At 58.5% G+C, this 57,671-nt stretch carries 43 protein-coding genes (3 of these 43 running past the window's edge); 12 read left to right on the plus strand and 31 right to left on the minus strand.

The features are described 5' to 3' along the window. Positions 1-70: the end of a hypothetical protein gene (locus AO068_RS28955; RefSeq protein ID WP_162492556.1), read on the plus strand. It extends 308 nt beyond the left edge of the window; only the last 70 of its 378 coding nucleotides appear in the window; its start codon lies beyond the left edge, outside the window; it ends in the stop codon at positions 68-70. Then, positions 1-995, plus strand: the 3' portion of a protein-coding gene (locus AO068_RS21150; protein WP_058409354.1) for an aliphatic sulfonate ABC transporter substrate-binding protein. The gene continues 16 nt to the left of window position 1, outside the view; only the last 995 of its 1,011 coding nucleotides appear in the window; its start codon lies off the left edge, out of view; it ends in the stop codon at positions 993-995. Before AO068_RS28955 ends, AO068_RS21150 begins: the two co-directional genes overlap by 86 nt. Then, positions 992-1,843, plus strand: coding sequence for an ABC transporter permease (locus tag AO068_RS21155; RefSeq protein ID WP_058409355.1), 852 nt, complete (start codon positions 992-994; stop codon positions 1,841-1,843). The genes AO068_RS21150 and AO068_RS21155 overlap by 4 nt, the downstream gene beginning before the upstream one ends. Next, a complete protein-coding gene (locus AO068_RS21160) occupies positions 1,844-2,557 on the plus strand; it encodes an ABC transporter ATP-binding protein (protein WP_058409356.1) in 714 nt (237 codons plus the stop codon). A 19-nt stretch (positions 2,558-2,576) separates the two neighbouring features. On the opposite strand, the gene AO068_RS21165 is transcribed toward AO068_RS21160, so the two are convergent. After that, on the minus strand, positions 2,577-3,656 hold the full coding sequence (locus AO068_RS21165; RefSeq protein WP_058401508.1) for a polyamine ABC transporter substrate-binding protein: 1,080 nt from the start codon (positions 3,654-3,656) through the stop codon (positions 2,577-2,579). Positions 3,657-4,044: 388 nt separating this feature from the next. Between AO068_RS21165 and AO068_RS21170 the strand changes: the two genes are divergently transcribed. Then, positions 4,045-4,311, plus strand: a complete 267-nt coding sequence (locus AO068_RS21170) for a DUF1652 domain-containing protein (protein ID WP_002553708.1) — start codon at positions 4,045-4,047, stop codon at positions 4,309-4,311. Between the two features lie 10 nt (positions 4,312-4,321). Here AO068_RS21170 and AO068_RS21175 read toward each other — a convergent pair whose 3' ends face one another. The 14 genes from AO068_RS21175 to AO068_RS21240 form a co-directional block, all read right to left on the minus strand. Beyond that, positions 4,322-6,814 (minus strand): UvrD-helicase domain-containing protein, encoded by a 2,493-nt coding sequence (locus tag AO068_RS21175; RefSeq protein ID WP_058409357.1) that lies wholly within the window; start codon positions 6,812-6,814, stop codon positions 4,322-4,324. Between the two features lie 129 nt (positions 6,815-6,943). Further along, entirely contained in the window at positions 6,944-7,867 is a 924-nt protein-coding gene (locus AO068_RS21180; protein ID WP_058409358.1) for a sugar kinase, read from the minus strand. A 28-nt stretch (positions 7,868-7,895) separates the two neighbouring features. Then, positions 7,896-9,101, minus strand: coding sequence for an amino acid deaminase (locus AO068_RS21185; protein ID WP_080394747.1), 1,206 nt, complete (start codon positions 9,099-9,101; stop codon positions 7,896-7,898). 31 nt (positions 9,102-9,132) lie between these two features. Continuing rightward, a complete protein-coding gene (locus tag AO068_RS21190) occupies positions 9,133-9,897 on the minus strand; it encodes an IclR family transcriptional regulator (RefSeq protein WP_004658792.1) in 765 nt (254 codons plus the stop codon). Positions 9,898-9,956: 59 nt separating this feature from the next. Then, a complete protein-coding gene (locus AO068_RS21195) occupies positions 9,957-10,343 on the minus strand; it encodes a RidA family protein (RefSeq protein WP_002553703.1) in 387 nt (128 codons plus the stop codon). 40 nt (positions 10,344-10,383) lie between these two features. Then, a complete protein-coding gene (locus AO068_RS21200) occupies positions 10,384-11,175 on the minus strand; it encodes an amino acid ABC transporter ATP-binding protein (protein ID WP_002553702.1) in 792 nt (263 codons plus the stop codon). Next, positions 11,172-11,834 (minus strand): amino acid ABC transporter permease, encoded by a 663-nt coding sequence (locus AO068_RS21205; protein ID WP_058409360.1) that lies wholly within the window; start codon positions 11,832-11,834, stop codon positions 11,172-11,174. Before AO068_RS21205 ends, AO068_RS21200 begins: the two co-directional genes overlap by 4 nt. A 9-nt stretch (positions 11,835-11,843) precedes the next feature. Continuing rightward, a complete protein-coding gene (locus AO068_RS21210) occupies positions 11,844-12,506 on the minus strand; it encodes an amino acid ABC transporter permease (RefSeq protein ID WP_002553700.1) in 663 nt (220 codons plus the stop codon). A 63-nt stretch (positions 12,507-12,569) separates the two neighbouring features. After that, positions 12,570-13,421: a transporter substrate-binding domain-containing protein gene (locus AO068_RS21215; protein ID WP_058401503.1), complete on the minus strand. Its 852-nt coding sequence runs from the start codon at positions 13,419-13,421 to the stop codon at positions 12,570-12,572. Positions 13,422-13,795: 374 nt separating this feature from the next. Next, on the minus strand, positions 13,796-14,155 hold the full coding sequence (locus AO068_RS29325) for a hypothetical protein (protein ID WP_005743630.1): 360 nt from the start codon (positions 14,153-14,155) through the stop codon (positions 13,796-13,798). Positions 14,156-14,204: 49 nt separating this feature from the next. Next, positions 14,205-14,648: a hemerythrin domain-containing protein gene (locus AO068_RS21225; protein WP_005743629.1), complete on the minus strand. Its 444-nt coding sequence runs from the start codon at positions 14,646-14,648 to the stop codon at positions 14,205-14,207. A 115-nt stretch (positions 14,649-14,763) separates the two neighbouring features. Then, on the minus strand, positions 14,764-15,189 hold the full coding sequence (locus tag AO068_RS21230) for a DUF3830 family protein (RefSeq protein WP_058409361.1): 426 nt from the start codon (positions 15,187-15,189) through the stop codon (positions 14,764-14,766). Between the two features lie 119 nt (positions 15,190-15,308). Then, the gene (locus tag AO068_RS21235) at positions 15,309-15,872 is read right to left on the minus strand and encodes a GNAT family N-acetyltransferase (protein WP_058409389.1); all 564 of its coding nucleotides are present in this window, start codon (positions 15,870-15,872) and stop codon (positions 15,309-15,311) included. 99 nt (positions 15,873-15,971) lie between these two features. Next, complete coding sequence (locus AO068_RS21240; RefSeq protein ID WP_058401502.1) at positions 15,972-16,673, minus strand: DUF3053 domain-containing protein; 702 nt, start codon at positions 16,671-16,673, stop codon at positions 15,972-15,974. Positions 16,674-17,532: 859 nt separating this feature from the next. On the opposite strand from AO068_RS21240, the gene AO068_RS21245 reads away from it, so the two are divergent. Then, positions 17,533-18,381, plus strand: coding sequence for a hypothetical protein (locus tag AO068_RS21245; RefSeq protein ID WP_058409362.1), 849 nt, complete (start codon positions 17,533-17,535; stop codon positions 18,379-18,381). A 398-nt stretch (positions 18,382-18,779) separates the two neighbouring features. After that, on the plus strand, positions 18,780-20,369 hold the full coding sequence (locus AO068_RS21250) for an ABC-F family ATPase (protein WP_002553692.1): 1,590 nt from the start codon (positions 18,780-18,782) through the stop codon (positions 20,367-20,369). A gap of 63 nt (positions 20,370-20,432) precedes the next feature. Here AO068_RS21250 and AO068_RS21255 read toward each other — a convergent pair whose 3' ends face one another. Continuing rightward, positions 20,433-21,566 carry a lactonase family protein gene (locus AO068_RS21255; RefSeq protein ID WP_058409363.1) on the minus strand — a complete coding sequence of 378 codons (1,134 nt, stop codon included), beginning with the start codon at positions 21,564-21,566 and terminating at the stop codon, positions 20,433-20,435. 164 nt (positions 21,567-21,730) lie between these two features. Here AO068_RS21255 and AO068_RS21260 point away from each other — a divergent pair, with 164 nt between their 5' ends. Both AO068_RS21260 and AO068_RS21265 read left to right on the plus strand, forming a co-directional pair. Further along, positions 21,731-22,924: an MFS transporter gene (locus AO068_RS21260; RefSeq protein ID WP_058409364.1), complete on the plus strand. Its 1,194-nt coding sequence runs from the start codon at positions 21,731-21,733 to the stop codon at positions 22,922-22,924. 252 nt (positions 22,925-23,176) lie between these two features. Next, positions 23,177-25,843: an autotransporter family protein gene (locus AO068_RS21265; RefSeq protein WP_058409365.1), complete on the plus strand. Its 2,667-nt coding sequence runs from the start codon at positions 23,177-23,179 to the stop codon at positions 25,841-25,843. Between the two features lie 30 nt (positions 25,844-25,873). Here AO068_RS21265 and glgB read toward each other — a convergent pair whose 3' ends face one another. The 3 genes from glgB to AO068_RS21280 are packed head-to-tail and all read right to left on the minus strand — an operon-like array spanning position 25,874 to position 33,460. Beyond that, complete coding sequence (gene glgB / locus AO068_RS21270) at positions 25,874-28,099, minus strand: 1,4-alpha-glucan branching protein GlgB (protein ID WP_058409366.1); 2,226 nt, start codon at positions 28,097-28,099, stop codon at positions 25,874-25,876. Beyond that, complete coding sequence (treS, locus tag AO068_RS21275; protein WP_058409367.1) at positions 28,096-31,422, minus strand: maltose alpha-D-glucosyltransferase; 3,327 nt, start codon at positions 31,420-31,422, stop codon at positions 28,096-28,098. Before treS ends, glgB begins: the two co-directional genes overlap by 4 nt. Positions 31,423-31,441: 19 nt before the next feature. Beyond that, positions 31,442-33,460 carry an alpha-1,4-glucan--maltose-1-phosphate maltosyltransferase gene (locus tag AO068_RS21280; RefSeq protein ID WP_058409368.1) on the minus strand — a complete coding sequence of 673 codons (2,019 nt, stop codon included), beginning with the start codon at positions 33,458-33,460 and terminating at the stop codon, positions 31,442-31,444. 293 nt (positions 33,461-33,753) lie between these two features. On the opposite strand from AO068_RS21280, the gene AO068_RS29050 reads away from it, so the two are divergent. Next, positions 33,754-33,912, plus strand: a complete 159-nt coding sequence (locus tag AO068_RS29050) for a hypothetical protein (RefSeq protein ID WP_080394727.1) — start codon at positions 33,754-33,756, stop codon at positions 33,910-33,912. A 48-nt stretch (positions 33,913-33,960) separates the two neighbouring features. Here AO068_RS29050 and AO068_RS21285 read toward each other — a convergent pair whose 3' ends face one another. The 11 genes from AO068_RS21285 to AO068_RS21335 all read right to left on the minus strand — a co-directional run bounded on the left by AO068_RS21285 (position 33,961) and on the right by AO068_RS21335 (position 53,976). Beyond that, positions 33,961-34,707 (minus strand): SDR family oxidoreductase, encoded by a 747-nt coding sequence (locus AO068_RS21285; RefSeq protein ID WP_058409369.1) that lies wholly within the window; start codon positions 34,705-34,707, stop codon positions 33,961-33,963. A gap of 102 nt (positions 34,708-34,809) precedes the next feature. Continuing rightward, on the minus strand, positions 34,810-36,921 hold the full coding sequence (locus tag AO068_RS21290) for a putative bifunctional diguanylate cyclase/phosphodiesterase (protein ID WP_058409370.1): 2,112 nt from the start codon (positions 36,919-36,921) through the stop codon (positions 34,810-34,812). Between the two features lie 168 nt (positions 36,922-37,089). Then, positions 37,090-38,559: an efflux transporter outer membrane subunit gene (locus AO068_RS21295; RefSeq protein WP_058409371.1), complete on the minus strand. Its 1,470-nt coding sequence runs from the start codon at positions 38,557-38,559 to the stop codon at positions 37,090-37,092. Then, entirely contained in the window at positions 38,556-41,663 is a 3,108-nt protein-coding gene (locus AO068_RS21300) for an efflux RND transporter permease subunit (protein WP_058409372.1), read from the minus strand. The genes AO068_RS21295 and AO068_RS21300 overlap by 4 nt, the downstream gene beginning before the upstream one ends. Beyond that, entirely contained in the window at positions 41,660-44,770 is a 3,111-nt protein-coding gene (locus AO068_RS21305; protein ID WP_058409373.1) for an MdtB/MuxB family multidrug efflux RND transporter permease subunit, read from the minus strand. The genes AO068_RS21300 and AO068_RS21305 overlap by 4 nt, the downstream gene beginning before the upstream one ends. Next, complete coding sequence (locus tag AO068_RS21310; protein ID WP_058401491.1) at positions 44,767-46,068, minus strand: MdtA/MuxA family multidrug efflux RND transporter periplasmic adaptor subunit; 1,302 nt, start codon at positions 46,066-46,068, stop codon at positions 44,767-44,769. Before AO068_RS21310 ends, AO068_RS21305 begins: the two co-directional genes overlap by 4 nt. A gap of 152 nt (positions 46,069-46,220) precedes the next feature. Continuing rightward, on the minus strand, positions 46,221-46,721 hold the full coding sequence (tpx, locus tag AO068_RS21315) for a thiol peroxidase (protein WP_005743607.1): 501 nt from the start codon (positions 46,719-46,721) through the stop codon (positions 46,221-46,223). A gap of 90 nt (positions 46,722-46,811) precedes the next feature. After that, positions 46,812-47,729 (minus strand): LysR family transcriptional regulator, encoded by a 918-nt coding sequence (locus tag AO068_RS21320; protein WP_002553679.1) that lies wholly within the window; start codon positions 47,727-47,729, stop codon positions 46,812-46,814. Between the two features lie 105 nt (positions 47,730-47,834). Further along, the gene (locus AO068_RS21325; protein WP_058409374.1) at positions 47,835-51,515 is read right to left on the minus strand and encodes a translocation/assembly module TamB domain-containing protein; all 3,681 of its coding nucleotides are present in this window, start codon (positions 51,513-51,515) and stop codon (positions 47,835-47,837) included. A gap of 5 nt (positions 51,516-51,520) precedes the next feature. Next, complete coding sequence (locus AO068_RS21330) at positions 51,521-53,245, minus strand: autotransporter assembly complex protein TamA (RefSeq protein ID WP_058409375.1); 1,725 nt, start codon at positions 53,243-53,245, stop codon at positions 51,521-51,523. Positions 53,246-53,304: 59 nt separating this feature from the next. Further along, a complete protein-coding gene (locus tag AO068_RS21335; protein ID WP_002553676.1) occupies positions 53,305-53,976 on the minus strand; it encodes a GNAT family N-acetyltransferase in 672 nt (223 codons plus the stop codon). Between the two features lie 191 nt (positions 53,977-54,167). Between AO068_RS21335 and xthA the strand changes: the two genes are divergently transcribed. Together xthA and AO068_RS21345 are read left to right on the plus strand one after the other, a co-directional pair. Continuing rightward, entirely contained in the window at positions 54,168-54,980 is an 813-nt protein-coding gene (xthA, locus tag AO068_RS21340; RefSeq protein WP_058409376.1) for an exodeoxyribonuclease III, read from the plus strand. Between the two features lie 132 nt (positions 54,981-55,112). Then, positions 55,113-56,456, plus strand: a complete 1,344-nt coding sequence (locus AO068_RS21345) for a substrate-binding domain-containing protein (protein WP_058409377.1) — start codon at positions 55,113-55,115, stop codon at positions 56,454-56,456. Positions 56,457-56,482: 26 nt separating this feature from the next. Here the strand turns inward: AO068_RS21345 and AO068_RS21350 are convergent, their stop codons facing one another. Then, positions 56,483-57,671 carry the 3' portion of an acyl-CoA dehydrogenase gene (locus AO068_RS21350; protein WP_058409378.1) on the minus strand. It continues 41 nt past the right edge of the window, so only the last 1,189 of its 1,230 coding nucleotides appear in the window; its start codon lies off the right edge, out of view; its stop codon occupies positions 56,483-56,485.

Below are 57,671 nucleotides of genomic sequence, written 5' to 3' on the forward strand. Positions count from 1 at the left end.
TTTCTTTTTGGTTGCAAACGCCGCGAGCCCTGATTCGCTGGATGCTAACGACCTGCACATTGGCGATTAGCCTGCAGGGAATAGCACAGGCCGCTGAAACCGCGCCTGCCGAAGTCCGCCTGGATTACGCCTATTATTCGCCGGTCAGCCTGGCGCTCAAGCATTTTGGCTGGCTGGAGAAAGCCCTGCCGGAGGCGAAAGTCACCTGGGTGTTGAGCCAGGGCAGCAACCGCTCGCTGGAATACCTGAACAGTGGCAGCGTCGACTTTGCTTCGTCGGCCAGCCTGTCTGCGGTGCTGGCCCGGGCCAACGGCAGCCCGATCAAATCGGTGTATGTCTACAGCCGGGCAGAATGGACGGCTCTGGTGGTGCGCAAGGATTCTCCCCTGCAATCGGTTGCCGAACTCAAAGGCAAGAAAATCGCCGCCACCAAGGGCACTGATCCTTACCTGTTCACCTTGCGCGCGCTGCAGAAGGCCGGGCTGAAAAAGGATGATGTCGAGTTGCTGCACCTGCAGCATCCCGATGGACGCACCGCCCTCGAAAAAGGCGACGTAGATGCCTGGGCAGGGCTTGACCCGCACATGGCGGCCAGTGAAATACAGTCCGGCTCGCGCCTGCTTTACCGCAACAAGGACTTCAACAGCTATGGCGTACTGAGCGTCACGGAAACCTACGCCAAGGAGCATCCACAGGCGATCAGAACAGTATTGAGCGCTTATGAGCAGGCTCGGGAATGGGCAGTAAAAAATCCTGATGAGCTGGCCAGGCTGCTGGCGACCGAGTCAGGCCTGCCGCTGGAAGTCGCCAGGTTGCAATTGACCCGTACAGACCTGAGCAACCCGCAACTGAGCGAAAAAGATGTAAAAGCATCCAAGTCTGCAGCACCGATTCTGGTGTCCGAGGACCTGGTGCGCAAAGGCGTGAACGTCGAACAAGTGATCGATCAGTTGATCACGCCAGAGTTTTCCAAAGCCGTGATCGCAACGCCATGACCAGCCCAGACAAGTCCCTGCCTGCCTGTGCGCAGGCGGCCTTGCCTGACAAGGCGCAGCGCACGTTTTGGCAGCGCTACAAAACGCCGCTCAAAGGCCTGGTAGTCCCCGCTGTAATCATTGTTTTGCTGGAAATTATCGTGCGCATCGGCTGGCTGCCCTCCTACCAGATGCCAGCACCCAGCGAGATCGTGCTGACACTGCGCGATCTGGCCGATGGTGCGTTGTGGAAACACATCAGTGCCAGCCTGTTGCGTGTGCTCAGCGGCTTTGTGATCGGCGCAAGCCTGGCCTTGGTATTTGCCGCGTGGGTGGGGCTCAGTCGTGAGGCGGAGGCGTATCTGGAGCCGACGTTCGCCGGGCTCCGTTCCATCCCGAGCCTGGCCTGGGTGCCGCTTCTGTTGCTGTGGCTGGGCATTGGCGAGACATCCAAGATTGTGCTGATTGCCATCGGTGCGTTTTTTCCGGTCTACCTCAACGGCGTGGCCGCAATTCGGGGCATTGACCGAAAGCTGGTGGAAGTCGGCCAGATGTATGGCTTCAGCCGCTATCGCCTGACCCGGCGTATTCTTCTGCCCGCCGCCCTGCCCGGCCTGTTCACCGGTTTGCGCAGCGGCATGAGCCTGTCATGGATGTTTCTGGTAGCCGCCGAGCTGATCGCGGCCACCAAAGGCCTGGGCTACCTGCTCAGTGACGGACGCGAAACCTCGCGCCCGGACATCGTGCTGGCGGCCATCATCGTTCTGGCGACACTGGGCAAGTTGAGCGACGGCCTGTTGGCAGGCCTGGAAAAACGCTTTCTGGCCTGGCGGGACACATTCACCGGTCAAAGCCGCGAGGGTCGATAGATGCCGGAATCGTTGATGAACATACGCGTAGACCGCAAGGCATTCGCTGGCAATACCGTACTGCAGGATATCGATCTGTCATTACAGTCAGGTGAGATCGTCAGCCTGCTGGGGCCAAGCGGTTGCGGTAAAAGCACGCTGCTCAGAATTGTCGCCGGGCTGGAGCAGGACTTTCGTGGATCGGTGGACAACATTGAGGGAGAAGTCGCGTTTGTGTTTCAGGAACCGCGCCTGATGCACTGGCTGACCGTCGAACAGAATATCGGCTTCAGTGACGATGCCGGCTACGACCGCAGATGGGTCGGTCAATTGATCGAAGAAGTGGGCCTGTCCGGTTTCGCCGATGCCTTGCCAAAAGCATTGTCCGGAGGCATGGCGCAACGCGTGGCCATTGCTCGCGGTCTGTACTCGCACCCTACGGTATTGCTGCTGGATGAGCCTTTCAGCGCGGTGGACGCGTTTACCCGAATGAAGCTTCAGGACCTGCTGCTGCAATTGGCCGAGCGTCACGCTATCACCCTGTTGCTGGTGACTCACGATGTCGACGAGGCGTTGTACCTGAGCGACCGGGTATTAGTGATGGGCAGCCGCCCCGGCACGATCACCCAGCAACTGCCGGTCGGGCTGCAAGCACCAAGGGATCGTCGCGATCCGTTACTGGCTCGACTGAAAGCTCAGGCACTGACCGAGCTGCATCAGGCGCATATCATTTGACGTCGGTCGCCTCGCAGCCTTACTTGTCGGCCTTGAACTCTTTCCAGAGTCCCTGGCGCAACGCCTCGATATTAACGGGGACCTGAGACATCACGAACAAGCGGCTCAGCATGTCGGCGTCTGGATAGACAGTGGTATCCGTCCACAGGCCGGGATTGATCAGGGCGTCGGCCTTTTCGTTACCGTTGGCGTAATGAACCGTATTGGTAATGTTGGCGATCACTTCCGGGCGCAGCAGGTAGTTCATGAACGCGTAGGCACCTTTGACATCAGGGGCATCAGCCGGGATGGCGATCATGTCAAACCACATTGGCGCGCCCTCCTTTGGAACCACATAGCTGATGGTGATGTTGTTGCCCGCTTTTTGGGCCTGCTCCTGCGCCAGGGAAATATCCCCTGAGTAGCCTACTGCCACACAGATCTTGCCCGTAGCGAGATCGCCAATATAGTCGGCTGAACTGAAATTGCGCACATACGGCCGTACCTCATCCAGCAGCGCCTTGGCCTTTTTGTAGTCGTCCGGCACCTCGCTGTGCGGTGGCAGGCCGAGGTAGTTCAGAGCGATAGGGATCAGCGCCGGTGCGCTGTCCAGAAAAGCGACACCACACTGGGCGAGCTTTTTCATGTTTTCCGGCTTGAGCACCAGATCCCATGAGTCAAGCGGAGTGTCCTTGCCAAGAATGGCCTTGACCTTCGCCATGTCATAGCCAATCCCGGTGCTGCCCCACAGGTAGGGAAACCCATGCTGGTTGCCCGGATCACTGCCCTCAAGTGCCTTGAGCAGAACCGGGTTGAGGTTTTTCCAGTTGGGGAGCTGCCGTTTGTCGAGGGTCTTGAGCAAGCCGCTTTCAATCTGTCGACCCATGAAATGAATGGACGGAAAGACCAGGTCGTACCCGGAATGGCCAGCAATCAGCTTTGTGTTCAGCGTCTCGTTGGTTTCGAAAGTCTCGTAAGAGGTCTTGAAACCGGTGGCCGCTTCAAAATTTTTCAGAGTGTCCGGGGCGATATAATCCGTCCAGTTGTAGATATTGACCGTCTCCGCCGCATGGCTGGTCGAGGCCAGCAACATCAGTGCAGCAAGGGATTTTCTCAGCATTTTCAGCTCCTCGGGTCAATAACGATAGCTTGCCCCAGACCGGGCATGAAAACCACCTTCGTCAAGCAAGTTCAGTTCACTACGGGGCCTTCTCCGGGGTGAATGACAAATGCATGGAACGTGCCCATTGATACCTTGCGATGATGACAGCCATATAATTGATTTTTTTGTGCTGCGTCATAAAAAATTTTTCCAGAACGGTGCTGGCAAATGCTATTTTCAGTACTCGTCAGACCGCTCAGCGATCCTGCTGGAAAGCAACCCGACCGACCGATAGTCCGCTGCGCTGATTATCTTCTCGTCATCATGCTTTACCGGACGAATTCTGGCTGTCTGCCTACCCATTGGAGCAAGGGAAATGCTCGATTGATTAAGGTGGGCCATTGTCATGAACAAAGTCACATTCCCCAATGCGTGCCAACTGATGCGCTGGCACTTCCATCCGGTAGGCTTTGAAGCCTCGATGGATGCTCCCGGCAGCATGATTGCACGACTTTTCGACCGCGCCAGCGGTGAGACAGTAGTCGCCATCGCCGGCCTGCCGTGTTCCACGGTGATGAATGCCGCAGATGTAGAGCGCATCATCGAAGCCATCGAGGATGAGCTGGAATTGTTCGGCACTCATACGCAGCAACAGGTCGCCGGTTTTTCCTGAGATGACAGCCTCAGCCTGTTCGGACTTTACCGCGCAAGTCTTCGAAGAAAGGCTTGTCCTGGGCAATTCTGTCTGAAGCTTTAGGCATCTGGGCGTTCTCCCCGCCGCCGGTGCCTTGATCGATATACCAATAGCAATGCCGCGCCGCACGAGTAATGGCGACATAAGCCAGGCGCAAGACTTCATCCTTCTGCGCTGTATCAAAGGGCTGAAGATCGCTCGCATCACCCAGCCCTGCCAAACGGTAAACCTGATTCTTGTAAGGCGAGACAGTCAGATGCTGGCAGTCACCCAACAAAAACACGGCATCCGCCTGCAAGCCTTTGGAACTGTGGTACGTCAACGTCCTGATGCGACGACCTTGCGCGCCCATCGCCGCGTCAGCATCGATCAATGCCTGCAAACGCTCCGAGAACCGGCTTTTCTCGCTGCCTTTGCGGTACAGCAGCAGAATCGAGTCACCGTCGTTGTAGTGCTCGGCTACACGCTCGGCCAGTTCGTCTTCGTCACGATCCAGCACCTTGACCGGCAGCAACTCTTGCGGCATGCCGCTGGCACGAGCCTTCTTGCCCGCAATCGCCGGAGCAGCCCGGACAATATGCTCGGCGGCATCGATAATGTGCTGATGGCTGCGGAAGTTGTCACTGAGCATGACTCTGGTGGTCGCCGGTGACGAAAACTCCCTGGCGAACTCCATGAAATACTTGGGTGAGCTGCCGCGCCAGCCGTAGATCGATTGCCAGTCATCGCCGACACACAGCAGTGATGAATGCTGAGCGATCCGGCCTGTATGCAGAGCGGGACCACGACGCCGAATTTCGCGCAGGCTGGCGCGTATCCATGAGACGATCTGCGGCGACACATCCTGGAACTCGTCGATCATCAAATGCGACAGCGGTCTGAGCATCTGGTCGCTGACGTGTTTGAGGTTTTCCGGCGATGTTTCACCGAACAACGCAAACATCCGGTTATAGGTCATGATCGGAGGCGACTGAGCCAGCAGGTGCGTTTCGAAAGCTTTCCAGAAAAGACTCAGCGCTTCGAAGAAGAAACGATCCGGGTCGTCGCTGGCAAAGCTCATCTCGGACACGGCATTGGGTACGTCCAGCCCGAGGTTCTCGATGAAGCTGGCGGCGGTGACAAAACAGTCCAGTAGCGGCGCAGCACCGAGCTCACCCTTCACCCGATAGTCGAATCCGGGCCCGGCAACTGCGTCGCCCGCCAATGACTGCAATAGCTTGCTGGCAGACTGATAGTTATCCAGCCAGATCAAAGGCTTACTGCAGAAAGCTTGAAACAGGGTGCGCTTTATGACCCCCTCGGCCCACACTGGCAATTTGGCACCCGGCCGCTTGAGTTGCTGGTCTTCACTGGCGTCCAGGCCCAGCACAACCCAGGCATCCAGCTCGGCAATATAGCCGTGAAAACAAAAGGAAAATCCATTTATTTCAACAGCTTGGCGCATAGGCTCAATGCCCTTTATAGGCCATGCTCCTGCGCGAATCCACAAGTCCTCGACGGTGTCACACCACTCCTCATCCCGTTTCGAGGATAGCTCGGTCACCGCGACACGCTTCTGTACGTCAGGATGGTCGCGATCCAGTTCCTTGAGCTGCAAGGCATGGCGATACAGCGGCGCCATGACTTCGCGGAAACGCTCATTGCCGGCGTACAGGTCGCGGTAGCAGAGATTGAGTTGCTGACGCTGCGCGTCGTTGATCCGCAGGTCGAAAGGATTGCTGTCCGCCTCTTCCAGGCCGGATGACTGGCTGCTCAGGTTCTCGAACGCCCTGAGCTGCTCAAAACCCGGCAGGCTGCGCACCAGCGGCAGAATACGCGAATGAAAGGTGCGAACCAGGTCACGAGCCTGTTTCTGCCCCGTCACATGCCCCCACAAGGCCATCACTTCGATCAGCTTGCCGATGAAGTCCTTGCGCGACTCACGGGTGAAGGTCACGACTGTCATCGCGTTCAGTTCAAAGCCCAGGTAGTGATGCAACAGCAGAATGCGCAGCACCAGCGATGTGGATTTGCCTGCGCCCGCCCCGGCAATGACGTAGGTAGACGGCGTATCGCTGAAAATCATCTTCCACTGCGCCGTGCTGGGCTGAGCATGCGCAGGGAGCTTTTCGGCGACATCGGCCTTGATACGCTTTTTCAGTTCAGGCGTGAGCGCCAGCCGCCAGTCGTCGAACAGATGGTCGTCAACTCTGGGGCCGCGATGTCGGACAGGTCGGGTATCGTTGATGACCAGCACCTGACGCCCTGCTTCCTCACCATCCAGGTAGCCATCGGCATAACCCTCGCGCACGCCCTCTATGTGCCCATTCAGATAGCCGTCGGCATGGCCCTGGAACCACGACGGCGTGTGCTGCGAGCCCAACGCTGTAAGGCCGCGGCCCATCAAGCGCGATAACAGACGCCTGAAAAACGGCAGTTGCCGAGGCGGCATGAGATCGACATCCAGGTCATGAGGAAGCGCAGAAGGAAGGTCGTCAGGCACGCAGACTCCGGTGGATGGCTTGCAGGCAAAAAGGTCGTCTATGGTGGCCGGATTTGCGCGCAGGTTCCAGCGAAATGCTTGTCTGTCAGTGCGTTAGCCGATCAACTGCATGTTCCGTCGCAGGTGCCATCAGACTGGCATGACCGATTTTGGTACCAGCGCACCCGGGTGTTGAATCACCACACTGGCCAGACGATGACCTGCTTCGGCAGCCTGTCGCGGGTGTTCCCCCATGAGCCGGGCGGCCAGATAGGCAGCGCTGAACGAGTCCCCTGCTGCCGTGGTATCGACGACACGCTCGACCTTTTGCGACGCAATGTCGAAACGCTCGCCGCCGGCTTCCACAAGACAACTTTGCGCGCCGCGCTTGACGACGATCTCACCGATGCCACGACCCCGATAGGCCGCCAGCAATTGCTCACTGTCGGCATAACCATAGAGCGCCTGCTCATCGTCTTCGGTGAGCAACGCCAGATCCACATGCTGCAGACATGCCTGATAGGCCTCGCGGGCCTGCTCCAAGCTGGCCCACAGCCGAGGCCGATAGTTATTGTCGAAGGCAACCCTGACCCCACGTTGACGAGCACGGCCCAGCGCTTCCAGCAATCGGGCGCGGCCCTGCTCGCCAAGTACCGCCAGGGTAATACCGCTGAAATACAGCACGTCGTAGCTGGCCAGCGCCGCGAGAATCGGCTCGGCCGCAGGCGTCATGAAACAGTCCCGCACGGCGGCTTCGTTGCGCCAGTAGAGAAAACGGCGCTCGCCATTGGCGTCGGTCTGGATGCAGTAGAGCCCGGGCAAACGCCCCGGCAGGCGCTGCACCTTGCCCAGACCAATGCCCTCATCGGCCCAGATCCGGCACATGGCATCGCTGAAGCTGTCATCACCCAGCGCCGTGACGTAATCCACCTTGGCCCGCTCACCCAACAGCCGGGCAAGGTAAACCGCCGTATTGAGCGTGTCGCCGCCGAAGCTCTGACGCAGGCTGCCGTCGGCATGCTGCTGTAACTCGATCATGCATTCGCCGATCAGGGCGACCCGTGGAAGGCTCATGAGACGATTACTCCTGCCAATACCGGAACTAGAAATAGGTGCTGAAAGGTTCGATCACTCGCATGTCATTATCAACCAGACAACCTGAACGCCACTTGTCGAAGGTCAGACACGGGTGTGAGGTACCGAAGGAAATGATGTCGCCAATCTTCAACTCGCACCCGGGCGCGACTGTCATGAAAGCGTGCTGATCCATCACGGCGGTCACCTTGCAGGCACTGACGTCGTCGCCTGATGCAGGCTGCACACCCGCCTTGTAACGCAGCAGCGGGTTGGGCAGCCCTGCATCGTAGGCAACGTCGCGCTTGCCCATGGCGATCACCGCAAAACCCGGCTCCGGCATGGACTGCACATGCGCCCAGACCTCCAGCGCAGGACGCAGCGCTTCGCTCAGCTCGGCACGTCGGTCCAGCACGCAGCACTGCGCATCCTTGTAGATGCCGTGGTCATGCACCACATAACTGCCGGGGCGCAGCACGCTGAGGAACCGTTCGCGAACGGCCCGGGCATCGAATGCTTCAGCGATCAGGTCGTACCACGCCGAGCCGGATGCAGTGACAATCGGGCGATCCAAAGCGAAGGCACCCTTGTCCTGCAAGTCGACAGCCAGGCGTACCAGCGACGCGGCAAACGCCTTGATGCCGTCGATGGCATGGTCGCCGTGGATGACGCCTTCGTAACCCTCGATACCCGTCAACGCCAGCGCCGGCTGAGCCTGAACAGCGTCAGCCAGGGCCAGCACCTGCGCTTCGCTGCGACAGCCGCAGCGTCCACCGGGCACGCCATATTCGATCATCACGTTCAGACGCAGGCCGCGTGCCGCGAAAAACTGGCCCAGTGCAGCGACATTGTCCGGGTGATCGACCATGCAGTGAAACTCGAACATCGGGTCAGCCAGCAGATCGGCAATCACCTCCATGTTCGGCGCGCCGACCAACTGGTTGGCCATTAACACCCGCCGTACGCCATGCGCATAAGCGGCCTGGGTCTGGACCGCCGTGGCGAGGGTCATGCCCCATGCGCCCGCGTCCAGCTGTCGCCGAAACAGCGCCGGTACCATGCTGGTCTTGCCATGCGGTGCCAGTTCTGCACCGCTGTCGCTGACAAAACGTTGCATCCAGCGAATATTGTGATCCAGCGCCTGACGATGGATGACCAGTGCAGGCAGGCTGACATCAGTGACCAGGCTGTCGCCCGGCTGTGCAGTGCCCTTGTCCATGACGGCGGTGTCCATGACAGCGATGCTCATCAGTAATCTCCTGCAGTTATTCGTTTATTCGACGAGCCAAGCCATTGGCGCTGTCGATCAGCACCCGTCGATAGTCGTCGTAATGGGTCTTGGCATCGGCACGCGGCGCGACAATGCACAGGGTTGCGATGCACTGACCGTGCTCGTTTTTCACCGGCGCGGCGAAACAGTGCGTGAAGGTGTCGGCCACGCTATCGAAGGAGAAGAAACCCTCTTCGCCCGCCTTGCGGATTTCCCGCAAGAAGGTTTCCAGCGGCAGACGCTCGCCACCCGGGAGGATGAAATCGTCGGGATCAATCAGGTCGATGATCTGCTGATCGCTGAGGTGGCTGAGCAGCAGACGCCCGGAAGCGGTCCACGGGATGGGCGCGTTTTCACCGATGTCCGAGGAAATCCTGAAATGCCGCTCACCCTCTTTCATCAGCGCAACGGTGTATTTTCGGCCATTGAGCAGGCACATCTGCGCGGTTTCCCGCGTCTGGCTGACGATCTCGCCCAGGCAGACTTCCGCCTCGCGAGTGAAATCGAAGTGGCGCAAGTGCGCCTGACCGAGAAAGTACAACTGACGGCCAAGGTAGACATGCCCGTCCTTGCCGACCGTTTCCAGAATACGCCGCTCCAGCAGCGACGCCACCAGCTCGTAAACCGTCGATTTGGGGCTGCCGATTCCGCTGGCAATTTCGTTGGGACGCATGGGTCTGGCCTTTTCCTTGAGGAAATCCAGAATATCGAACGCCCGGTCCAGTCCACGTGCCCGGCGCTTGATTGTGTCTTCAGTCATGACTCATTCCTTAAGTAGAGCTGTAAGCCAGATAACCCGAGGCTTCTGGCTTGAAGCTGCTACTTGCGCCTATAAGCAATACAGTCGATTTCGACCTTGCAGTCGACCATCATGCTGGCCTGCACGCAAGCGCGCGCCGGTGCATGCTCGGGGCTGAAGTATTCACCGAACACCTTGTTGAAACTCCAGAAGTCCCGTGGGTCTTCCAGCCACACGCCGACCCGTACTACGTCTTCGAGCGCATAACCGGCTTCGTCGAGGATCGCGATCAGGTTGCGCATGGTCTGGTGCGTCTGCTCGACGATACCGCCGACGATAATCTCGCCATCCTGCGCAGGCACCTGGCCGGAAACGTGCAGCCAGCCGTCGGCCTCGACTGCTCGTGCGAATGGACGTGGCTGGCCGCCCCCAGCAGTGCTGCCTGCGCCATAACGGGTAATAGTCATGAGTTTTTCCTTGTCTTGAAGCATTGGACGTCGTGAAACGTTAAAAACGGATGTTCTTGAGGAATTCGCTCAAGCGCGTCGATTTCGGTTGCTCGAACAGTGTCTTGGGTGGCCCCTGCTCCTCGATGCGCCCTTGATTCATGAATACGATCTGGTCTGAAACCTCATAGGCGAAACGCATTTCGTGAGTCACCAGCAGCATGGTCATGCCGTCCTCGGCCAGGTCCTTGATAACGCTCAGCACTTCGCCGACCAACTCCGGGTCGAGCGCAGAAGTGACTTCATCGAACAACATCAGGCTGGGATTCATGGCAATGGCGCGGGCAATTGCGACCCGCTGCTGCTGACCACCAGACAGCTGGCCGGGGAAGTGATTGCGGCGCTCCAGCAGCCCGACCCGGTCCAGCCACTTTTCCGCCAGGGCAATGGCCTGATCCTTGGGCATCTTCTTGACCTTGAGCAGACCCAGGGTCACGTTCTGCAAGGCGCTGAGGTGCGGAAACAGGTTGAATTGCTGAAACGCCATGCCAGTCATTGCCCGGTGCTGTGCGATAACCCGCTCCGGATGACGGGTACGCTTGCCGTCTACGTCGCTGTAACCGATGTCCTGCCCCTCAAGCCGGATATGACCGCCCTGAAACTCTTCAAGCAGATTGACGCAGCGCAGCAAGGTGGTCTTGCCCGAGCCGCTGGAACCGATCAGGGTAACAACGTTGCCTTTCTGCATACGCAGATCGACCCCCTTGAGCACTTCCACTGCGCCGTAGGACTTGTGCAGGCCTTCGATGCTGAGCAGCGCCGGGCCGGGGGTTGCGGTATGAGTCTGTGTCATGGCAATGCCACCCGTTTTTCGATTTGCCGCCCAAGAAGCTCAATGGCGTAATTGATGAGAAAGAACAGAAAACCTGCAAACAGGTAGAACTCCATGGTCATGAACGTGCGCGCAATCACCTGCTGAGTGCTCAACAACAGTTCAGCCACACCGATGACTGAAAGCAGTGTCGAAGCCTTGACGATCTCGGTCGAGGAATTGACCCACGTCGGCAGGATCTGGCGCATGGCCTGCGGCAACAACACATAGCGCAGCGACTGATTGAAACGCAGCCCGATCGCCTTGCCAGCCTCCAGCTGGCCAGCGGGAATGGCCTGCAGGGCACCGCGCACGATTTCTGATACGTGAGAGCCGCAGAACAACGTCAGGCCTATTGCGCCAGCCTGAAACGCGCTGATCTGCCAGCCCAGCGCCGGGACCATGTAAAAGACTGCCAGCACCAGCACGAACACCGGCGTACCGCGAATCAGATCCACATAGAGCCGGATCGGCAACCGTGCGAAGAATCCGCCGTAGGTCAGCACCAGACCGGCCAGCATGCCGATCAACGTGCCCGCAGCAATCGCCAGCGCCGAGCACTGGATACTGGTCAAAAAGCCGGACCAGAGCACTTCTCTCGCGGTCCACAATTCCTGCAACCAGCCAGGGGGTTGATACATGACAGCCTCCTAGCGGCGAATCGCCAGACGTTGTTCGAGGGTGCGCAACAGCATGGCGATCACATAGCAGGCCACTACGTAGAGTGCAGTGGTCACCAGCCAGGTTTCGATCACCCGGTAGCTTTCGACGTTGATCTTGCGCGCGTAATAGGTCAGCTCCGGCACCGCAATGGCGGCTGCCAGCGAGGTGTCCTTGAACAGCGAAATGAAATTGTTGGATAGCGCTGGCAACACGTTGCGCAACATCACCGGAACGATGATGTATGCCCTCACCTGCCACTCGCCCAGACCGATGGCCAACCCTGCTTCGCGCTGACCTTTGTGGATGCTCAGCAAACCGGCACGGAAGACTTCGGTCAGATAGGCACCGGCGTACAGCGACAGCGTGACAATGAACGACGCCAGCTTGTCCAGGCGAATGCCCAGCCCGGGCAAGGCGAAGTAGATCAGCAGGATCAACACCAGAATGGGCGTGTTGCGCACCACGGTGACGTAGATCGACGCGACAATTCGCAGTGCCTTGTAACGTGACAGCAGCGCAAATGCATTTGCCAACCCGATCACACAGCCGATGGCGATCGAGATCAGGGCCAGTTCCAGCCCCAGGCCCAACCCCGCCAGCAAGCTGGGAAAGTCGCGCCATACGGCATCAAAATTCAATTGATAATTCATGCTTGCCCGTACCTGGCAGGGAAAGCCCGATGGCCTGCCCTGCCCTTGAAGGTCAGAGTGGACTTATTTGTATTCCATCGGGAAACCGATTGCAGGCACAGGCAGATCGACACCAAACCATTGCTTGAACGAGGCGGCGTAAGCCGGGAACTCGACACCGGTCATGGCTTCATGCAAGGCGGTGTTGACGAAGTTCAACCAGTCCTGGTCGCCACGTTTGACGGCACAAGCGTAGGTTTGCGGGCTCCAGGCAAAAGCCGGCGAGCGGTAGCGGCCAGGGTTCTGAACCATCAGGTACTTCACTGAAGACTGGTCGGTGGCGGCCGTGTCGGCGCGCCCCGAGTTGATCGCCTGGTACATCAGGTCGACGCTGTCGTACTGATCGACCTTGGCTTTGGGCAGCGCCTGATGCACCAGCTCTTCGGCATATACGTTTTGCAGCACGGCAACGGTCACTCCGTCGCCCGCGGCTTTAAGGTCGTCAATCTCCTTGTATTTGCTGTTGGCAGGCAGCAACAACGCTACGCCTTCGCGGTAGTACGGCAAGGTGAACGCCACCTGCTGTGCACGACTGGCGGTAACGGTGATGAACTGGCAACTGATGTCGACCTTGTCAGTCAGCAAGTTGGGAATTCGCGCATCCGATGACTGCACCACAAACTCGACCTTGCTCGGGTCATTGAACAGGCCCTTGGCGATGATCCTGCCGATGTCGATATCGAAACCCTGCAACTTGCCGTCCGCTCCCTGAAAATGCCACGGGGCATTGGTACTGCCTGTACCCACCACCAGACTGCCACGTTTCAATACTGCATCCAGCTTGCTGCCTTCGGCGGCCTGAGCCGCGTTGGCCAGCGTGAATGAGGCTGCAAGGACAAATGCACAAGCTTTCACAAAAGAAGGTCCGCGATGCATGACATAGACTCCGCCGAAGTATTTTTATTCCGCTATAGCGGACAATGGTATGTAACAACGGAATAGACAGCAGAAAGTGTGCCATACGAGGCCTGCGAAAAACACCGCATAAAAATCTCGAGGTAAATCAAAAGGCTGGAGACGAAGGAATTGATGGCTGGGTGATATTACGACTTGAGGGCACCGCTACCTTTTGTCACAAATGAGTGGTAAGGCCCCACTCTTGTGCGCGCGCCGCGGTCGAGTACGCAGTACTGGTGCAGGCGCAACGGTCGCGCCGCAGTGAGGACAGGTGCAAAACGCTGGAACTGCCTGCCAATGCGGGAGCATTGGCAAGAAAGTCAGTCCGGTTGAGGCATGACGAACAGCATCATTCAGAGGCAGGTAGCAATCGCAGCGGATCGCAAGGCGGCCTGGGTATCGCCCTGCGGAGCGTAGAACTCGACAGCAGTGGCAGGACCTTTGGCGTGTACGTCTGCGAAATACCTGGATTCAGTAGTGAAAACAGTGAAGCCGCCACCGGAAAGATCATGCAGGAACACATCTGACGATGTGCCAAACATCGCTTCGTTCTGCCAGGTCACCTGAATGCACTGGGCAACGGCGGCATCCTGCTTGGCACTCGACAGGACCTTGAATGGCCCTGCCGCACGTGCCGAGTTTGAAGGCGCTGCGCACCCGGCCAGAACCGTTGCCGCAATCACCGTTGCGCTCGTCAAAAACAGAAACTTCATGTCGTGCCTTCGCTGATAAAAAAGCCGATTCTAGCACTGCACGGGCCTGTTACCCCTCAGCCAATTGCTCTTCGTATTCCTTCACGTATTCACCAGCCAGGCTCTCTTTCTGCTTTTCATCAAGTAACTTGCCTGCCATCTGAAAGAACTTCTGCTCTTCTTCCTTCAAGTGGTGATGCACTTTTTCCGACAGCTTTTTCGCAGTCGCCAGCCAGGCCGGGCTGGACATCTCGGTTTCATCGAGCTCTTCCATCATCTCGTCCATTTCATGATGCTCGGAAATGGCATGGCGGCTGAGGTCCACGCCATTGTCGTGGGCCATCAGGGGAATATAGAAAAACCGTTCTTCGGCTGTCTCATGAGCTTGAAGCTCATCCTTGAGCTGTTTGTAGGCTTTCTCTCGTTCGACACTGTCGCCGCTGGTCTGGATCAGTGCGTCGGCGTAACCGCGCTGACGATCATGGCTTTCACGCAATGCTTCAAAGATATTCAAGGTCTTGTCTCCAGGTCGGCTTCCGGGAGCTGGAAGCATTGTGGACTAGACCCCTGGCGAAGATCAGCAGTTCCGAGAAATACTGGCAAATGACTACTGCGCGCTAACCACAGGCTCAGGCCAGCTCGAAAAGCACATCCTGAGCGCCTTCCCAAAGCGTCTTGACGCCCAGTTTGCGCAGGTTTTCCTTGCCTTGAGTAATGGTCAGAAAATGATTGCCGGCCAGTTGGCCCATCTTGCTGGCGAAACAGCACGAACCGTACGCCAGGATAATCTCGGTTTCGCTGTAACCGCCCGGATAGAACAGAATGTCGCCCACAGAAGGATGACTGGTCGCGTTCTCGAAACCGATCAACGTGCCATCCAGCTTCAATTGATAATCATCCAGTGGCACCCAGCAGCCCTCACCACTCCAGCGCACATGGATGAATTTCTGCCGATAAGGCAGCAGCTTGAGAAATGCTTCCACCGTTTGCGGCGCATCCGGATTGGCTTCGGCCAGAAACTCGTATCCGCCCGCGGTAATTTTGATGGTGGTCACTGCAAGGACTCCTTGAAGGCAACAATGCTCAGAATGGTGCGCAAGGATAAACGCGAGTCTTGTGAGGCGTCACGGAGTTCCGCTGCGCTCACAGGGAGGCAGGCAGCTGCAATCGTTAATCAAACAGAAGTCCGCGCCGGATCTGACCCGCCGAGCAGTTTGGCGAACAGCCGATTCTCATGTGTTTCGCCCTGAAACTCATAACGTGGCGAACCTTTTACTTCATAACCCTGACGCGGATAAAACCCCAACGCGCGCGGGTTGCCAACCCAGACAGTCGCCCACATCAACGCGGCCTTTCTGGCCGCAGCGCGCTGCTCGGCGGCTTCGAGTAACAGTCGCCCTGCTCCACATCCAGTGAAGCGTTCCTGCACATAGAGGCGTTGCAACTCGGCAGCCGTCGATACGCCGAGCATCGGGTGATCGACGCACAGCGTTACCTGAGCGAAGCCGATCAGATGCCCAAGAGATTCAGCCACGATAATGAGCGTTTCCGATGCGCCAAGCAGATGCGCAAACGCCTGCGGGGAAAATGCCTCGAGGGCTTCGCGCGCGATGGACTCACGGATGCCTTGCGTTGCGTAGGTGTCGAGAAAGACCTGCATGCCCAGCGCGCTCAGGCAGATAGCGTCAGCGGGCACTGCTTCACGCAGGGCAATCGTCGATGGGAGAGGTTTGATTATCAAGCAGACAGGCCCCGGGGCAGGCAAAAAGACACGCGAATCATACCCGACACACGGCCTGGCCCGGCAACAAGGCCGGGGCAAGCCGTCAGCTCAATCTCAGCGACCGGTCATGAGCGATTGCAGACGAGCCTGAGCCTGCTGAGCGTTTTTGCCCTGATCGTTCAGCTCTTGCAGCAATTTGTTGAGTTCAGCCTGTACGACCGGGTCCTTGACGGTTATCGCCGAACCCGAGATATCGATTTGCGATTTGTGCGCGTCCACATAATCGGCAACCTTCAGGCCACTCGAAAACGTGCCCTTTATTTGCGGCAAGACTTCACGGAACGTGTTGGCGGGTACGCTCACCGTCCTGTCATACGCCTTGTCGTAAACGACTTTCAAGTCATCGGGCTGCTTGAGTTTGGCATGTGCCGCATCTGCCTTGCCCTGCTCGATGGTCAGCTTCTCACCGACTTCATCAAGACCTGTCTGCACGGCAGCCAGGTCTGCGCGACGTTGAATGACATCGCTTACCGAACGAAAGGATCCTTTCTGCATCAAGCCGGCGAGAGGCTGTACAGCGGTGTCCATACCCGCGCCGAAGTCGGAAATAACGGCATAGTGCGAGCTGTAGTCACCAAAGGCTTTCTTTTCGTCGTCCGTCAGTTTGGGAACGTGCACACCTGGCTTGTCGATAATTCGGGTTTGCAGGAACTGAGTGAACGCAGTGCGTTGCTCGGGCTCCTTATCCCCGCAGCCGGTCAGCAACAGGGGTAAAGCAACAGCCAGCAGCAAGACTGGACGGAAAAGGGACTTCATGTCAGGAACCTCCGGGTGATGAGAATGCGCGGTCATCGGCATGGCCTGACGAACGCGAGCGTGCTTATAGTCTCATCATCACTTCATCTAGTTCCGCGGCGGATGAATTTTGCGACGCCTCATCACCAGAACGGCGCATGGAAAACCCGCTCCCCCTCGGCTATTTGAGTCAGCAAACGCAGGTACTTCAGAGTGTCGACGCAACAGAATCAGCACTGCAAAAAGCTCGCCTGGCAGCCTTTTCAGGAAAGTTCATTAACATTTCTTCATGAGGTGAAACGTTTCAGCGACTAGTCTTCAGCGCACCGACAAAGTGAACAACAGGAGTCAATCACTATGTTTGCACACGAGGGCCTGGGCCTGATCCTTGTCTCCATCGTCTTTCTGCTCGGAGCGATTGCGATGTTCATTCACCCTTTCCACGCGCTGGGGAGCTGGTTCAGGAGGAAGCGGCAGGAACGGAAATCCGATTAGCTATCAATAAATTCGCCACAACAAGGAGGCCCGGTGATAGCCGGGCCTTGCAGCCTCACCCTCTCCCGCCTCCCTCCCCTCGTACAGCGCGAAGCCTGTATGTATGCTCAGCAATATTGCACTAAGCGCATCTAGCGGCAGGTGCATTAACCGCGAGCTTGATACTGGCTATTTAGTATTAAATAATACTGCAGGTCGTGCATTACATCCTAAAAATCCTCTAACGCAAGAAAAAATCTTCAAAAATTAATCACCAACCTGTGCCTTAATGTTTCCAGTTTGATACGCTACTGAAACTCTTTGATATTGAACTAATGGCCAGCAGCCAATAGCATTGCGCGCCAAATACCCTAACTAATTTGCCACTAGTGCTCATGAGGTAGTCATGACTAGTCAATCCATCAATGCGGCGGTTTATCTTCGAAAGTCAGCTGAGGTTCACATTCCGAAGCCGACCCGCGTACTTGATTTCGGCAAATGCAGAGGCACCAGAAAAGGCCCGGTTCTGCTGATTGGTTCAGGTCAATCTGCCAGAAACTTTCCGATCCGAGACTTTTCGGACACCCCGATGATTACCATGAACGGGGCGTTCTCGATGTTTGCAGGAACGAACATCAAGCCATTGTTCTACGTGTGTACTGACCGGGACTTTCCCAACCAGCAGCCCGAGCTGTTCGCCGCGGCAATGCGCGAAAGCGAGAATGTCGGCCTGTGGGAAGACCAGTTCAACTCTGGCATTCCCAGGCCTTCCGGGCACGCCTATGCGCTGAAGAAATCACCGAGGTTGTCGACGGTTGCAGCGCTCTGTTCACGAGAAGATGCGCTGGTCAGAAAACTGTCTTTATGGAGTCATAGAAGCAGGGATATCGGCTTCAGCAAAAACCTGGAACTGGGCTTTTTCGACGCCCGCACGGTCATGTATCTCGCCTTGCAATTGTCCTATCACCTTGGTTTTGATAGCGTCTTTCTCGTAGGCTTTGATATGAATCAGTCTGCAGGCCGGTTCTATGAATCGTCGACAGACGTGTGCTCGCCTTGTGGACTGGACCAGCACTACGAATCAAGAATTCTCCCGTCACTGGAACTTATGTCGAAACAGGTAGTCGGGGATGATTTTCAGGTGTTCAATTTGTCCGACAGCTCGCGAGTTCCAGATGAAATCATTCCCAAGTTGAGCATTGATGAAGCCCGGCTTAAAGTAAGCGTCGCCCATTACAACGCCAGCCGAACGTAAACGACCTCCCGATCAGGCAACTTGACGACCCTGTCTATTTCTTCTGCGACTTCCGTTGAAATCGCACCTGCCTCTGCCCTGCGCAAACGCCTTGAGCAATGCTACCCGACAGGCACCTGAGCGAACCCCAACGCAGACAACTCGGCAATCCGGCACCGTCCACCATGTCACTGCCGCCCGACCTATGCGACAATGCGCGCCAATGTCTGGCATGAACCCCCACATTCATATCCCGGCAACGCGGCCATGGCAGGCTGCCGTTGCTGTAGACGTATGCCCGTTGGATCAGCTCATGCTCAGGCGGAGCAGGCTGAACAGCTCCGGTCGGCTCTAGAACCCGACACCCGCTGACACCAGCGCTCCCCAGTTATTGCCCAAGTTATTGATAGGTAAAGTAATTGATCTCCACAGCTAACATCACGATGCAGTTCGGCCCCAAACCCTTGTTCGAGAACGTCTCGGTCAAGTTTGGCGCCGGTAACCGTTACGGCCTGATTGGCGCGAACGGCTGCGGCAAATCCACCTTCATGAAAATCCTCGGTGGCGACCTTGAGCCTTCGGGCGGTCAGGTGATGCTGGAGCCGAACGTACGACTGGGTAAGCTGCGCCAGGATCAGTTCGCCTACGAAGAATTCACGGTGCTCGACACCGTGATCATGGGTCATGAAGAGCTGTGGAAGGTCAAGGCCGAGCGCGACCGCATCTACTCGCTGCCGGAAATGAGCGAAGACGACGGCATGGCCGTGGCAGAGCTGGAAACCGAGTTTGCGGAAATGGACGGCTACACTGCCGAGTCCCGTGCCGGCGAACTGCTGCTGGGCCTGGGTATCGGCATCGAGCAGCACAACGGCCCGATGAGCGAAGTGTCGCCCGGCTGGAAGCTGCGCGTTCTGCTGGCGCAGGCACTGTTCTCCGATCCGGAAGTGCTGCTGCTCGACGAACCAACCAACCACCTGGACATCAACACCATTCGCTGGCTGGAAAACATCCTCACCCAGCGCAACAGCCTGATGATCATCATCTCCCACGACCGTCACTTCCTGAACAGCGTGTGCACGCACATGGCCGACCTGGATTACGGCGAGTTGCGCCTGTTCCCGGGCAACTATGACGAGTACATGACCGTGGCGACCCAGTCCCGCGAGCAGTTGCTGTCCGACAACGCCAAGAAGAAAGCGCAGATCTCCGAGCTGCAATCGTTCGTCAGCCGCTTTTCGGCCAACGCATCGAAAGCCAAGCAGGCCACTTCCCGAGCCAAGGCGATCGACAAGATCCAGCTGGCCGAGGTCAAGCCGTCCAGCCGTGTCAGCCCGTTCATTCGTTTCGAACAGACCAAAAAGCTGCACCGTCAGGCAGTCATTGTCGATCGCATGGCCAAAGGCTTCGACGGCAAGACACTGTTCAAGGACTTCAGTTTCCAGGTCGAAGCCGGCGAGCGTGTTGCAATCATCGGTCCGAACGGCATCGGCAAGACCACCCTGCTGCGCACCCTGGTCAACGAGTTGCAACCCGATGCAGGCACGGTCAAGTGGACCGAAGCAGCAGAAATCGGTTACTACGCTCAGGACCACGCTCACGATTTCGAAGACGAATCTACCCTCTTCGACTGGATGGGCCAGTGGACGCAAGGCGGCGAGCAAATGGTACGTGGCACTCTGGGCCGCATGCTGTTCTCCAATGACGAGATCCTCAAGTCGGTCAAAGTGATTTCCGGTGGTGAACAGGGCCGCATGCTGTTCGGCAAGCTGATCCTGCAAAAACCGAACGTGCTGGTGATGGACGAACCGACCAACCACCTGGACATGGAATCCATCGAAGCGCTGAACCTTGCGCTGGAAAACTACCCGGGCACCCTGATTTTCGTCAGCCACGACCGCGAGTTCGTGTCCTCGCTGGCAACCCGCATCATCGAACTCAGCCCAAGCGGCGTGATCGACTTCAGCGGTACCTACGACGACTACCTGCGCAGCCAGGGCGTTTCGTTCTAAGCTTGTCAGGCTGCTACAGCAAAAAGCCCTGTCTTGTGACAGGGCTTTTTATTTTCAAAACCGCTACTGGCCCGGCTGGCTGAGCATTTCAATCCACAGCGCACCCTTACCCGAGGGCGCTTCGCTGACCCGCTGCAAGGCACCGTTCGCCGCAATGGCGTAACTGCCGACCTTGTCGCTTTTCTCACCGCTCACCAGCAACCAGCGCCCATTGGGTGACACAGCGATATTGCGTGGCTGTTTTTCCTGCACCGGATAGTTTTCGACAAACGTCACCTTGCCACTGGCAGGCTCGACCTTGAACACCGACACGCTGCTGGTGGTGCGCTCGCTGATAAACAGCAACCTGCCATTCGGCGCGAGGCGAATGTCTGCCGCCCATATACGCGGGGTAGGATCGTCCTTGAGATCGTTGTTGCGCGCATCACGGGCCTGCCCCGGCGCCAGGTTCAAGCGTTTCGGGATACCGTCCGCCTCGCCTGTCTGCTTCAACGCACCGGTTTTCTGGTTGATCGCGAAGGCAGTGACGGTGCCACTCATTTCGCCAACCACGTACAGAAATTTGCCATCGGACGAAAATGCCAAGTGGCGTGGGCCGGTATTCTCGGTAACCGCAACATAGCCCTCGCCAATGGGCACAAGCTTGCCGTCCTTTGGCTCCAGCCGGTATTGCAGAACACGATCAACACCAAGATTACCGGCGTATGCAAAACGGTTGCTCGGGTCGGTGCGCACCGAATGCGCATGCATGCCGGTCTTGTAGGTCTGGATACTGTCGCTCGGGCGGTGTTGCGCATCGATAGGCTGGACGCTGAGCAAATCGGCACCATAGGACGCGCCGAACAGGAAGCGCCCGCTGCGATCGGTAGACAGGTAGGCCAGGCTCTCGGCCAATGGTGCCTGGCTCAGCGGCTTGAGATGCCCTGTTGCAGGCTCGATGCTGAAACTCAGCACTTGATAAGGCTTGGAACGCAGCGCCGCAAATAACGCTTTGCCGTCCGGTGAGATGGCCATCGGATTGACCTGGTCTCCGGCTTTTGTCTGCTCGACCAGGCTGAGCGCGCCGCTCTGCTCATCCAGACGGTATTGAGATATCAGGCCGTCGGTGGGACTGGATATGTAAGCAAACGTGGCTGCCTGGGCAGGCAGGCCAAACGAACAACCGACTGCAGCGGCCAGCAACAGAATATTTCTCATGGCAAACCTTTTTATTATTGTGGTGTGATCAGTCATCCTATGACCATATCTGCAGAACAGCAACTGCCTCATAACCCGCCCATATAAAACCGTTAGCCTGCTTTCTTTTAGTCACAGTGCACGCCATGATGAGGCACTCCCACCGCCTGCCAGCGAAGAGCCCAATGCCTGCCGCACACTCCGGTTCCATGACGATTACCCTGCAAATCGTTTCCATCGTTTTCTACACCTTCATCGCCTTTCTGTGCATCGGTCTGCCTATTGCGGTGCTGCCCGGCTATGTTCACGACCAGTTAGGTTTCAGCCCGTTGATTGCCGGCCTGACCATTGCCTCGCAATACCTGGCAACGCTGCTGAGTCGACCTTTTGCCGGCCGGGCGACCGATACGCTGGGCAGCAAGCGCTCTATCGTGTTCGGACTGTGGGGCATCGTCATCAGTGGCAGCATGACGTTACTGGCAACGCTGCTGCAGGAGTTTGCCACGCTGAGCCTGTCGATTCTGATCGTTGCGCGACTGTTTCTCGGCGTTTCCCAAGGGCTTATCGGAGTTGGCACTATCAGTTGGTGCATCGGCAAACTCGGCGCAGAACATACGGCCCGATCAATCTCGTGGAACGGCATCGCGTCCTATGGTGCGATAGCCATTGGTGCACCGCTGGGCGTGGTAGTCATAGATACTGTGGGTTTCAACAGCTTGGGGGTCGCCTTGATGGTGATGGCCGGGATGGCGCTGTGGCTGATCCGCAACAAGCCATCGGTGCCGGTCGTAGCCGGTGAGCGCCTGCCCTATTGGTCAGTGTTCGGCCGTATCGCGCCTTATGGTCTGGGACTGACGCTGTCCTCTATCGGCTACGGCACGCTGACAACGTTCATCACCCTGTTTTATCTGAGCCGTGGCTGGGAAGGCGCGGCTTATTGCCTGAGCATGTTTGGCGTGTGCTTTATCCTCGCCCGCCTGCTGTTCATCGGCGCCATCAACCGGCTCGGCGGCTATAACGCGGCCATCGTCTGTATGGCAGTAGAGATCTGCGGGCTGTTGATGCTCTGGCTTTCACCGAGCAGCGGCATTGCTCTGGCAGGGGCCGGGCTGACCGGTGTGGGGCTGTCGCTGATCTACCCGGCGCTGGGCGTGGAAGCGATCAAAAGCGTGCCTACCCCCAGCCGAGGCGCAGGCCTGAGTGCCTACGCAGTGTTCTTCGATCTGGCCCTGGCAATTGCCGGCCCTGTAATGGGGGCTATCGCCTTGGGTCAGGGCTATGACTGGATCTTTTTTTACGCGGCGTTGCTGTCGGTATGCGCGCTGGCGCTGACAATCTGGTTATCACGCCGTACCGCTGACCAAACATATCCGGCATGAACACTACCTTTAGTGCATAAGTTTTTTGCTTGTAATTCGAATAGTTGGTAGCAAGTGTTTAAATTCCGCCACCGGTCGGTCAACTTCTTGACGCATCGGCCAGCGACCTCTTGACTTCGTACTGCGGGCCTTGAAAACAGGCCTGCAAAGCGACCGTCGCCAGCCTTGGTGCGACGTCACTGAGCGTGGCAGTCTGGCGCCTTTATCCGTTTCGATTGCCTCCCTGCTGCCTGCCTGGCCGGGAGAGCTGTCATGAAAATTCGTTGTATTCATCTGTACCACACCCGTAATGTCCTGCCGGTCATGATGTTGGCCATTATCCCGTCCTGTGCAGAGGGAGCCTGCGCACTTGGGGCCTCGGCATCGCCCGGCGTTCAAGTCTGCGACAGTGGCATCAGCGGTTCATTTATCGGCCTTAGCGGCGATCACATTCTGATATTTCCAACAGGCGGAACAGGCACGGTCTCCGGCGATATCAGCTACGGGGCAGGAGTCGACAACGTTGATATGCAGTCAGGCCGTATTCTGGGCAACGTCACCCAAGGTGCCGGGGTCGACTCATTCACGTTGTCGGCGGGCGAGATCAGCGGCAGCCTGAACCAGGGCGACGATCCCGACAACTTTTTCATGAGCGGCGGTACGCTGGGCTCGCTGGCTCAGGGCGACGGGCGAGATACCTTCCTGATGAGCGGAGGCACCATCATTCGCGCGTTCGAGGACGGCGACGTCGCGGTGATGACCGGCGGCAGCATTGGCCGCGTCGACATGAAGCTGGACAACAATGTGTTCGAAATGTCCAGCGGCACAATCATCAACAACCTGGTAACCGGCTTTGGCAGGGATAGGATCACCCTCTCGGGCGGCTCCGTGGGCGGCAATGTCAGCGTCAGCGGAGGCGACGACCAGATCACCCTCAGCGGTGGCGATATACGCGGTGAAGTTCGCGCCAGCGCCGGTAATGACAGTTTCAACTGGCTGAACAGCGGCTACGCCCGCAGCAGTGTGTTGATGGCCGAAGGCGATGATACGGCGCGACTGTACAACCTGAGCGAATATTACCTGAGCGCCAATCCGTTGCTTGACGGCGGCCCTGGCAATGACGTGCTGACTTTCGACAACACTGTATCGTCGCAGCCGGGTCGCTATGCCAACTGGGAGACGGTCAACGTGAGTAACGGCTCGCAGCTGAATCTGGCCGGTAAGCTGGTCATTGGTGACGGCGTGAGTAACACCGGCGTTCTGAACATTGACTCCACCAGTACGCTGATCTCGAACTCGGGCAGCATTGCGCCCTTCCACGCCGCATCCCTCGCTTCATTAGAGAATGCCGGAACGCTGGACGTGAGCGATGCAGGCCGCGCGCTCACTGGCACATTGACGGTGAACGGCAATTACACCGGCCACAACGGGCGGCTGCTGTTGCTCTCGGCACTGGGCGATGATGCATCCCCCAGCGACCGACTGGTGGTGGCACAGGGTCGTATCAGTGGTTCTACGCGCATGATCGTCAGCAATGCGGGTGGGCTGGGCGCCCTGACCCTTGGCAACGGCATTGAAGTGGTACAAGCCATCAACGGTGCAACCAGCGATAGCAGCGCCTTTTCGTTGCAAAATCCGCTGTCTGCAGGCGCTTATCAGTATTACCTGTTCAAGGGCGGCGCCACTGCCGGCTCTGAGAACAGCTGGTTCCTGCGCTCTGCAGTGATTGCGCCGCCAACGCCAGCGCCGCCCCCTGTCGAGCCCCTCCCCGAACCTGCACAGCCAACTCCCCAGCCGACACCTGAGCCGATTCCTGAACCTGTTCCCGAGCCGACACCAACACCGCAACCTGTGCCCGCCCCGCCCCCAAACCCTGAGCCCGCGCCGACCACCCCGGCACCGGTCCTCCCGGCAGCCACACTGCCAGTGCCCGCGATCGGAACACCGCCACTGCCGGACCCCGTTCGCGGAGCCGCGCCCATCGCGTTGTACCGCCCCGAGGTTGCCAACTATTCAGTGGCAGCGCCAAGCGCTGCGGTCCTGGCGCTGAGTTCACTGGGCACCTTTCATGAGCGCCAGGGTGATCAGGCGCTACTGACTGAATACGGCATGGCGCCTGCCGGATGGGCACGTGTGTTTGGCAGCGACCTCAGGCAACGCTGGTCTGGAGACGTGAGCCCAGGCCTGGACGCTTCATTCAAGGGCTACCAGATCGGCCATGATCTGTATGCCTGGCACTTGGAAAACGGGCGGAGCCAGCGCGTCGGGCTGTTCGTCGCGCATAACCGTCTGGATGGCAAGGTGCAGGGTTTTGCTGAGGGTTTCAGAAACTACGAAACAGGGCACCTGAAACTGAGCGGGGAAAGTCTGGGGGCCTACTGGACGCTGACGACGCCCGGTGGCGGGTACGTTGACGCCGTAGCGATGGGCACTCGCCTGGACGGCCGCAGCCGCTCTGTCAGGGGCACAGGTGTCGACATTGAAGGCCATGTGATGAGCCTGTCTGCAGAGGCCGGGTATCCGCTGCCACTCTCACAGCGCTGGGTTGCAGAGCCTCAGCTACAGATCATCTACCAACGCATAGACCTTCAGGACCAGCATGACGGCATTGCCCATCTCGGATTCGACAGTCAGTCTTACACCACAGGGCGCATCGGCATGCGTTTCAAGGGGCGCTATCAATTCAGTAACGTACCGATAGAGCCTTATCTACGAGCCAACCTCTGGCACACCGAGGACGGCCATGACACGCTGACATTCGATCATGCAGAGCAGATAAGAACCGAGCATCGATCAACGACGGGCAGTATCGGCGCCGGGATGATAGCGACATTGAGCAGCAAGGCCAGTCTGCACTGGAGCGCTGATTACCTTGGTGATCTGGGCGAACAAGGAACGGAGGGAGTAAACACCAGCCTGGGTTTCAGGCTGGTGTGGTAATGCGACCGTCAGCGCGGGGATGCGCCTTGGTCAGTCTTTCTTCGGTTTGAGGATAAGCACGGCAAGCGGCGGCAGGTTCAGTTTCAGTGAAGCCTCCATCCCATGTGCTGGCTCGTCTTCGGTGTTCACTTCCCCACCATTGCCCATGTTGGAACCTGCGTAGGTTTGCGCGTCGCTATTCAGCAACTCAGTCCATGCCCCTGATACGGGCGCGCCTACACGGTAATCCAGGCGCGGCACTGGCGTCATGTTGGCCACCACCAGCAGCGGCTCGCCATCATTGCTCCAGCGCAGGTAGGCAAACACGCTGTTGGCCTGGTCGTCGCCGATCAGCCACTGGAAGCCGGCTGGATCGGCATCGCGCTGGTGCAGCGCCTTTTCCTGACGATAGAGACGATTCAGATCGCCGACCAGATTCTTTACGCCAACGTGGTCGGCGTATTGCATCAAGTACCAGTCCAGTTGCTCGTCATGATTCCACTCGCGCCATTGGCCGAACTCACAGCCCATGAAAAGCAGTTTCTTGCCAGGGTGCGTCCACATGAATGAAAGGTAGGCGCGCAGGTTGGCGAATTTCTGCCAGCGGTCGCCAGGCATTTTGTCGATCAGCGAATGTTTACCGTGTACCACTTCATCGTGGGAAATAGGCAATACGAAACGCTCGGACCACGCATACACCAGGCTGAAAGTCAGGGTGCCGTGGTGGTGCCTGCGATGTAACGGATCCTTCATCATGTACTGCAGCGAATCATGCATCCAGCCCATGTTCCACTTGTAGTTGAAGCCCAGCCCACCCTGCTGGGTCGGCTCGCTGACACCCGGCCACGCGGTCGACTCTTCCGCAATCACCATGGTCCCTGGGGCTTCCAGCGCAACTACGTCGTTCAAATGACGCAGAAAGTCGATTGCCTCGAGGTTTTCGCGTCCGCCAAAGCGATTCGGCACCCATTCGCCCGCTTTACGCGAATAGTCGCGGTACAGCATTGACGCCACCGCATCCACGCGCAGACCGTCGATGTGGTAATGCTTGAGCCAGTGCAACGCCGAAGCCAGCATGAAGCCATGAACTTCGGTGCGCCCCAGGTTGTAGATCAGCGTGTCCCAGTCTTGATGGAAGCCTTCCTTGGGATCGGCGTACTCATACAGCGCGGTGCCGTCGAACTGCGCCAGCCCGTGGGTATCGGTCGGGAAATGCGCAGGCACCCAGTCAAGAATCACGCCGATTTCAGCCCGATGGCAGGCGTCGACGAACGCAGCGAAATCTTCTGGCGAACCGTAACGGGCGGTCGGTGCAAACTGGGCCAGTAACTGATAGCCCCATGAGCCCCCGAACGGGTGTTCCATGATCGGCATCAGCTCGATGTGGGTGAAGCCCAGTTCCTTGACGTAGGGAATCAGTCGGTCAGCCAGCTCGCGCCAGTTGTACTGTCGCCATTGACCGTCCTCGTGCTGCTCCATCTGCCACGAACCTGCGTGCAGTTCGTAGATCGACAGCGGTGCGGCAACGTCGTGACGACCTGTCCGTGATTGCAGCCACTCCTGGTCGTTCCACTCGAACTTCAGCGGCGCAGAGATTTTTGACGCCGTATCGGGCGGCAGCGTGGTGGCCAGTGCCATCGGGTCGCTTTTAAGCGGCAGAATCCCGTGGGCACCGAGTATCTCGTACTTGTAGACCTCACCAGGCTGCAGACGCGGGACGAAAATCTCCCATACGCCGGTCGGGTGACGCAGGCGCATCGGGTGACGACGACCATCCCAACTGTTGAAACTGCCGACCACCGACACTCGGCGGGCATTCGGCGCCCAGACCGCAAAACGAACCCCGTCCACGCCATTGACGTTGGTCACTTGCGCGCCAAGGCAACTGCTCAGGTCGCGGTGGTTACCTTCGGCGAATAGATAAAGGTCCATCTCGCCCAACAGCGGGCCAAAACTGTAAGGGTCCTCGGTGATTTGTTCACCGCCAGCCCATTGGACCTTCAGAAGGTAAGGCTGGGGTTGCTCGAGATGACCGACGAAAAACCCCGGCACCTCGCTCATTTCCATCTCGCCCAGCTCGCGGCCATCATCCTTGGCCAGCAGACGCACGCTCAACGCTGCGGGCAGATAGGCACGAACGTATTGCCCGCTGCCGCCATCACCGTGCGGCCCCAGGATCGAGAAAGGATCACGGTGTTCAGCGCGGATCAGCGCATCGAGGTCCACAGCAGCGGGAATCGCGCGGCGGCCTGTGCCGGTTTTGTGAGGCGCATTCATATTGGCTCTCCATCAGACGGTTGCAGCAACCCACGCAAGCCTTGCAAGGGTACGGCCAACCAGGCTGGACGATTCTCGGCTTCGTAGATCACTTCATAAGCAGCTTTTTCAAGGGTGAACAATTCCAGTGCGGCGTCCTCCCCTTTTGCATCTTTCCAGGCATGGGCCATTCCGGTTGTTGCCGAACGGTAGCCTTCGATAAAGGCTTCCCGCGCCTGCGCCAGGTAGGTCTCGGCGACACGTTTGCGAGCACCGGCGGCCTCAGGCGAGGTGTCGACGCTTTGCGCGCTGCGTACCGCCATGGCGGCAGCGTAGTCAAACGAGCGTAAAACACCGCTGACATCCTTGAACGGGCTGTGCTTGGCACGGCGTTCTTCAAGTGCGCGGGCCGGTTCCCCCTCGAAATCGATCAGATAGGCATCGCCCTTGACCACCAGCACCTGGCCGAGGTGCAAGTCACCATGCACGCGAATGCGCAGGCCACCTGCCGAGCGCTTGGCCAGACCTTCGACGCGCTGACGAATCTGCTTGCGCTGGGCGAGCAAATCGCTGACCAGTTGCTGATCGTCCTGCTCCAGATCGCCCTTGCGCTGCTCAAGCAGTTGCAAGGCGCGCTCAAGCTGAGCATTGACGCTGGTTCCGGAGGCCTTGCTGTCCTGACTGCTGGTGACTTCAACAGCAAAGTCTGCGTTGTCGGTAGGCGACGCCAGAATCTGGTGCATCTCACCGAGACGCTGGCCAAGGCTGCGCGAAAAGTCCGCAAGCTCCAGCAACGCATTGTAATGCTGTTCCTGACCGGACACGCCATGCGCCAACTCATCGCGTACTGCGCGTTCCAGATTGTTCTGCGTCCACTCCCAAGCGTCACCCTGATTGCTCAGGTAGCCTTGGGCAATCATCAGCAGATTCGGTTTTCCGTCTTTGCCGACACGCACCAGCGAACCCAGCAACGGCGAGATATTCTTGAAGCCGGCATTGGTCAGGAAAGCACCCATTTCCAGCTCCGGGTGCGTCCCGGCACTGACTTTACGAATCAGTTTGAGCACCAGGCTGCCACCGACGACCACCGAGCTGTTCGACTGCTCGGCAGACAGGTAGCGCACTTCCGACTCTGCGGTGAGGGCGAGCGGTGCCAGCTGCGAACTCTGCTCGAAACGCAACTCGCCGTCGGCACAGGGGATGACCGTATCCGACTGCATGCCCTGAATCACTGCACGAATGAAGGTTTCCAGAGTAAACGCATCGGTGATCAGCCCGACATCACGATTACGCCGCACTCTGGCAAGTGCCAGTTGCTGTGGCAATGCACTGCTGATGTCGTCTTCGGCGAGCAAGCCGAATGGCAGCTGATAGCGATCGGTCTGGCCATCTGCAGTCACTTCTATCTCGCTGAGCAACACCGGGTGCGCCTCGTCGCCGAAACGCACTGCATACGCGATGTTGACCTGCTCTATGTCCTTGCCCTTGCCTGCGAACCAGCGGCGTTTTGGCAAATAAACAGCCAGTGAGGTTTTTTCCATGGTGCTGCGCAGCGGCTCTTCGAGCAACTCCTCAAGGCGCTTCTTGAGCACCAGGGTCGGGAAGTCCGGCATGCTCTGCGCGGGTTCAACGTGCCAACTGGGCATTTGATTCTCCGAAGCCAGTAAAAACCAGTAAAAACCATACGGCGGGAGCGTCAGCAAATAGCTTAACTGCCCGATAGGCGGAAATGCGCTGCCACCGAGCATTTCCACCGGCACTGTGCCTGCGTAAGCCGACAGCTCAAGCTCTGCAGCCTGAGCGGCGCTGGAAACGTTGGCAACACACAACACCACTTCACTGTGACCATCAGGTGCCGTGTACTCGCGGGTGTACGCAAGAATGCGGCGGTTCGACGGCGAGAGCATTTTCAGCGTGCCACGCCCGAATGCCTTCTGCTGTTTGCGCACCGCCAGCATGCGTCGATTCCAGTTCAGCAGCGAGTGCGGATCACGCTCCTGAATTTCGACGTTGACCGACTGGAAGCCGTACATCGGGTCCATGATCGGCGGCAATACCAGGCTGGCCGGGTCGGCACGCGAAAAGCCGCCGTTGCGGTCGATCGACCACTGCATCGGCGTACGCACACCGTCCCGGTCTCCCAGATAGATGTTATCGCCCATGCCGATCTCATCACCGTAATACAACGTCGGCGTGCCGGGCATCGACAACAGCATACTGTTCAACAGTTCGACCCGGCGGCGATCCCGATCAACCAGTGGTGCCAGGCGTCGACGGATACCCAGGTTGATCCGCGCGCGGCGGTCAGCGGCATAGTAATTCCAGAGGTAATCACGCTCACGATCCGTCACCATTTCCAGGGTCAGTTCGTCGTGGTTACGGAGGAAAATCGCCCATTGGCAATTCTCCGGAATTTCCGGTGTCTGGCGCAGAATATCGGTGATCGGAAAACGGTCTTCCTGCGCCAGCGCCATGTACATGCGCGGCATCAGCGGAAAGTGAAACGCCATGTGACATTCGTCGCCATCCGGCCCCTTGCTGTCGCCGAAATACAGCTGGGTGTCTTCCGGCCACTGATTGGCCTCGGCCAGCAGCATGCGGTCCGGGTAGTTCGCATCGATCTCGGCGCGAATACGCTTGAGCACCTGATGGGTTTCCGGAAGGTTCTCGTTATTGGTGCCGTCGCGTTCGATCAGGTACGGGATAGCGTCCAGACGCAAGCCGTCGATGCCCAGATCAAGCCAGAAGCGCATGACTTCAAGCACTGCATCCAGTACCTGCGGGTTATCAAAGTTCAAATCCGGCTGGTGGGAGTAAAAACGGTGCCAGAAGTATTGACCGGCGACCGGGTCCCAAGTCCAGTTAGACGTTTCTGTGTCGAGAAAAATGATCCGCGTGCCGTCGTATTTCTGGTCGGTATCCGACCAGACATAGAAATCCCGTGCCTTGGAGCCGGGCTTGGCATGACGCGCTTTCTGAAACCACGGGTGCTGGTCGGACGTATGGTTGATAACCAGCTCACTGATCACCCGCAGGCCACGCTTGTGCGCCTGAGCGATGAAGCGCTTGGCATCGGCCATGGTGCCGTAATCGCTGTGCACATCGCGGTATTCGGAAATATCGTAACCATCGTCCCGGCGCGGCGACGGGTAGAACGGCAACAACCAGATGGTGTTGACCCCCAGCGCGGCAATGTAGTCGAGCTTTTCTATCAAGCCCGCGAAATCGCCGATCCCGTCGTTATTGGAATCGAAGAACGATTTCACATGAACCTGATAAATCACCGCATCCTTGTACCAGAGCGGGTCTTTGATGAATGTCGCGTCACCGGGCTTCTTGGCCATTACTGACTCCTTGGGAGTGTTATTGCGCAGCCTGGATACGCCAGATTCCAAACGGTTGTGATGGATCAAGACGCGTGTGCTGATACTTGCCGTACCAGGTCCAGCGGTGTCCGGTCATCAGGTCTTCACCCGACGTCGCCGCGTCATCCGGCAGGCCCATTTCCCACAGCGGCAGCTCGAAATCTGCTTCCTGTGCGTTGAAGGGGTCAAGGTTGACGGCAATCAGAATGAAGTTGCTGCCATCCGCCGAACGCTTGCCGAAGTACAGAATGTTGTCATTCCAAGCGTTATACAGTTTCAAGCCCAAGTGCGTTTGCAGCGCGGGGTTCTGCCTGCGAATGCGGTTAAGCTGGGCGATCTCGGCAATGATGTTGCCCGGTGCGGCATAGTCCCGAACGCGAATCTCGTACTTTTCCGAGTCCAGATACTCTTCCTTGCCCGGAATCGGTGCCGCTTCACACAACTCAAACCCCGAATACATGCCCCACAGCCCTGAGCCCATGGTGGCCAGCGCTGCACGGATCAGAAATCCAGGACGGCCGGACTCATGCAGGAAGCGCGGGTTGATATCAGGCGTATTGACGAAAAAGTTCGGGCGATAGCAATCACGCCAAGGCACTTCGTTGAGCTGGGTGAAGTACTCGGACAGCTCTGCCTTGGTGTTGCGCCAGGTGAAATACGTGTAACTCTGGCTGTAACCGACCTTGCCCAGTCGCGCCATCATGGCAGGCTTGGTGAATGCTTCGGCAAGGAACATGACCTCAGGATGCTGATTGCGCACCTCGCCGATCATCCACTGCCAGAACGGTAGCGGTTTGGTGTGCGGGTTATCGACGCGGAAAATCTTCACGCCTTCATTCACCCAGCCCAGAACGATGTCACGCAATTCCAGCCACAGACCGGGAATGGCATCAGGCGCGTAAAAATCGACGTTGACGATGTCCTGATACTTCTTCGGCGGGTTTTCCGCATAACGGATAGTGCCGTCCGGACGCCATGAGAACCAGCCCGGATGCTGCTTGAGCCACGGATGGTCCTGCGAACATTGAATGGCGAAGTCCAATGCGATTTCCAGCCCGTGATCGGCCGCAGCCTTCACCAGGTTACGGAAGTCTTCACGGCTGCCCAACTGTGGGTGAATGGCTTCATGGCCGCCATCCTCACTGCCAATTGCGTACGGGCTGCCCGGATCATCCGCCCCTGCGGTCAGAGAGTTGTTCGGCCCCTTGCGATGGGCACGGCCGATAGGGTGAATCGGCGGGAAGTACAACACGTCGAAACCCATGTCGCGGATGATCGGCAGACGCGAATGGACATCGTTGAAGGTGCCGTGGCGCGCAGGGTCATCAGTGATCGAGCGAGGAAACAGCTCGTACCAGCTGGCGAACTGGGCCAGCTCACGCTCGACATCCAGCGGAAATTCAACGCTACGACTCAGGAAGGCCTGATTATCAGCCAGCTTCATCAGGTTTGCGGTTTCGCTGTGCAACAGCAACGCGACTTTCTCGTCTTTATCGCCCTGCTCCAGCTGACCTAGCAGGCTTTCAATCTGCTGGCGCTGCTCGTGCTGGCTGCGCTCAGCGGCATGCACCAGATGAATGCGCCCCTCTTCCAGTTCCAGGTCGACAGGCACGCCAGCGCCGAACTTTTTGTCCAGTTCGTAACGATAGCTTCCGAACTGATCGATCCAGGCTTCAAGGCGAAACACATAGCGACTGACCGAAGTCGGGGTGAACTCACCGACCCAGCTGTCATTGCCCAGTTCGTGCATCGGCGCGCTATGCCAGGTGTCCTCATCGGCAGCACGCCAGCGGATATTAACCGCCATTTTGTCGTGCCCGTCGGCGTAGACCTTGCTGGTCACGGTGACCGGTTGCCCGATGATCGCCTTGGCCGCAAACAGGCCACCGTCGATCACTGGCAGCGTGTCTTCGATCACGATGCGGGGCAATTGCAGTGCCTGGGTCAGTGACAAGGGTTGGGTTGGGTGCGGTACATCGGTGGCCAGGGAATCCGGACCGTATGGCTGTTCACTCATCGAGCATCACTCCTCACGCCCCAGGGACGCTCCTGTGCATTCCATGCAATGGAAAAATTGACGGTATGGCAGCGGAAAATCGCAACATGCAGAAGACTCGTCGAATTCAGCTGCCTAGGTTCCGAGCGGTCAACGAAGGTAAAGTTCAAAGGTTTTGAGGTTGTCAGGCGGGCGCATTGAACATGAGCCAAACGCAGGGCAGAACAATCGGGCAAGGGTTATCCGGTTCAAATCAATTGAATCATCAATCAGGCCGGGGGGTCGTAAAAAGGGTCAACAAGGAGGCTGCAGCCATGACGCTACCCAATCCTGTAGAAGTACCTGATCCAAACATCGACGACCCCGTTCTGCCCGAGCCAGTACCCGAGCAGGAGCCACCGCCCTCAACGCAGCCCCCCGATCAAACACCGTTAGGCGACCCGCCCGCCAACGCGCCACCTGTAACGGTGTGACGAATCAGTAAGCGGTATCTGAAGGCGCTTGCCAGACCATGCACGCCTTCAGCGCCCGCCCGCCAGATCGATAAATGTTCCTGTGGCATACGACGCATTGTCCGACAGCAGCCAGAGAATGGCCTCGGCCACTTCCTCCGCCGTACCGCCACGGCCCATGGGCAGTGCGCCCTCGAGTTTGCTGACGCGGAACGGATCGCCGCTCAGGGCGTGAAAGTCGGTGAAGATGAACCCCGGCCGCACCGCGTTGACGCGAATGTTCTCCCCGGCCACTTCCCTGGAAAGCCCGATGGTGAACGTGTCCAGCGCGCCTTTCGAAGCTGCGTAGTCCACATATTCGCCTGCCGAGCCGAGGCGGGCCGCGAGCGAGGATACGTTGACGATACTGCCACCGTGCCCGCCGTGACTCGGCAGCATGCGTAACAAGGCATGTTTGCTACACAGCATCGGTCCGACGACGTTGGTCATCATCATTTTGAGCATTCGGAATTCGGACATGTCCTCGACTCTTGAAGCCTGAGCAAGCGTGCCTGCATTGTTGACCAGATGGGTAACGCGGCCGAGTTCCGAATCGACCCTGGAGAACAGGCGCATGATCTCGTCTTCGTTGCTGACGTCCGCCTGCAAGGTGATCGCCTGAGCACCCAGGGCCCTGACCTGCCCTGCCGTCTTTTCGGCTGCGGCATGATCAGACAGATAATTGATACAGATCCGATAGCCCTGTACAGCGGCCAGACGCGCAGTGGCTGCGCCGATTCCGCGCGAGCCACCGGTAATAACGAGGACTTTTTCCATGATTTTTCTCTGAAGCCAGCATCAAGGCGCAGCTAACACCCGCAGGTTAGCCAGACGTTTCTGATCGTGCCAGCCTTTGCCGTCCAGCGCCATCCATGCGCTTCAGAAAGCCGGTTGCCCAACATCGGGCACGTCGACTGCCGCTTTCGCCTCGGCGGCGCGAATTTCGTCGAGAAATTGCTCAGCCGGCAAAGGATAACCGAGCAGGAAGCCTTGCAGGGAGTGACATCCCAAGTGCGTCAGGAAGCGCTTCTGAACCGCTGTTTCTACGCCTTCGGCGACGATCCGCAGGTTCAACGCCTGCCCTACCGCAACGATGGCCGACACGATGGCGGCATCGTCGGTGTCATGCTCAAGGTCACGCACGAAACCTCGATCAATCTTGATTTCATTGGCGGGCAGGCGCTTCAGGTACATCAGGCTGGAGTAACCGGTGCCAAAATCGTCAATCGATAGATCCACGCCCATTTCCGACAGCCTTTGCAACACCGCCAGGCTGGCATCGGCGTCATGCATGGCCGTAGTCTCGGTGATTTCCAGGGTCAGGCAGTTGGCCGGGAGCTGATGCCTGGCCAGCGTATCCGCCACCGCAGTGACCAGCCCCGCATGGCAGAACTGCAGCGCTGACAGGTTCACCGCAATGCGCCAGTGCGCGTAGCCCTGGGTGTACCACTCACGCATCTGTCGGCAAGCCTCATCCAGTACCCACTCGCCGATCTGAATGATCAGGCCGGTTTTCTCTGCCATGGCGATGAACTGATCGGGGCCCATAACGCCTTGTTCCGGATGGTTCCAGCGCAATAGCGCTTCTGCGCCCAGGGGCAGTCCGGTCAAAGCGTCGAACTTGGGCTGGTAATAGATACAGAACTGCCTGTGCTTGATCGCCTTACGCAAGTCCTGAGACATCTGCAGCTGATTGCGTGCGTTGCTGTTCATCGACGCATCGAAAAAGCTGTAGCCGTTCTTGCCGGCCGCTTTGGTGTGATACATGGCGGCATCGGCGTTGATCAGAAGTTCGTGCTGGGTATTGCCATTGCCCGGGTACATGCAGATGCCGATGCTCAGCGAGATCTGCAATTGATGCTCGCCGATGGTAAACGGATTGCCTATTTCATTGACCTGACGCGTTGCGACAGCCAACGCATCCTGCGGGTCATGCAGTTCGACCAGCAGCACGAATTCATCACCACCGATCCTTGCCAGCGTGTCGTGCCGGTGCAGGTTGTTACGAAGACGCAAAGCGACCTGCCGCAACAGCAAGTCCCCGGTATGGTGGCCGAATGCGTCATTCACCGGTTTGAAACCATCCAGGTCCATGAACATCAACGCAAAGCAGCCGCCGCTTTCGCTGACTTTCTTCATCGCCTGCTCGATGCGATCCGTCAACAACACACGGTTCGGCAGCCCGGTGAGGTTGTCATGCAGAGCCAGGTGGGTAAGCTCCTGATTGGCTTCAGTCAGGGAGTTGGCAAGGACAGCGGTACGCGTCTCGAGGTGGGAGTCGAGAATACAACTGAACAGCGCGATACCCAGTATCGAAAGACTGGCGACCAGAACAATCCTGTCCAGTCCATTGCTGCTCAATCCATCGGGCAACGCACCACAAAAGCTGCCATCGGCAAAGGTGGCCGCCGCCATGCCGGTGTAATGCATACCGATGATGGCCGTTCCCAGCAGAATTGCCGCTACCGCACGCATCAGGTATACCCTGGGCCTTTGCTGGCGAAGACGAAACGCTATCCATAACGCCGCCGCAGAGGCGGCAATGCTGATCGCCAGGGAAAGCGCAAACAACCAGGGCGTGTATTCGATACAGGGTTGCATGCGCATTGCCGCCATGCCGGTGTAATGCATGGCGCTGATGCCAAGCCCCAGCAACAACCCACCCAGGCCAATCTGCGCGGCGGATAACAGCGGCCGGGCGGCCAGCCACAGCGCGAAACCGGAAGACAGTATTGCGATCAGCAAGGACAACAGCGCCAGCGGCACATCATAGCCAACGTCGATAGGCAGGACGAATGCCAGCATACCGATGAAGTGCGTCGACCAACTGCCAACGCCCATTGCGAATGCGCCGCCCGCAATCCATACATAAACGGCGCGGCCCCTGGCCGAAATAATACGGCCAACCAGATCGAGAGCAGTGTATGCAGCAACAATTGCGACGAGAACGGAGACCACGACGAGCGACGGGGTATAGCTGCCAATCAACATAAACGCACCTGGAGCCCAATGAGCGCGTCCATGCCGATACTGCGGGGGATGATTGTACGCAATCGCTGCCAAATGTCGCGGTATCTGGTCGAAAAGATGGCAACTAGCTATTAATTTTTCATTTATCACGAACAGTTCAAGAAAAACCGCCTTTGCCCCGAGAAGCACTCACTCCCTGAGGGTCAAACCCGTTTCAGCATTCCAGCCGCCACCCAATGCGGCAATCAGCTGGACGCTGGCAATCAAGCGACTTTGCAGCACGTTCAGCACACTGCGTTCATTGCTCAAAGCAGTAGCCTGTACGTTGACGACGTCAAGATAGCCGATCAGCCCGGCCTTGTACTGGTTGTTGGTCAGGCGCAGCGAATCACGCGCCGACACCAGCGCTTCCTGGCGCACGGCGGCCTCCTGCTCATAGACCTTGAGCTGAACCAGGTAATTTTCGACCTCCTGAAAACCATTCAACACAGTCTGCCGGTACTGGGCGACGGTCTGGTCATACACGGCCTCGGTACGATCGACCTCCGCCGTCCGCCTGCCACCGTCGAACAACGTCAGCGCCAGTTGCGGCCCTACCGACCAGAAGCGGTTGGGCAGGCTGATCCAGTTGGCGAACGTACTGCTGCTGTAACCGCCGCTCATGCTCAGCGTGAAGTCTGGGTAGTAAGCGGCCTTGGCGACGCCGATGTTGGCATTGGCGCCCATCACCGAGCGTTCGGCCGCGGCGATGTCCGGTCGGCGTTCAAGCAACTGGGACGGCAGCCCTGGCGGAATCTGCGGCAATTGCGGAATCGAAGTGCTGGCCGGCAGATTGAAGTCTGCGGGCGCCATGCCCATCAGCACGGCAATGGCGTTCTCGAATTGCGCACGCTGCCAGGCCAGATCGATCAGGTCGGCCTGAGTGCTTTTCAACTGTGTCTGCGCCTGGGCGACAGCGTCACTTCCTGAAATACCGGCGCGGTATTGATTCTGGGTGAGGGTCAGAGAGCGCTGATAGGTGTCCACAGTGGATTCCAGCAGGCGTTTCTGTTCGTCAATGACCCGCAATTGCAGATAGTTCTGCACCAGCTCCGATTGCAGGCTAAGGCGCATCGCTGCCAGGTCCGCAAGACTTGCCTGCGCACTGGCGGTGTCAGCCTCCAGCCCGCGACGCAATTTGCCCCACACATCGGCTTCCCAACTGACGCCCAACTGCGCGTTGTAACTGTTGCGAATTCCCGAGGCGCTGGTATTCGTACCGGTATTCGATGTACCTGTGCCCTGCCCCGAGCGGGTCTTGCCGGTGGTCAGGTCCAGTGTCGGCAGAAATGCGCCTCTGGAGCTGCGCACCAGTGCTTGTGCCTGCCGGTACTGCGCATCGTACTGGGCGACGGTCTGGTTGGAGGTGTTGAGCCGTTCGACCAGCGCATTCAGTTGCGGATCCCTGTACACCTCCCACCACGCACCTTTGGCCATCGCATCACTGGGTGTAGCTGCACGCCAGCCTTCAGCGGCCTTGAACTGCGCAGGCGCGGCCATCGACGGTTTCTGGTAATCCGGACCGACAGCGCAAGCGCTGAGCAGGACAACGCAGAGCCCCAGCGCGAGTGGACGAATCAGCCCTGTCGGGCGGGATATAAAGGCCAGGCGTTCGGTCATAGCGGGGTTTCCAGGGCAGCATCGGTACGCACGCCACGCCATTTATTGTAACGATGGCGCAGACGGTCGAGATAAAGGTAAACCACCGGGGTGGTGTAGAGGGTCAGGATCTGGCTGAAGATCAGCCCACCAATAATGGTCAGGCCCAGCGGTTTGCGCATTTCAGCGCCCTCCGCGGTACTCAGCAGCAACGGCAATGCACCCAGAATGGCGGCCATCGTGGTCATCAGAATGGGGCGCAGGCGTTGCAGGCATGCACTGCGTATCGAATCTTGCGGCGTCATTCCCTGATCACGTTCAAGGTGCAGGGCCAGGTCGATCATCATGATTGCGTTCTTCTTCACCACGCCAATCAGCAGGAACAGCCCCAACAGGGAGATCAGGCTGAATTCGCTGCCCAGCACGTAGATCGTCAGCAATGCGCCCACACCGGCCGATGGCAGCGTCGAGAGGATCGTCAATGGATGGATGTAGCTTTCATAAAGAATCCCCAGCACCAGATACACCGCCAGCAACGCACCGAGAATCATCCAGGGCTGGCTTTTCTGGGTCGAGGCAAAGGCGTTGGCGGTCCCGGCCATCTTGGAAATGATGTCGGACGGCAGCCCGATGGCGGCAATTGCGCGCTCGATAGCCACCGTCGCTTTGTCAAGGCTGGCGCCTTCGGCCAGGTCAAAGGAGATGTTTTCAGCAGCGAACTGACCGTCATGCGAAACCCGATCATTTGCCAGACTGCGCTCGTAATGAGCAATGCTCGACAGCGGCACGCGCTGCCCGTCGGCAGTAATCACCTGAACCTGCTCCAGCGTCACCGGGTCCTGGGCGTATTTGGGATTGACCTCCATCACCACCTTGTACTGGTTGAGGCTGTCATAAATCGTCGAGACCTGACGCTGGCTGTAGGCGTTGTTGAGCACCGCCGTGACCATGTTCATATCGATGCCCAGCCGTTTGGCCGTATCGCGATTGACCACCAGGGTCACTTGCTGCGCCCCGCGCCCTTCCCTGGCGTCAATGGCCGTCAGCTCCGGAATCGATTTGAGCGCCGCAACGATCTTCGGATACCACAGCCGCAGGCTGCTCAGGTCTGCACTTTGCACAATGTACTGATACTGCGAACTGGTCTGCTCGCGACCACCACCCAGTTGCAGGTCCTGATCAGGCGCCAGGAACAGCCTGCCGCCGGGCACATGCGGCATGTTCTTGCGCAGACGCTCGACCACTTTTTCGGCAGACAGCTTGCGCTCGGTAATCGGCTTGAGGCGTACGATCATGAAGGCGTTATTGGTGCCACCGCTGCCGCCGATAAAACCGGCAACGCTCTCCACCGCCGGGTCTGCCAGAATCGAACGGCGGAAGATTTCCATTTTCGGCTGCATGACCGAGAACGAAAGACCGTCGTCACCGCGTACAAACCCCATCAGTTGCCCGGTGTCCTGCTGTGGTAGAAAAGTCTTGGGCACCACCACATACAGCGCGACATTCACCACAACGGTAATCAGCAGGCTGAGCAGTGTCAGCCTGCGATGCCGCATGACCCAGCCGAGCGAGCGGTCATAGCCGGCGACCATGCGGTCGTTGACCCGCTCGCTCCAGCGCTGAAAGGCATTGTCCTTGCCAGGCTCGTGGGGTTTCAGCCAGCGCGCGCACAACATCGGCGTCAGGGTCAGGGACACGATCAGCGAGACGACGATTGCCACCGACAAGGTAATGGAAAACTCGCGAAACAGACTTTCGACCAGCCCGCCCATGAACAGAATGGAAATGAACACCGCCACCAGCGAGACGTTCATCGACAGCAAGGTGAAACCCACCTCTTTGGCACCCAGAAATGCCGCCTTCATCGGGTCGAGACCGTTGTGAATGTGCCGGGAAATGTTTTCCAGCACCACGATTGCATCGTCCACTACCAGCCCGGTGGCGAGGATCAAGGCCATCAACGACAGATTGTTCAGGGAAAAACCTAACAGGTGCATGATCGCAAAGGTGCCCACCAGCGATACCGGAACCGCCAGAGTGGGGATCAGCGATGCGCGAAAGCTGCCGAGAAACAGAAACACCACCATCACTACCAGAACCACGGCAATCAGCAGGGTCATCTCTGCCTCGTGCAGCGTCGCCTTGATCACCGGCGAGCGGTCCATCGCGACATTGAGGCTTACGCTGGCGGGCAGCACAGCCCGCAGGGCTGGCAATTGCGCCTTGATCTGCGCCACGGTTTCAATGATGTTGGCGCCCGCCTGCCGGTTGACGACCAGTAACACCGCCCGGTCATTGTTATAAAACCCGCTGTTGTAGCGATCTTCCACGGCATCGCTGACTTTCGCGACGTCCTTGAGGCGCAAGGTCGCCCCGTCCTTGTAGCGAATGATCAGCGGCGCATAGTCCTTGGCGGTTTCCAGCTGGTCGTTGGCCTGCACCTGCCAGTTATGCAGGTCATCCTCCACAAAACCCTTTGGACGCCGTACGTTCGCACCGGTTATCGCGGTACGCACGTCGTCAAGCGATACGCCGTACTGGGAGAGCATCTGTGGCTCCAGCTCGATACGCACCGCTGGCAGCGAGCTGCCGCCGATCTGCACTTCGCCGACCCCGGAAACCTGCGACAGGCTCTGTGACAGGATGGTGGATGCCAGGTCGTAGAGCTGACCTTTCTCCAGCACCGTCGACGTCATCGACAACACCATGATCGGTGCCTGGGACGGATTGACCTTCTTGTAGGTCGGCATGCTGCGCATACCGCTGGGCAGCAGGTTGCGCGAAGCATTGATCGCCGCCTGCACTTCCCGCGCTGCGCCATTGATGTCGCGATTGAGATCGAACTGCAGAATGATCCGTGTCGTGCCCTGACTTGAATTGCTGGTCATGGTATTGACCCCGGCAATACTGCCCAGCGAACGCTCCAGCGGAGTGGCCACAGTGGAGGCCATCACCTCGGGGCTGGCACCCGCCAGACTGGCTGACACCACAATTACCGGGAAGTCCATGTTCGGCAATGGCGCGACCGGCAGCAAGCGGAAGCTGACCGCGCCCAGCAGCATGATCGCCAGGCTTAGCAATACGGTCGCGACCGGGCGACGGATAAACGGCGCTGACAGGTTCATGCGTCAGCCCGTTCCAGTCGGTCCGGGTCGGCAGGCCTGCGACTCCAGCGACGGCCAAGACGGTCGAAATACAGGTAGATGACCGGCGTGGTAAACAGCGTGAGTACCTGGCTGACCAGCAGACCACCGACCATCACCAGCCCCAGCGGTTGGCGCAACTCTGCGCCTGAGCCGCTGGCGAGCATCAGCGGAATGGCGCCGAACAATGCCGCCAGGGTGGTCATGAGAATCGGCCGGAAACGCAGCAGCGCCGCTTCGTAGATCGCCGTTTCCGGAGCAACACCCCGGTTGCGCTCCGCGTCGAGCGCGAAGTCGATCATCATGATCGCGTTCTTCTTGACGATGCCGATCAGCAAAATGATACCGATGATCGCGATCATCCCCAGGTCATTGCCGCTGATCAGCAAGGCCAGCAAGGCGCCCACTGCTGCCGACGGCAGTGTCGAGAGGATGGTGATCGGGTGGATATAACTCTCGTAGAGCACGCCCAGCACGATGTACATGGTCACTACAGCCGCCAGAATCAGCAGCAACGTGCTCGACAACGATGCCTGAAATGCCTCGGCAGCGCCCTGAAACTGGGTCTGCACACCAATCGGCATGCCGATGTCCTGCTCAACCTGCTCGATGACCTGCACCGCCTTGCCCAATGCGACGCCGGGCGCAAGGTTGAACGACATCATCACTGCCGGAAACTGCCCGAGGTGAGCGATGGCCAACTGTGCCTGACGCTGCTCGACGCGTGCCAGGCTCGACAGTTTTACCTGTGCGCCATCGGTGGTCTTGACGTGGATCTGCTCAAGTGCGGCTGGGCCGAGCTCACTGCCCGACGCGGCTTGCAGCACTACGCGGTACTGGCTGGCCTGGGTATAGATGGTGGAAATCTGTCGCTGACCGAATGCGTCATACAGCGCATCGGTAATATTCGCAACGGTGACCCCTACCCGACTGGCCGCATCACGATCGATGTTCAGATACACCTGCAGGCCCTTGTCCTGCAGGTCGCTGGCCACATCCGTCAACTCGGACCGTTTGCCGAGCGCCTTTACCAGCCTTTCGCTCCACAGCGTCAGCAGCTCGGCGTCGGGCGATGACATGCTGAACTGGTACTGAGTACGACTGACCCGGTCTTCAATGGTCAGGTCCTGCACCGGCTGCATGAACAGACGGATGTCCGAAAGCTTGTCTACCTCCGGCTGCAGGCGCTGGATCACCTCGGATGCGGTGAGGTCACGCTCTGTGTGGGGCTTGAGGTTGATCAGCAGACGCCCGCTGTTGAGCGTTGCGTTATCACCGTCAACACCAATGTAGGAGGACAGACTGACCACCGCAGGGTCCTTGAGAATGATGTCAGCCAGCGCCTGCTGACGCTGGCTCATGGCAGCAAAGGAGACCGACTGTGGCGCTTCCGAAATACCCTGGATCACGCCGGTGTCCTGCACCGGAAAAAAGCCCTTGGGCACAACGATGTACAGCAGCACAGTCAGTGCCAGAGTGACCAATGCCGCCAACAGGGTCAGTGGCTGATGCCTGAGCACCCAGCGCAACCCGCCCGCGTAGATATTGATCAGCCAGTCGATCCAGGCACCGCTGGCGCGATAGAAACGGCTCTGCTCTTCTTCCTTTGGCTCGCGCTTGAGCAGCCGCGCGCACATCATGGGCGTCAGGGTCAGCGATACCACCAGCGATATCAGGATGGCGACCGCCAGGGTGATCGCGAACTCGCGGAACAGTCGCCCGACCACGTCAGCCATGAACAACAGCGGGATCAGGACTGCAATCAGCGACAGGGTCAGGGAAATCAGGGTGAAACCGATCTGCTTCGCGCCCTTCAGGGCGGCCTGCAGAGGTGTTTCGCCCTCCTCGATATGCCGGGAGATGTTTTCCAGCATCACGATGGCGTCATCGACAACGAAACCGGTCGCGATGGTCATGGCCATCAGTGTCAGGTTGTTGACCGAGAAGCCCGCCAGGTACATGACGCCGAAGGTGCCTACCAGTGACAGCGGGACGGCGATGGAGGGAATGATCGTCGCGCTGAAGCGACGCAGGAACAGGAACGTGACCAGGACCACCAGAATGATCGCGATCAGCAACTCGTGCTGAACATCGGTTACCGACGCGCGAATCGTCTGTGTGCGGTCCGTCAGGACCACGACGTCGAGGCCGGCCGGAAGGTTCTCGGTGATTGACGGCAGTAATGTCTTGATCCGGTCGACCACCTCGATCACGTTGGCGCCCGGCTGACGCTGAATGTTCAGCAGCACCGCCTGACTCCGATTGGCCCAGGCCGCCAGGCGTTCGTTTTCCGCACCATCGACGATTTCGGCCACATCCTTCAGGCGCAGGGGGGCGCCATCCTTATAGGCCAGAATCAGGTTGGCGTACTCCTCGGGAGACTTCAGCTGATCGTTGGCATCGAGCATCGAAACCCGGGTCGGCCCATCGAAATTGCCCTTGGGCTGGTTGACGTTGGACGCGCCGATCAGGGTCCGCACATCAGACAGGTTCAGGCTGTTGGCGGCCAGCGCCTCCGGGTTGACCTTGATCCGCACAGCCTGACGCTGCCCGCCGGCAATGCTGACCATGCCGACGCCGCTGATCTGCGAGATTTTCTGCGCCATGCGTGTATCAACCAGATCATTGAGCTTGGGCAGCAGCATGGTTTTCGAGGTAATCGCCAGGGTCAGAACCGGCGTGTCTGCCGGGTTGACCTTGTTATAGACCGGCGGTGCCGGAAGATCGGTAGGCAGAAGGTTGGTGGCCGCGTTGATCGCCGCCTGCACCTGCTGCTCAGCCACATCCATGTTGATTTCGAGGCTGAAACGCAAGGTAATGACCGACGCGCCGCCCGAGCTGGTCGAGGCCATCTGGGTCAAACCAGGCATCTGCCCGAATTGACGCTCAAGAGGCGCAGTGACGGAGCTGGTCATGACCTGCGGGCTGGCACCGGGATACAGCGTCATCACACGAATGGTCGGATAGTCGACCTGAGGCAGCGCCGACACCGGCAGCAGTGTGTAAGCAATCAGACCTGCCAGGACGATTGCCAGCATACTGAGCGTGGTGGCAACCGGACGCAGGATGAACAGGCGCGACATGTTCATACGTTTGGTTTTTCCACCTTGCCGAGTGCTGCCGACTTGTCTGTCTTGCTGTCAGGCTTGCCCTGCAACTTCTGAACGGGACCCGCCGGTACATCCTTGCTGTCGTTGACGACCTCGACTTCAGCACCGTCGCGCAGACGGTCGGTGCCTTCGAGCACCACCCGTTCGCCGGCTGCCAGACCTTCGGTGATCACCGTCGATGTCTCGTCGCTCGGGCCGGTCTTCAACAGTTTGAGTTTGACCTTCTTGTCACCGTCCAGGACATAGACAAAGGTCCCGTCGGTGCCGAACTGAACGGCAGCCGTTGGCACCAGCGTCACCTGTTTCAACGTATCGGCGCGCAGACGCACATTGACGAACTGGTTGGGGAACAGGATCTCGTCACCGTTATCGAAACGGGCCTTGAACTTCAGTGTGCCGGTCGCCACGTCGATCTGGTTGTCGAGGCTGGCGAGTACACCGGAAGCCTGCATTTTCGTATCGCCACGGTCCCAGGCTTCGACGGGCAGCTTGTCGCCGGTGCGGTAGCGGGAAATGACCTTCGACAGGTCCTTTTCCGGGAGCGTGAAGGCGACCGAAATGGGCTGGGTCTGGGTAATCACCACCAGCGCCGTGGTGTCGTTGGCGGCAACCAGGTTGCCGACATCCAGCTGTTTGAGGCCGACACGACCTGCAATAGGCGCACGAATGCGTGTGAAGTCCAGGCTCAGCTTCGCGTCAGCCACGGCAGCCTGATTGGTCTTGATCGTGCCTTTGTACTGATTGACCAGCGACTCGGCAGTGTCGAGGGTCTGTTTGGCGATGCTGTCCTCGGCAAAAAGCCCACGGTAACGCTGTACGTCGAGCTGAGCATTCTTGAGCAGCGCCTGATTGGTGGCCAGCGTACCTTCGGCCTGCTGCAACGCCACCTGATAACTGCGCGGATCGATTTCCGCCAGCAGGTCACCCGCCTTGACCATCTGCCCTTCCTGGAAATAAAGCTTGACCAGCTCTCCCGCCACCCGGCTGCGCACATTGATGGTGTTCATCGCCGTTACCGTGCCAAGCGCCTTGTAGTAGATCGGGAAATCGCCTTCGGTTGCCGGGGCTACCCGCACCGGGACAGCGACAGCCGATGCACCGAAGCCAGGCCGCGCCATGCCACCTGCGCCATGCTTCTTGCTCTCGGCCCCTTTGCCGGGAGTGGAGGCAGGCCATAACCACCAGCACAGGGCAACAATGGCCAACAGGATCAACAAACTGATCAACCAGCGACGGGATTTACGAGAGCCAGACGATTGCATGAATAAATCAACCATTACAGGTGGGGGCTTCTTCAGAAGGCTGAACAATAAGCACAGATGCGTTACAAGCAAAGCGCCTTTACCAAGCGCTTACTTTCGATAAACGTATGACGCACAAACAAAAAAACGGCCTGAGCGGATTCAGGCCGTCGAAGTGTTGCGGAAAGTTACTTAAGCACAGCCAATGCAGCGTCGTAGTCGGGTTCGTTAGCGATCTCTGTTACCAGTTCGCTGTGCAGCACTTTGTCGTTTTCGTCCAGAACAACCACCGCACGAGCGGTCAGACCTTTCAGCGGGCCGTCTGCAATTGCAACGCCGTAATGCTCGCTGAAATCGGCAGCGCGGAAAGAAGACAGGTTCTTGACGTTTTCCAGACCTTCGGAGCCGCAGAAGCGGGACTGGGCAAACGGCAGGTCAGCAGAGATACACAGAACAACGGCATTGCTCAGCTCGTTTGCCTGGGCGTTGAATTTGCGTACCGACGTTGCACAGGTCGGTGTGTCGACGCTCGGAAAAATGTTCAGCACCTTGCGCTTGCCAGCGAAGTCAGCCAGGGTCTTGTCGGCAAGACCTTCACCCACCAGCGTGAAGGCAGGTGCCTTGCTGCCGACTTCAGGCAGCTTGCCATTGACTTGAACAGGGCCGCCTTTGAGGGTTACTTGAGCCATGAAACACATTCCTTTTTTGAGATGAATAAAAGAACCGGAAGTTAAACACGAAAGTGTGCCGTGTCCTATATAGGATATTTCCGAATTTTCTCAGGAAACCAGTCTGTCCCTGATATCTGGGTGGGCACATAATTCCACCAGCCAATCGACGAATACCCTGATGCGTCGTGACAACTGACGATGAGGTGGGTAAAGCACCGTCAACGCCAGCGGCGGCGGACGATGCAACCGCAGCACCTCGACCAGTATGCCGCTGCGCAACTGTGCGGCGACATGGTAACGCGGTACCTGTATCAGGCCGAAACCAGCCTCGCAAGCCGCTACATAACCGTCGGCACTGTTGACCGAAATAGAACAGGCCAACGCTTGATCGACCTCCACGCCACCGGCCATGAACTCCAGACCATAGCGCTTGCCCGTGCTGGTCGAGAAATATTCGATTACCTGATGTTGCGCGAGGTCCGGCAGATTCAGCGGCGTACCGTATCGCTGCAGGTAATCGCGACTGGCGCAAGTGATCTGGGTCAGGCTGCCCAGCGGCCTGGCGACCAGCGTTTCGTCCAATGCTGCTCCGGCGCGCAAGACACAGTCCACGCCCTCGCGGATCAGGTCGACCGGTCTGTCGCTCATGCCGATTTCCAGCCGGATCTGCGGGTAGCGCCGGGCAAATTCAGGCAACGCGGGTATCACGATCATGCGCCCCAGGCTCACTGGCAGGTCAACACGCAGCAACCCCTTGGGCTCGGCACCTGCCGCAGAGAAGGAAGCTTCGGCGTCATCCAGATCGGCCAGCAGGCTTACGCAGCGCTGGTAGTAGGCCTTGCCGTCAGGCGTGGTGCTGACCTGACGCGTAGTGCGTTGCAAGAGCTGCACGCCCAGGTGAGCTTCCAGTTGTTTGATCAGAATCGTCACGGATGCACGGGGCATATGCAGGCTCTCGGCCGCCCTGGCGAAACCGCCCAGCTCGACGATACGGGTGAATACGCGCATGGCGTTGAATCGATCCATGATTACCGGCAGCCTGAATAGAGAGAGCGTGAGAAGGGTCACACTGTTTTAACAGGGTAAACCGGTTGAACGCAGGCCAGTGCCATTACAGCCGCTGGCCAGTATTCAGAAGTCTCTTTTATAGAAAATATCCAGCGAACTGGCAACACCGCTTGCAGCCTCAAGGTACACGCGCTTGCTGAGCAGATAGCGCAACGCAATGGTATTGGCCGGTTCAAACACGCCGACACCATAACGCAGGCTGAGCTTCTCGGTGATCTTGCCGCTGGCAACCACATTGGTCTTGTCACCGGTTCCCGAGGTGTCCAGTTCGAAGTCCTTGATACCCAGATTGTCCGCGAGCTTGCCGGTGGTCGACGAGCTCCCGGCAACGCCTAGCGCCAGTGCAGCCTGAGCGACCATGTTGTTGTCTTCGCCCGAGGTACTTAGCGGTCTGCCCATGACCAGATAGGAGAGCGCCTGCTCCTGGCTCATCGCGGGTTCGGAAAACACTTCAGTGGTGGGTTGCTCGGCACTGCCGGTCAGACGAATGCCTGCGATCACGTCATCTGTCTGGCGAATGGCCTCGATATCCAGATAGGGCTGGTCCACAGGGCCTGCAAACAGCAGGCGCGCCTTGCGGATGGTCAGCCGCTGCCCGTAGGCACGGTAACGGCCGTCGTTCAGGTTCAGCTCACCACGGGTGTCCAGGTTGTCGCCAATGTGCACACGTCCGACCAGATTGGCAGTAAGCCCGAAACCGCTGAAGGCGAGCTTTTCCTGACCAACCTCCACATCGATATCCATGGCCACTGCCAGCGGTGGCGCGCCCTCCTCGGTCTGCTGCCCGACGATCACCGTGTCGCCCGACAGCTTGACCGTGGACGGCGGCAGCTCACGCACGGTGATCGTCCCCTTGGGCACCAGCACCTTGCCGGAAATGGCCAGCCGCTCACCCTGCATGGAAATTTTCAGGTCAGGCGCTACCTCCACTTCCGCGTAGGGCTCGACATTGATCGGCAGACGCGCGCCCTTGAGGCTCACATCAACGTTCAGATTCTGCCCCCAGGCCACCTGACCGCCGATGCTCCCCTGCCCGGTGCTGCCACTTTTCCAGCCACCGGTGAGCTGTACGCTCTCCCCGGCAATCAACGCCTGCACCTTGAGGTCATGCAGTTCCATCGGCAACTCGGCACCCGCCACTTCACCGCCTTCAAGTGTCACGCTGCCGTTGACCAGAGGTGCCAGCAAGCTGCCTGACAATCGACCATTGCCGTTCAGGCGGCCATTGAGTTTCTGCACCATTGGCGCAAAGGGTCGTGCCACCGAGATGTCCAGCCCGGAGAGACCGAAATCGCCTGACAGAGGCTTGTCTTTGGCCAGCGGATCGATCTGCGCATTGACCAGCAACTGGCCCAGCTTGCCGCCTTCGAAATCCAGCCGCGTGTCGATACGTCTGGGTGCCAGTGTGGTGTCAAGTTTGAGTGTCTGATACGGGAAGTCCAGCCACTGGTCATTGCTGCGCACCCGCAATGTGCCGCCTCCGGCATCAATCGTAACCTTGCCGGTGGGGCCTGCTGCCGGAAGATCAAGCTGAACGTCGGCATTCAGCGCGCCCTTCCAGGCAAAATCCTTTGGCATCCATTGCGCCAGGCTGTCGAGCGGGAAATTCTTCAACTGATAGCGCAAACGTGGCTCCGGCATCAGTCGTTGATCGCCACCGCACAGGCTGGAGGCACCGGACAGCCAGCAATGCGCACCGAAGTTCAGCCGACCGTCGGCCAGGCGTTCAATCTTCGCCGGCTGCTGCAAACGCCAGTTCTGTCCGCCGCTTTGTACCGTGCCGCTGGCCAGCCGACCGCGCCAGTCGCCCTTGTCCAGGCCGCCGTCCAGTGCGATAGCAAGCTTGAGCAACGGCCCTTGCAGGTCCAGCTTCAATTGTTGCGCCTTGAGCGTACCCTGACCGTCCACCAGCAACGTCCCCAGCCCGGTGTCGCCGGCCTGAATGCCAACGCCCTTGAGGTTGATGGTCGCGCGCTGCGACTGATCCAGACGGGCATTGAGTGTCAGGTTTTGCAGGCGATTGTCCTGCAAAGCGAGCTGACTGCCCTGCAACGCCAGTTGCCCTTGCGGTGCCTGAAGTGTTCCCGTCAGGTCGAGCCTGCCTTTGGCCTGCCCCTGCAAGCGCGGCCACAATTGAGCCAGACGCGGCAGGTCAAGGTCCAGCTGCCCTTTGAGACGTTCCTGCAAACTGCCATTACCCTGAACCCGGTTGTCACCCAATCGAATGTTCAGGTTGCTGACATTCCACTGCTGATCACGACCGTCAGCCTTGGCTTGCAGCAGCGCGGCCTGGCCACGCAGACGTCCCTTGAGGTCCAGGTCGGCGGTAAGTTCGAGCTGCTCGTTGACCAATTGACCTTTGCTGCGCAATGGCCCTGCCAGCGTGCCGGGCAGTTCGGCAACCCAGAATGAAGGGTCCAGCGCGCTCAGGTCCAGTGCAGTGTCCCAGCCAACGCCATTGGCAAATTGCAGGTTCAGGAAACCGCTGGCCTTGCCCTGCCCTGCGACCAGCTCCAGTTGCGGCAGATGGACTTCCTGCAAATTGCCACTGAAGGGACTGATCAGCGTGAACGCGCCAGCAGGTCCTTTGAGGCTGGCGTTGAAATTGCCAAGATAATTGCCGTCGGTGTAGGAAATCTCACCTTTGAAGGCGTGCAACGATACTTGCGGTTCGGACTCCAGCGGATACAGACGCTGCCAAGGGAAATCCAGCCAGTCGATGCTCGCATCAGCCGAGAAACCACTCTGCCAGTTCAACGTGCCGTTGATGGCCAGACGCTGTTGATCGTTGGCGGCCAGATCAAGCGCTGCAATGGTTGCCCCGTTGGCATCCGCACGCCCCTGCAACGACAACGCCACAGGGCCTTTTTCTGCGGGCAGGCTGGCAGTGCCGTTGATCTGGTAACCCGAGTCGAGATCGCCTTCGGCAGTCAACAGGAGCTGGTCGAGTTGCAGGGTATCGGGCAATGCTGCGCTGGGTTTGAAATGTTCTGCAGTCAGTTTCAATCGTGCTGGCACATGCTCAGCCAAAGGTTGCAGCTCACCGGTCAGTTGCCCTGGTAGATAGCCGCTGCTGTCAGCCTTGAGTTGCAGGGTCTTGAGCACGTCACCTTGAATATCCAGCGCCAGTGTCCAGGGCTTACCGTCCTGTGGCGGCAGTTGCAGTTGACCTTTTACGCTCAATGGCCAGTCGCCCTCGGGCTTCAGCAGACCATTGAGGTCCAGCACCAGCGCATCGCGTTGCAAGTGCGCGCTGTCGATCTGCAAGCCTTCGGCGGTCCAGTGCGCCGCCAGTTTGAGGTCGCGCAACTGTTCGACGCCATCCAGTTGCAGGCTGCCCAGCTGTATATCACCCAGTTGCAGGGCAAGCGGCAACTTGACGGCGGGCAGGCTCAAAGGATCCTCGTTGCTCGGCGCACCGCTCGGAGGAAAACGCAGCAGTACTTGCCCCGCGTGCAGGCGATCAATGCATAAGGTCATCTTCAGCAGGCAGGCGGGCGTCCAGGCGAAATCGACAGAATGCACCTCGACACGGTCTGCGCCTTGCTGCCACACCAGGCGCTCGGCACTCCACTGCCCGCCCAGGCGGCCCTGAAAGTTTTCCAGTTGCAGGCCCGGCACGCGGGCCAGCGCCCATTGGCTGCCTGCCTGGGTTCCAAGCAGTACACCGACACTCACGATCACCAGCAGCAATAACGCGATCACGCTCAGTCCGGCAATCGTTGCAATACGCTTGATGTTCATCCTGTTCAAAGTTCCGGCCCCATCGAGAAGTGCAGGCGGATGCCACCCTCGTCATCCAGCGCGTGCGCCAGGTCGAGACGCAACGGACCCACCGGAGATACCCAGCGCACCCCGAAACCGACGCCGGTTTTCAGGTCTGGCTTGTCCAGACTGTTGAATGAGTTTCCCTGATCGATGAAGGTCGCGAGCCGCCATTTATCCGCAATCGAGTACTGATACTCGACGCTCCCGGCAAACATGTAACGCCCACCAATGCGGTCGCCGTCAGAGTTGGTCGGTGACAGTTTCTGGTAGTCATAACCCCGTACGCTTTGATCGCCACCGGCAAAAAAACGCAGCGACGGCGGTATCGAGGTGTAACCGTCAGTAAGGTTGCCACCCAGCTGCACGCGGCCGAGAAAGCGATGATTCTGCGCGACTGTCGTCAGCCCTTTGAGCAGCACATTGGCATGCACCAGATTGGCATCCGACAACATGCCCTCCTTGGCCACCTGGGTGTCGAATTGCAAACGGTAGCCCTGGTGGGGGTCGATGCTGTTATCGCTGCGCAGGTACGAATAACTGATACCGGGCATCAACAGCGTGCTCAGGCCCGAATCGTCGCCCAGCCGGTATTCTTCACGCTGCCATTTCAGCGAGATGACCCGCTCCCAGCCGCTGGGCAGTTTGCTATGCCATTCAGGCCCGGCAGTCAGCAGCTTGCTGAGGCTGTCGGTTCCAGCAATCTCTTCGTATTGATAGCCACCGGCATAACGCAGTTTATCGGTCAACGGCGGATCGAGCGGCACGTCGTACCACAGGCCGACATTCTGCCGAGGCGCGGATATTTCCGATTCGAACCCGTAGCTGTGGCCCTGTGGATTGGCCCAGTGTCGGGTCCAGTTGGCTTTGCCACGCGGCCCGACATCGGTCGAGTAGCCCAGGCCAAGGCCCATGGTGCGGGGCTTGCGGGTTTCAAGCTGAACGGTCACCGGAATGACCTGATGTTCAGCTGCCGTAGGCGCGGCATCGACCCGCACGCCTTCAAAATAGCCACTGCCCTGCATGGCCTGGGTCAATTCGGCGATCAGTTGTGAGTCATAAGGGGTATTTTCCTTGAACGGCACCATGCGCTTGAGCAAATCGTCATCGAAGGGCGCATTGCCACTGAACTTGACCTTGCCCAGCGAATAGCGCGGACCACTGTCATAGACCAGCTCGATGTCGGCAACCCCGGCTCGCGGGTCAACAGCCAGGCGCTGGCTGGTAAAGTGGCCGCTGAAAAAACCGTAACGCGACGCCTGATTCTGGATCAGGCGTTTGGCATTTTCATAATTGCCATGATTGAGCACCGCACCGGTTTTCAGCGCGTCGCTTTTGGGGACCCGAAAGGCTTTCAGCGATGCTGCCGGACCTTCGACGCGAATTACCACGTTGCGCAGGTGAATAGGCTCGCCCGGCTGGATATTGATCACCAGACGTGGCTGGTCTTCGTCCTTGATCTCGCTGTCGATCTGCGCCTGATAATAACCAAGCGCCTGAGCCGCTTTCTCTGCCTGCTGTTCGGCACCCAGGCTGAAGTTGCGCAATGCCTTAACGTCACGCTCGCCCAAATCCCCCACATACCCTTCGACGTTGGCCTTGAGTTCCGGGTTGGCGGGCTTGATCCTGACGTCAAGGCGGGCCTGGGCAAGCGCCGCTGCACTCATGGTCATCAGAAACAGGCTGCTGAATAGTCTGAAAAGCTTCATGGGCGTAGATGCTAACACGATCGACGGGCCGCACTGGAAGCCCACGAATTGTCGGAGATTCAGACCGTTACGTCAGGGACCGGCAGTGAAACCTGAGGGTTGGGGTGAAAAAACACATGCTCTCGGACAGGTCCTACCGCAATCTCGCCGATTTCCTCATAGCCTTGTCGCTTATAGAACTCGAGATAACGAGGGTTTCCCGTGTCTACCACGATGCCCTGAGAGTGCTCATCCACCGCGCACCAATCGTGCAACGCCCCAAGCAGTTGTTCGCTCAAATCCTGCCCCAGCTTCTGACCCTGAAATTCCGGGTCCAGGCCTATCAACGGCAGCACATGCACGGTTTCGGACGGCACACAGGCCAGCACCGCGTTGTAATAAGCCAGATAACGCTGGGTGCACCCCAGTCCGGTGTCCATCACCATGCGCAGACGCCACGCCCAGCTTTCAGTGACACCCAGACGACGTTGCGGTGGCGCGATAAGCGCTACGCCGACCAGCCGATCCTGCAGAAACAGACCGAGTGCAGGCTGGTCTTGCAGGAAGTGTTGTTTGACCAGTTGGCGAATGGTCGCCAACACGCGTTGCTCATATCCCTCACGCTCGGCATTGAACAGATAGGCAAACGTCGGATCGTGCCGATAGGCCCTGAACAGCAAGGAGCGGGTTTCACGGGAATAACCACTGTCGAGTTGACGAACTTCACCCGTGATGGCAGCAGGTAGGGACATAAAAAGCCTCGTGTTAACGGAACTGCGTCTGGCGCAGCAGTTTTGGCAAGCAGGCTTTCGAGTGATGGCACTTGATAACAGTTCCAACGATTTGTCCGGGCCTCTGTTTGCAAGGTGTCTGACACGGTGCTGGTCCTGCAACCACAGGTCAGCTAGCATCGCTGTTTGTTTTTGCTCAGGACCGCTGTTTTATGAAAATCGTCTCGTTCAACATCAATGGTCTGCGCGCTCGACCTCATCAGTTGGCGGCGCTGATCGACAAACACCAACCTGACGTAATCGGCCTTCAGGAAACCAAGGTTTCGGATGAGCAATTCCCCCACGCGGAAGTCGAAGCGCTGGGCTATCACGTGCATTTCCACGGCCAGAAAGGCCATTACGGCGTTGCCCTGCTATCGCGCAACCCTCCGCTGGCTCTGCACAAGGGCTTTGAAGGAGACGACGAGGATTCGCAAAAGCGCTTCATCTGGGGCACTTATGCCGACAGCAATGGGCAGCCGGTCACCATCATGAATGGCTACTTTCCGCAGGGCGAGAGCCGTGATCACCCGACCAAGTTTCCAGCCAAACAGCGTTTTTACGAGAACCTGCAGACCCTGCTGGAGAGCCGTTTCAGCAATGAACAGCCGCTGATCGTGATGGGTGATGTGAACATTTCTCCGCAGGACTGCGACATCGGCATCGGCGCAGACAACGCCAAGCGCTGGCTGAAAACCGGTAAGTGCAGCTTTCTCCCCGAAGAACGCGAGTGGATGGAGCGCTTGAAAAACTGGGGCCTGGTGGACAGCTTCCGCTATCTGTACCCGGAGGTCGTCGACCGATTCAGCTGGTTTGACTATCGCAGCCGTGGCTTTGAAGACGAACCCAAGCGCGGTCTGCGTATCGACCTGATCATGACCTCTACCGGCCTGCAGCCACGCATCAAGGCCGCTGGGGTGGACTACGATTTGCGCGGTATGGAAAAGCCGTCGGACCACGCGCCGATCTGGCTGGAACTGAACTGAAAAAGTGCCCTCGCGCGCGACCCGGCTTTATGCAGAAACGGGTCGTGCACGCAGTGGTCGAGCAATCGTCATATTCCGGAAATCTTTCTGTCTTATTCTCCCGGCACCCTCCCGTGACTCATGGTGACGCCGATGCTGCGCGCTTTGCTAACGGCGCTGACTCTGTCGAGCGCCACCCTGCCCGCCCTTGCGCTGGCAGCACTGCCGCTGCCCGCAGGCGAAATACCTGCCTTGCGCATTCAAGGCTCGAACACCATCAATGCTCAATTGGGCCCCGCGCTGGTTGAGGGATTGATGCGCAAGCAAGGCCTGCAATCGGTGCAGACTGTTGCTGGCAATGCCATGAATGAACAGCGCGTCGTCGGCACTAGCTCCACAGGGCAGACGGTCAGCATCGAAATCGCCGCACATGGTTCAGGCACCGGTTTTACTGCGCTCAAAGCAGGTAACGCCGATATCGCCGCCTCTTCCCGACCTATCAAGGATCAGGAAGCCAAGGACCTGAGCAGCCTGGGCGACCTGAAAAGCGCAGCAAGCGAGCAAACCATTGCCATCGATGGCGTTGCTGTGATTCTGCACCCAGGCAACCCGGTCAGACAGCTGGATACGCTGCAGCTGGCGCGTATTTTCAGCGGGGAAGTCAGGGACTGGGCAGAAGTGGGCGGAAATCCGGGAGCCATTCATCTTTATGTTCGCGATGAGAAGTCCGGCACCTACGAAACATTCAAGGACCTGATACTTGCAAAGTACGGCAAGAACCTGTCCGGCACAGCCGCACGCTTTGAATCCAGCGAGCAGCTTTCCGACGAGGTCAGCAAGGACATCAATGGCATAGGTTTTATCGGGCTACCGTCCATCAGGCGTGCCAAAGCGGTGGCCATTGCCGATGGTGATTCCAGACCCATGCTCCCGACTGTCAGTCTGATTGCCACCGAAGACTATCCTCTGTCGCGACGGCTCTACTTTTATGTGCCCACCTCAGCTCATCAACGCTGGGCGCAGGCGCTGGTCCGTTTCGCGCAAAGCGCCGAGGGTCAGGCCATCGTGGCGCAGAGCGGCTTTGTCGCGCAGACCGTGCAGGCACTCAAGGTGCAGCCTACCGCGCAGATGCCTGCGGAGTATCAGGCACTGGCGCGCAAGGCCGAACGGCTGTCGGTCAACTTTCGCTTTGCCCAGGGCAGTGCGAAGCTGGATAACAAGGCGCAGCAGGACCTCAAGCGGGTGGCGGAGTACCTGAAAACCAGCAACCAGCTCAATCAACATGTCACGCTGGTCGGCTTTGGTGATGCCAAAAGCGATCCGGCTCGCGCAGCCCTGCTCTCAAGGCTGCGCGCCATGGCGGTGCGCCGCGAGCTGCTGAAAAGCGGCGTGACATTTCGCGACATCGTCGGCCTGGGGGATGAGATGCCGGTAGCTACCAATGACATCGATGACGGCCGAATCAAGAACCGTCGGGTCGAAGTCTGGGTGCAGTAGCCTGGGCGCAGTTATCGGCTACCGGCTCAGGACTGGCTGCGCTCCCTGTCTGCCGGCAGGTATTTGCCCAGTTCATACTTGCCGATAGCGGCGCGGTGTACTTCATCCGGGCCGTCTGCCAGACGCAGTGTGCGCTGCATGGCGTACATATAGGCCAGGGGGAAATCATTGGAAACCCCCGCCCCGCCGTGCATCTGGATCGCCCGATCTATGACCTTCAGCGCCACGTTCGGCGCTACCACCTTGATCTGCGCGATTTCACTTCTGGCGACCTTGTTGCCTGCCGTGTCCATCATGTAGGCCGCCTTCAGGGTCAGCAGGCGGGCCATATCGATCTCCATACGCGAATCGGCGATCCTGTCGATATTGCCACCCAGCCTGGCCAGCGGCTTGCCGAAGGCGACGCGGTCGACGGAGCGCCTGCACATCAACTCAAGTGCCCGTTCGGCCATGCCGATGGAGCGCATGCAGTGGTGAATGCGGCCTGGTCCCAACCGGCCTTGAGCGATTTCAAAGCCGCGCCCCTCACCCAGCAAGACGTTTTCAAACGGCACCCGGACGTTATCGAAGACCACTTCGGCATGCCCGTGGGGCGCGTCGTCGTAGCCGAACACAGGCAGCGGCCTGACAATCTTCACGCCCGGCGTGTCGACCGGGACCAGAATCATCGAGTGTTGCTGATGGCGCGGCCCGTCAGGATTGCTCAGGCCCATGAAAATCAGGATTTTGCAGCGTGGGTCGCAGGCACCGGAAGTCCACCACTTGCGGCCATTGATCACCCATTCGTCGCCATCGCGCTCGGCGCGAGCGGCCATATTGGTGGCATCCGATGACGCTACATCGGGTTCGGTCATGGCAAAAGCAGAACGAATCTCGCCACGCAGCAACGGTTCCAGCCAGCGAGCTTTCTGCTCCTCGCTGGCATAGCGAACCAGCACCTCCATGTTGCCGGTGTCAGGCGCAGAGCAATTGAACGGCTCGGGGCCCAGCATCGAACGCCCCATGATTTCCGCCAGCGGCGCGTATTCCAGATTGCTCAGGCCGGCACCGAGCGCAGACTCCGGCAAAAACAGGTTCCACAACCCCTCAGCCCTTGCACGGGCTTTCAGTTCTTCCATGATCGCGGTGGGCTGCCAGCGGTCGCCTTCGGCCACTTGCTGTTCGAAAACCGGCTCGGCCGGATAAACGTATGCATTCATGAACGCGGTGACGCGC

The organism is Pseudomonas sp. ICMP 3272 (assembly GCF_001466905.1).
GTDB lineage: Bacteria > Pseudomonadota > Gammaproteobacteria > Pseudomonadales > Pseudomonadaceae > Aquipseudomonas > Aquipseudomonas amygdali.

Coding starts and splice junctions, on each gene's coding strand:
- AO068_RS21155 (WP_058409355.1), top strand. CDS start 992: ATGACCAGCCCAGACAAGTCCCTGCCTGCCTGTGCGCAGGCGGCCTTG.
- AO068_RS21160 (WP_058409356.1), top strand. CDS start 1,844: ATGCCGGAATCGTTGATGAACATACGCGTAGACCGCAAGGCATTCGCT.
- AO068_RS21165 (WP_058401508.1), bottom strand. CDS start 3,656: ATGCTGAGAAAATCCCTTGCTGCACTGATGTTGCTGGCCTCGACCAGC.
- AO068_RS21170 (WP_002553708.1), top strand. CDS start 4,045: ATGAACAAAGTCACATTCCCCAATGCGTGCCAACTGATGCGCTGGCAC.
- AO068_RS21180 (WP_058409358.1), bottom strand. CDS start 7,867: ATGAGCCTTCCACGGGTCGCCCTGATCGGCGAATGCATGATCGAGTTA.
- AO068_RS21185 (WP_080394747.1), bottom strand. CDS start 9,101: ATGGACACCGCCGTCATGGACAAGGGCACTGCACAGCCGGGCGACAGC.
- AO068_RS21190 (WP_004658792.1), bottom strand. CDS start 9,897: ATGACTGAAGACACAATCAAGCGCCGGGCACGTGGACTGGACCGGGCG.
- AO068_RS21195 (WP_002553703.1), bottom strand. CDS start 10,343: ATGACTATTACCCGTTATGGCGCAGGCAGCACTGCTGGGGGCGGCCAG.
- AO068_RS21200 (WP_002553702.1), bottom strand. CDS start 11,175: ATGACACAGACTCATACCGCAACCCCCGGCCCGGCGCTGCTCAGCATC.
- AO068_RS21205 (WP_058409360.1), bottom strand. CDS start 11,834: ATGTATCAACCCCCTGGCTGGTTGCAGGAATTGTGGACCGCGAGAGAA.
- AO068_RS21210 (WP_002553700.1), bottom strand. CDS start 12,506: ATGAATTATCAATTGAATTTTGATGCCGTATGGCGCGACTTTCCCAGC.
- AO068_RS21215 (WP_058401503.1), bottom strand. CDS start 13,421: ATGCATCGCGGACCTTCTTTTGTGAAAGCTTGTGCATTTGTCCTTGCA.
- AO068_RS29325 (WP_005743630.1), bottom strand. CDS start 14,155: ATGAAGTTTCTGTTTTTGACGAGCGCAACGGTGATTGCGGCAACGGTT.
- AO068_RS21240 (WP_058401502.1), bottom strand. CDS start 16,673: ATGAAGTCCCTTTTCCGTCCAGTCTTGCTGCTGGCTGTTGCTTTACCC.
- AO068_RS21245 (WP_058409362.1), top strand. CDS start 17,533: ATGACTAGTCAATCCATCAATGCGGCGGTTTATCTTCGAAAGTCAGCT.
- AO068_RS21255 (WP_058409363.1), bottom strand. CDS start 21,566: ATGAGAAATATTCTGTTGCTGGCCGCTGCAGTCGGTTGTTCGTTTGGC.
- AO068_RS21260 (WP_058409364.1), top strand. CDS start 21,731: ATGCCTGCCGCACACTCCGGTTCCATGACGATTACCCTGCAAATCGTT.
- AO068_RS21265 (WP_058409365.1), top strand. CDS start 23,177: ATGAAAATTCGTTGTATTCATCTGTACCACACCCGTAATGTCCTGCCG.
- glgB (WP_058409366.1), bottom strand. CDS start 28,099: ATGAATGCGCCTCACAAAACCGGCACAGGCCGCCGCGCGATTCCCGCT.
- treS (WP_058409367.1), bottom strand. CDS start 31,422: ATGGCCAAGAAGCCCGGTGACGCGACATTCATCAAAGACCCGCTCTGG.
- AO068_RS21280 (WP_058409368.1), bottom strand. CDS start 33,460: ATGAGTGAACAGCCATACGGTCCGGATTCCCTGGCCACCGATGTACCG.
- AO068_RS29050 (WP_080394727.1), top strand. CDS start 33,754: ATGACGCTACCCAATCCTGTAGAAGTACCTGATCCAAACATCGACGAC.
- AO068_RS21285 (WP_058409369.1), bottom strand. CDS start 34,707: ATGGAAAAAGTCCTCGTTATTACCGGTGGCTCGCGCGGAATCGGCGCA.
- AO068_RS21290 (WP_058409370.1), bottom strand. CDS start 36,921: ATGTTGATTGGCAGCTATACCCCGTCGCTCGTCGTGGTCTCCGTTCTC.
- AO068_RS21295 (WP_058409371.1), bottom strand. CDS start 38,559: ATGACCGAACGCCTGGCCTTTATATCCCGCCCGACAGGGCTGATTCGT.
- AO068_RS21300 (WP_058409372.1), bottom strand. CDS start 41,663: ATGAACCTGTCAGCGCCGTTTATCCGTCGCCCGGTCGCGACCGTATTG.
- AO068_RS21305 (WP_058409373.1), bottom strand. CDS start 44,770: ATGAACATGTCGCGCCTGTTCATCCTGCGTCCGGTTGCCACCACGCTC.
- AO068_RS21310 (WP_058401491.1), bottom strand. CDS start 46,068: ATGGTTGATTTATTCATGCAATCGTCTGGCTCTCGTAAATCCCGTCGC.
- tpx (WP_005743607.1), bottom strand. CDS start 46,721: ATGGCTCAAGTAACCCTCAAAGGCGGCCCTGTTCAAGTCAATGGCAAG.
- AO068_RS21320 (WP_002553679.1), bottom strand. CDS start 47,729: ATGGATCGATTCAACGCCATGCGCGTATTCACCCGTATCGTCGAGCTG.
- AO068_RS21325 (WP_058409374.1), bottom strand. CDS start 51,515: ATGAACATCAAGCGTATTGCAACGATTGCCGGACTGAGCGTGATCGCG.
- AO068_RS21330 (WP_058409375.1), bottom strand. CDS start 53,245: ATGAAGCTTTTCAGACTATTCAGCAGCCTGTTTCTGATGACCATGAGT.
- AO068_RS21335 (WP_002553676.1), bottom strand. CDS start 53,976: ATGTCCCTACCTGCTGCCATCACGGGTGAAGTTCGTCAACTCGACAGT.
- xthA (WP_058409376.1), top strand. CDS start 54,168: ATGAAAATCGTCTCGTTCAACATCAATGGTCTGCGCGCTCGACCTCAT.
- AO068_RS21345 (WP_058409377.1), top strand. CDS start 55,113: ATGCTGCGCGCTTTGCTAACGGCGCTGACTCTGTCGAGCGCCACCCTG.